The sequence below is a fragment of the Flavobacterium adiutor genome (assembly GCF_048282555.1).
Classification (GTDB): domain Bacteria; phylum Bacteroidota; class Bacteroidia; order Flavobacteriales; family Flavobacteriaceae; genus Flavobacterium.
The window spans coordinates 2,595,214-2,652,884 of sequence record NZ_CP182487.1 but is presented as its reverse complement, the minus strand read 5'-3'; the positions used below and the strand labels follow the sequence as shown (position 1 = coordinate 2,652,884).

47 protein-coding genes and 1 pseudogene (2 of these 48 only partly in view) are annotated in these 57,671 nt (G+C 34.7%); 30 read left to right on the top strand and 18 right to left on the bottom strand.

Annotated elements, in window-relative coordinates; translation table 11 throughout:
- Both ACNC7R_RS11240 and ACNC7R_RS11235 read left to right on the top strand, forming a co-directional pair.
- Positions 1 to 2,899 carry the 3' portion of an efflux RND transporter permease subunit gene (locus ACNC7R_RS11240; RefSeq protein WP_417941180.1) on the top strand. 218 nt of this gene lie to the left of the window's left edge, so the window shows 2,899 of its 3,117 coding nt (coding positions 219-3,117); its start codon lies off the left edge, out of view; its stop codon occupies positions 2,897 to 2,899.
- Between the two features lie 133 nt (positions 2,900 to 3,032).
- Positions 3,033 to 4,523 carry a TolC family protein gene (locus ACNC7R_RS11235; RefSeq protein ID WP_417941179.1) on the top strand — a complete coding sequence of 497 codons (1,491 nt, stop codon included), beginning with the start codon at positions 3,033 to 3,035 and terminating at the stop codon, positions 4,521 to 4,523.
- Between the two features lie 180 nt (positions 4,524 to 4,703).
- Here the strand turns inward: ACNC7R_RS11235 and ACNC7R_RS11230 are convergent, their stop codons facing one another.
- From ACNC7R_RS11230 to ACNC7R_RS11210, 5 genes are all read right to left on the bottom strand, one after another.
- Positions 4,704 to 6,527 (bottom strand): alkaline phosphatase, encoded by a 1,824-nt coding sequence (locus ACNC7R_RS11230; protein ID WP_417941178.1) that lies wholly within the window; start codon positions 6,525 to 6,527, stop codon positions 4,704 to 4,706.
- A 283-nt stretch (positions 6,528 to 6,810) separates the two neighbouring features.
- On the bottom strand, positions 6,811 to 7,776 hold the full coding sequence (locus ACNC7R_RS11225) for a purple acid phosphatase family protein (protein WP_417941177.1): 966 nt from the start codon (positions 7,774 to 7,776) through the stop codon (positions 6,811 to 6,813).
- Between the two features lie 68 nt (positions 7,777 to 7,844).
- Positions 7,845 to 9,587, bottom strand: a complete 1,743-nt coding sequence (locus tag ACNC7R_RS11220) for a RagB/SusD family nutrient uptake outer membrane protein (protein ID WP_417941176.1) — start codon at positions 9,585 to 9,587, stop codon at positions 7,845 to 7,847.
- Between the two features lie 16 nt (positions 9,588 to 9,603).
- A complete protein-coding gene (locus tag ACNC7R_RS11215; protein ID WP_417941175.1) occupies positions 9,604 to 12,573 on the bottom strand; it encodes a SusC/RagA family TonB-linked outer membrane protein in 2,970 nt (989 codons plus the stop codon).
- Positions 12,574 to 12,752: 179 nt separating this feature from the next.
- A complete protein-coding gene (locus ACNC7R_RS11210) occupies positions 12,753 to 14,600 on the bottom strand; it encodes a helix-turn-helix domain-containing protein (protein ID WP_417941174.1) in 1,848 nt (615 codons plus the stop codon).
- A gap of 458 nt (positions 14,601 to 15,058) precedes the next feature.
- Between ACNC7R_RS11210 and ACNC7R_RS11205 the strand changes: the two genes are divergently transcribed.
- The 17 genes and pseudogenes from ACNC7R_RS11205 (at position 15,059) to ACNC7R_RS11125 (ending at position 28,403) form a co-directional block, all read left to right on the top strand.
- Positions 15,059 to 15,253, top strand: coding sequence for a hypothetical protein (locus ACNC7R_RS11205; protein WP_417941173.1), 195 nt, complete (start codon positions 15,059 to 15,061; stop codon positions 15,251 to 15,253).
- Between the two features lie 110 nt (positions 15,254 to 15,363).
- Positions 15,364 to 16,491 carry an NAD(P)/FAD-dependent oxidoreductase gene (locus ACNC7R_RS11200; RefSeq protein ID WP_417941172.1) on the top strand — a complete coding sequence of 376 codons (1,128 nt, stop codon included), beginning with the start codon at positions 15,364 to 15,366 and terminating at the stop codon, positions 16,489 to 16,491.
- Positions 16,488 to 17,201, top strand: coding sequence for a methyltransferase domain-containing protein (locus ACNC7R_RS11195; RefSeq protein ID WP_417941171.1), 714 nt, complete (start codon positions 16,488 to 16,490; stop codon positions 17,199 to 17,201). The genes ACNC7R_RS11200 and ACNC7R_RS11195 overlap by 4 nt, the downstream gene beginning before the upstream one ends.
- Complete coding sequence (locus tag ACNC7R_RS11190) at positions 17,198 to 18,250, top strand: type III polyketide synthase (RefSeq protein ID WP_417941170.1); 1,053 nt, start codon at positions 17,198 to 17,200, stop codon at positions 18,248 to 18,250. Before ACNC7R_RS11195 ends, ACNC7R_RS11190 begins: the two co-directional genes overlap by 4 nt.
- A gap of 24 nt (positions 18,251 to 18,274) precedes the next feature.
- Positions 18,275 to 18,712, top strand: coding sequence for a 3-hydroxyacyl-ACP dehydratase FabZ family protein (locus ACNC7R_RS11185; RefSeq protein WP_417941169.1), 438 nt, complete (start codon positions 18,275 to 18,277; stop codon positions 18,710 to 18,712).
- The gene (locus ACNC7R_RS11180) at positions 18,709 to 19,992 is read left to right on the top strand and encodes a beta-ketoacyl-[acyl-carrier-protein] synthase family protein (protein ID WP_417941168.1); all 1,284 of its coding nucleotides are present in this window, start codon (positions 18,709 to 18,711) and stop codon (positions 19,990 to 19,992) included. Before ACNC7R_RS11185 ends, ACNC7R_RS11180 begins: the two co-directional genes overlap by 4 nt.
- Positions 19,985 to 20,239 carry an acyl carrier protein gene (locus ACNC7R_RS11175; protein WP_417943167.1) on the top strand — a complete coding sequence of 85 codons (255 nt, stop codon included), beginning with the start codon at positions 19,985 to 19,987 and terminating at the stop codon, positions 20,237 to 20,239. Before ACNC7R_RS11180 ends, ACNC7R_RS11175 begins: the two co-directional genes overlap by 8 nt.
- Complete coding sequence (locus tag ACNC7R_RS11170) at positions 20,236 to 20,733, top strand: 4'-phosphopantetheinyl transferase superfamily protein (RefSeq protein ID WP_417941167.1); 498 nt, start codon at positions 20,236 to 20,238, stop codon at positions 20,731 to 20,733. Before ACNC7R_RS11175 ends, ACNC7R_RS11170 begins: the two co-directional genes overlap by 4 nt.
- 66 nt (positions 20,734 to 20,799) lie before the next feature.
- Entirely contained in the window at positions 20,800 to 22,374 is a 1,575-nt protein-coding gene (locus tag ACNC7R_RS11165; protein ID WP_417941166.1) for a Na+/H+ antiporter, read from the top strand.
- 366 nt (positions 22,375 to 22,740) lie between these two features.
- Positions 22,741 to 23,186 (top strand): annotated as a pseudogene (locus ACNC7R_RS11160) (SDR family NAD(P)-dependent oxidoreductase).
- 34 nt (positions 23,187 to 23,220) lie between these two features.
- Positions 23,221 to 23,373 (top strand): hypothetical protein, encoded by a 153-nt coding sequence (locus tag ACNC7R_RS11155; RefSeq protein WP_417941165.1) that lies wholly within the window; start codon positions 23,221 to 23,223, stop codon positions 23,371 to 23,373.
- A gap of 252 nt (positions 23,374 to 23,625) precedes the next feature.
- Positions 23,626 to 25,308, top strand: coding sequence for a circadian clock protein KaiC (gene kaiC, locus ACNC7R_RS11150; protein ID WP_417941164.1), 1,683 nt, complete (start codon positions 23,626 to 23,628; stop codon positions 25,306 to 25,308).
- A gap of 2 nt (positions 25,309 to 25,310) precedes the next feature.
- Entirely contained in the window at positions 25,311 to 25,604 is a 294-nt protein-coding gene (locus ACNC7R_RS11145; RefSeq protein WP_223678337.1) for a circadian clock KaiB family protein, read from the top strand.
- 3 nt (positions 25,605 to 25,607) lie between these two features.
- Positions 25,608 to 25,907 carry a circadian clock KaiB family protein gene (locus ACNC7R_RS11140; RefSeq protein ID WP_417941163.1) on the top strand — a complete coding sequence of 100 codons (300 nt, stop codon included), beginning with the start codon at positions 25,608 to 25,610 and terminating at the stop codon, positions 25,905 to 25,907.
- Positions 25,908 to 25,910: 3 nt separating this feature from the next.
- On the top strand, positions 25,911 to 27,164 hold the full coding sequence (locus ACNC7R_RS11135; protein WP_417941162.1) for a sensor histidine kinase: 1,254 nt from the start codon (positions 25,911 to 25,913) through the stop codon (positions 27,162 to 27,164).
- A 4-nt stretch (positions 27,165 to 27,168) separates the two neighbouring features.
- The gene (locus tag ACNC7R_RS11130; RefSeq protein WP_417941161.1) at positions 27,169 to 27,570 is read left to right on the top strand and encodes a response regulator; all 402 of its coding nucleotides are present in this window, start codon (positions 27,169 to 27,171) and stop codon (positions 27,568 to 27,570) included.
- A 374-nt stretch (positions 27,571 to 27,944) separates the two neighbouring features.
- A complete protein-coding gene (locus tag ACNC7R_RS11125) occupies positions 27,945 to 28,403 on the top strand; it encodes an RNA methyltransferase (protein WP_163397865.1) in 459 nt (152 codons plus the stop codon).
- A gap of 602 nt (positions 28,404 to 29,005) precedes the next feature.
- On the opposite strand, the gene ACNC7R_RS11120 is transcribed toward ACNC7R_RS11125, so the two are convergent.
- Positions 29,006 to 29,623, bottom strand: coding sequence for a ferritin-like domain-containing protein (locus ACNC7R_RS11120; RefSeq protein ID WP_417941160.1), 618 nt, complete (start codon positions 29,621 to 29,623; stop codon positions 29,006 to 29,008).
- Between the two features lie 282 nt (positions 29,624 to 29,905).
- Here ACNC7R_RS11120 and ACNC7R_RS11115 point away from each other — a divergent pair, with 282 nt between their 5' ends.
- Positions 29,906 to 31,300 (top strand): exonuclease domain-containing protein, encoded by a 1,395-nt coding sequence (locus ACNC7R_RS11115; protein WP_417941159.1) that lies wholly within the window; start codon positions 29,906 to 29,908, stop codon positions 31,298 to 31,300.
- A gap of 164 nt (positions 31,301 to 31,464) precedes the next feature.
- Complete coding sequence (locus ACNC7R_RS11110) at positions 31,465 to 31,695, top strand: hypothetical protein (RefSeq protein ID WP_417941158.1); 231 nt, start codon at positions 31,465 to 31,467, stop codon at positions 31,693 to 31,695.
- 150 nt (positions 31,696 to 31,845) lie between these two features.
- On the opposite strand, the gene ACNC7R_RS11105 is transcribed toward ACNC7R_RS11110, so the two are convergent.
- The 4 genes from ACNC7R_RS11105 to ACNC7R_RS11090 form a co-directional block, all read right to left on the bottom strand.
- Positions 31,846 to 32,883 carry a LacI family DNA-binding transcriptional regulator gene (locus ACNC7R_RS11105; RefSeq protein ID WP_417941157.1) on the bottom strand — a complete coding sequence of 346 codons (1,038 nt, stop codon included), beginning with the start codon at positions 32,881 to 32,883 and terminating at the stop codon, positions 31,846 to 31,848.
- Between the two features lie 95 nt (positions 32,884 to 32,978).
- On the bottom strand, positions 32,979 to 34,109 hold the full coding sequence (locus tag ACNC7R_RS11100; protein WP_417941156.1) for a DUF4861 family protein: 1,131 nt from the start codon (positions 34,107 to 34,109) through the stop codon (positions 32,979 to 32,981).
- 42 nt (positions 34,110 to 34,151) lie between these two features.
- A complete protein-coding gene (locus ACNC7R_RS11095; RefSeq protein WP_417941155.1) occupies positions 34,152 to 35,156 on the bottom strand; it encodes a family 43 glycosylhydrolase in 1,005 nt (334 codons plus the stop codon).
- Between the two features lie 78 nt (positions 35,157 to 35,234).
- Positions 35,235 to 35,462 (bottom strand): hypothetical protein, encoded by a 228-nt coding sequence (locus ACNC7R_RS11090; RefSeq protein WP_417941154.1) that lies wholly within the window; start codon positions 35,460 to 35,462, stop codon positions 35,235 to 35,237.
- A gap of 451 nt (positions 35,463 to 35,913) precedes the next feature.
- Here ACNC7R_RS11090 and ACNC7R_RS11085 point away from each other — a divergent pair, with 451 nt between their 5' ends.
- From ACNC7R_RS11085 to ACNC7R_RS11075, 3 genes are all read left to right on the top strand, one after another.
- The gene (locus tag ACNC7R_RS11085) at positions 35,914 to 36,828 is read left to right on the top strand and encodes a DUF6625 family protein (RefSeq protein WP_417941153.1); all 915 of its coding nucleotides are present in this window, start codon (positions 35,914 to 35,916) and stop codon (positions 36,826 to 36,828) included.
- Positions 36,829 to 36,960: 132 nt separating this feature from the next.
- Positions 36,961 to 38,331: a sensor histidine kinase gene (locus ACNC7R_RS11080; RefSeq protein ID WP_417941152.1), complete on the top strand. Its 1,371-nt coding sequence runs from the start codon at positions 36,961 to 36,963 to the stop codon at positions 38,329 to 38,331.
- A 296-nt stretch (positions 38,332 to 38,627) separates the two neighbouring features.
- Positions 38,628 to 40,094 (top strand): glycoside hydrolase family 130 protein, encoded by a 1,467-nt coding sequence (locus ACNC7R_RS11075; protein WP_417941151.1) that lies wholly within the window; start codon positions 38,628 to 38,630, stop codon positions 40,092 to 40,094.
- A gap of 250 nt (positions 40,095 to 40,344) precedes the next feature.
- Here the strand turns inward: ACNC7R_RS11075 and ACNC7R_RS11070 are convergent, their stop codons facing one another.
- Together ACNC7R_RS11070 and ACNC7R_RS11065 are read right to left on the bottom strand one after the other, a co-directional pair.
- Complete coding sequence (locus ACNC7R_RS11070; protein ID WP_417941150.1) at positions 40,345 to 41,118, bottom strand: TIGR03915 family putative DNA repair protein; 774 nt, start codon at positions 41,116 to 41,118, stop codon at positions 40,345 to 40,347.
- A 5-nt stretch (positions 41,119 to 41,123) separates the two neighbouring features.
- Positions 41,124 to 42,383, bottom strand: coding sequence for a putative DNA modification/repair radical SAM protein (locus ACNC7R_RS11065; RefSeq protein ID WP_417941149.1), 1,260 nt, complete (start codon positions 42,381 to 42,383; stop codon positions 41,124 to 41,126).
- A gap of 627 nt (positions 42,384 to 43,010) precedes the next feature.
- Between ACNC7R_RS11065 and ACNC7R_RS11060 the strand changes: the two genes are divergently transcribed.
- The 6 genes from ACNC7R_RS11060 to ACNC7R_RS11035 all read left to right on the top strand — a co-directional run bounded on the left by ACNC7R_RS11060 (position 43,011) and on the right by ACNC7R_RS11035 (position 49,704).
- Positions 43,011 to 45,389: a TonB-dependent receptor gene (locus ACNC7R_RS11060; RefSeq protein WP_417941148.1), complete on the top strand. Its 2,379-nt coding sequence runs from the start codon at positions 43,011 to 43,013 to the stop codon at positions 45,387 to 45,389.
- Between the two features lie 35 nt (positions 45,390 to 45,424).
- A complete protein-coding gene (locus ACNC7R_RS11055) occupies positions 45,425 to 46,135 on the top strand; it encodes an HmuY family protein (RefSeq protein ID WP_417941147.1) in 711 nt (236 codons plus the stop codon).
- A gap of 9 nt (positions 46,136 to 46,144) precedes the next feature.
- Entirely contained in the window at positions 46,145 to 46,939 is a 795-nt protein-coding gene (locus tag ACNC7R_RS11050) for an HmuY family protein (RefSeq protein ID WP_417941146.1), read from the top strand.
- A 9-nt stretch (positions 46,940 to 46,948) separates the two neighbouring features.
- Entirely contained in the window at positions 46,949 to 47,671 is a 723-nt protein-coding gene (locus ACNC7R_RS11045) for a hypothetical protein (protein WP_417941145.1), read from the top strand.
- Between the two features lie 89 nt (positions 47,672 to 47,760).
- Positions 47,761 to 48,435 (top strand): hypothetical protein, encoded by a 675-nt coding sequence (locus ACNC7R_RS11040; protein WP_417941144.1) that lies wholly within the window; start codon positions 47,761 to 47,763, stop codon positions 48,433 to 48,435.
- Between the two features lie 255 nt (positions 48,436 to 48,690).
- Complete coding sequence (locus ACNC7R_RS11035; protein WP_417941143.1) at positions 48,691 to 49,704, top strand: hypothetical protein; 1,014 nt, start codon at positions 48,691 to 48,693, stop codon at positions 49,702 to 49,704.
- A 74-nt stretch (positions 49,705 to 49,778) separates the two neighbouring features.
- Here the strand turns inward: ACNC7R_RS11035 and ACNC7R_RS11030 are convergent, their stop codons facing one another.
- The 6 genes from ACNC7R_RS11030 to ACNC7R_RS11005 form a co-directional block, all read right to left on the bottom strand.
- Complete coding sequence (locus ACNC7R_RS11030; protein WP_417941142.1) at positions 49,779 to 51,764, bottom strand: alpha-L-arabinofuranosidase C-terminal domain-containing protein; 1,986 nt, start codon at positions 51,762 to 51,764, stop codon at positions 49,779 to 49,781.
- Between the two features lie 167 nt (positions 51,765 to 51,931).
- Positions 51,932 to 53,374, bottom strand: coding sequence for a glycoside hydrolase family 28 protein (locus ACNC7R_RS11025; protein ID WP_417941141.1), 1,443 nt, complete (start codon positions 53,372 to 53,374; stop codon positions 51,932 to 51,934).
- Positions 53,375 to 53,466: 92 nt separating this feature from the next.
- The gene (gene uxuA, locus ACNC7R_RS11020; protein ID WP_417943166.1) at positions 53,467 to 54,645 is read right to left on the bottom strand and encodes a mannonate dehydratase; all 1,179 of its coding nucleotides are present in this window, start codon (positions 54,643 to 54,645) and stop codon (positions 53,467 to 53,469) included.
- Between the two features lie 18 nt (positions 54,646 to 54,663).
- Positions 54,664 to 55,479, bottom strand: coding sequence for an SDR family oxidoreductase (locus ACNC7R_RS11015; RefSeq protein ID WP_417941140.1), 816 nt, complete (start codon positions 55,477 to 55,479; stop codon positions 54,664 to 54,666).
- 39 nt (positions 55,480 to 55,518) lie between these two features.
- Positions 55,519 to 57,156 (bottom strand): sodium/sugar symporter, encoded by a 1,638-nt coding sequence (locus ACNC7R_RS11010; protein WP_417941139.1) that lies wholly within the window; start codon positions 57,154 to 57,156, stop codon positions 55,519 to 55,521.
- 58 nt (positions 57,157 to 57,214) lie between these two features.
- Positions 57,215 to 57,671, bottom strand: partial view of an acyltransferase family protein gene (locus tag ACNC7R_RS11005; protein ID WP_417941138.1) — the 3' end only. The gene runs 692 nt beyond the window's last position; 457 of the gene's 1,149 nt are visible here — the last part of the coding sequence; its start codon lies beyond the right edge, outside the window; the stop codon is at positions 57,215 to 57,217.

The following is a 57,671-nucleotide window of genomic DNA, read 5'->3' as shown; positions in this document are numbered from 1 at the left end:
CGGAATGACGTATATGTCAACCGTAACTTCGAATGATGGTTTGACTTTAATTCAGGTTTTCTTTGAAGTAGGAACCGATCCCGATCTGGCTGCCGTAAATGTGCAGAATCGTGTAACTACAATACTTGACGAACTTCCCGAAGAAGTAATTCGTGCCGGAGTTACAACCGAAAAAGAGGTAAACAGTATGTTGATGTACCTGAATATTACAAGCACAGACAAATCTCAGGATGAGCAGTTTATCTTCAACTTTACTGATATAAATATCCTTCAGGAATTAAAACGTATTGATGGTGTCGGTCGTGCTGAAATTATGGGACAAAAAGAATATTCGATGCGTGTCTGGTTAGATCCGGAAAAGATGCTTTCGTATAATATTTCAGCAAATGAAGTGATTAATTCGCTTCAAAAGCAAAATATTTCAGCCGCTCCAGGTAAAGTGGGTGAAGGTTCAGGACAAATGGACAATCAGCTTCAATATGTAATTAAATATGATGGAAAATTCTTCGAACCAGGCCAATATGAAGAAATCCCCTTAAGAGCCAATCCAGACGGAACCATTTTACGGTTGAAAGACATTTCGAAAATCGAATTTGGTGCTATGAGCTACGGAATGGTTTCTAAAACTGACGGAAAACCTTCTGCATCCATCATGCTAAAACAGCGTCCGGGCTCAAACGCTTCTGAAGTAATTGCCAGCGTGAAAGAAAAAATGGCTGAATTAAAAGGTTCCTCTTTTCCACCGGGAATGGAGTTTAATATTGCCTATGATGTTTCCCGATTTCTGGATGCTTCTATTGACGAAGTATTAAGAACATTGATTGAAGCCTTTATTTTAGTGGCTTTTGTCGTTTTTCTTTTCCTTCAGGACTGGAGATCAACTTTAATTCCGGTATTAGCCGTTCCTGTGGCACTTATTGGTGCATTTACTTTTATGTCGATGATGGGATTCTCCATTAACTTATTGACGCTTTTTGCTTTAGTTCTTTCTATCGGAATTGTGGTTGATAACGCAATTGTCGTCGTCGAGGCTGTTCACGTAAAAATATCAGAAGAACACATGGCACCAATGGAAGCGACAATCAGTGCTATGAAAGAAATTACAGGTGCTGTAATTGCGATTACCATTGTAATGGCTGCGGTATTTATTCCGGTTGCCTTTCTGAGCGGTCCGGTTGGGGTTTTCTACAGGCAGTTCTCGTTAACAATGGCCATTAGTATTGTGATTTCAGGTATTAACGCAGTTACTCTTACTCCTGCCCTTTGTGCAATTTTACTGAAAGCTCACAACCCAAATAAAGTTAAAAAATCATTATTAGACAGATTCTTCAAAAGATTCAATAATTGGTTTGATAACATTACTTCAAAATACATCAAAGTACTAGTAAAATTTGCTGATCGTAATACCGTTACTGTTGGTTTATTAGTGCTGTTTTGTATTTTGACCTGGGGAACAACTAAATTTTTGGCATCAGGATTTATACCAACAGAAGATCAGGGAATGGTTTACGTGAGTGTTACAACACCGCAAGGAGCAACAGTAGAACGTACCGAAAAAGCTTTGGATGAAGTAACCAGAATCGCAAAACAAATTAAAGGTGTTGATAACGTTACAACGCTTGCCGGATACAGTATTGTAACTGAAATAGCCGGGGCGTCGTACGGTATGGGAATGATTAACCTGAAAAACTGGAGTGAACGTGATATTTCGGTAACCGAATTTATGGCAGAACTTACTGAAAAAACCAAAAATATTACCGATGCACAAATTGAGATTTTTGCACCGCCAACCGTTCCTGGTTTTGGTAACACGAGTGGTTTTGAGCTGCGTTTGCTGGATAAATCCGGGGGGAGTATTACCAATACAGATAAAGTCACCAAAGAATTCATCGCAGCATTAAATGCTTCACCAGAAATTCAGAATTCCTTCTCAAGTTTTGATGCGACTTTCCCGCAATATTTAATTCATATTGATTATGATTTGGCCGCTAAAAAAGGAATTTCGGTTGACAATGCCATGAGCACTTTACAGACCATGCTGGGTTCTTTTTATGCCACCAATTTTATCCGTTTTTCTCAAATGTATAAAGTAATGGTTCAGGCAAGTCCACAGTTTCGTCAAAATCCGGAAAGTATTTTGGATATGTATTTGAAGAATGATGCTGGCGAAATGGTTCCGTTTTCTACTTTCATCAAATTAGAAAGGGTTTACGGTCCAGAGGTTTTAACGCGTTACAACATGTACATGTCGGCGATGATTAACGGTGAACCTGCTGAAGGTTACAGTTCTGGGGACGCCATTGCTGCTGTCGAAAGAATTGCTGCAGAAAAATTGCCTAGCCGTTTTGAAGTAGAATGGTCAGGGATGACACGTGAAGAGATTCTTTCAGGTAACCAGACAATTTACATTTTTGCGCTTTGTATTCTTTTCGTTTACTTATTATTAGCGGCTCAGTACGAAAGTTTATTGCTTCCGTTTCCAGTATTATTGAGTTTGCCTGTGGGAGTTTTCGGTTCTTACATTGCGCTTTTAATGGTGGGATTAGACAATAACATTTATGCCCAAGTAGCACTCGTGATGCTTATTGGTCTGCTCGCCAAAAACGCCATTCTGATTGTAGAATTCGCGATGGCACAAAATAAACTCGGGCGTGATATTGTCGAAGCTGCGATCGAAGGCGCCAGACTTCGTTTCCGTCCTATTTTGATGACTTCGTTTGCTTTTATTTCAGGATTGATTCCGCTGTGTATCGCTTCTGGTGCGGGTGCAATTGGTAACCGTTCGATTGGTACGGCAGCTGCGGGCGGAATGTTAATCGGAACTGTATTTGGTCTTTTAATTATTCCAGGACTTTATATACTGTTTGCAAAATTGGAAAAACGAATGAGTAAATCTTAACGCTTATTTTTTAAACACATAGCATCATAGGATTTGGAAGGCGTGGAAAGGCTTTTTTGTAAAGGAAAAATCTATGTTTCTATGTGTTAAAATAAAATTTTAGACAAAAGATTGAACATAATAAACTTAAACAATGAAAGACATATTAAATCAATATAAAAATGCTCATGTGCAGTTTCTAAGGACAACTAAAAGTGCTGTTGTAATAACTGGTATTTTACTTTTGACAGCTTGTTCTGCACCAAAAGTCAGCACTAAATTAGACGCTGCAAAACTTCCTGAAAATTTTGATGCACAACGAAAAGAAGTGGTCAAGGCTGATTTTATTCCATTAAAAACAGAAACATTTTTTAAAGATCAGAAATTAGAGGAATTACTAAAAAAAGCCATTGCCAAGAATCCTGATTATTTAATCATGCAGCAAAGAATTTTAATTGCCAATTCATATTTAAAAGTAGCAAAACTGGCGCTTCTGCCCTCTTTAGATCTTGTTGCAGATGTTTCCGGAACACATTTCGGAAAATATACTATGGAAGGTGTTGGAAACTTTGATACCAATTTTTCTCAGAATATTACCGAAAAACAAAAAATAAATGAAAAGCTTTCACCAAACTATTTTTTAGGTGGAAAAGTTTCCTGGGAAGCTGATATCTGGGGAAAACTGAGCAATCGTAAAAAAGCAGCACAGCAAAGATATTTTGCTTCTCAGCAGGGAATTCGTTTGCTGCAAACTCGCCTTTTGGGAGATATCGCCGACTTGTATTTCAAACTGATTGCTTTAGACAAACAAGCGGCGATTTACGATAAAAACTTAAAAACGCAGGAAAGAGCACTTGATATTGTTTCAGCACAAAGATCGGTTGGAAAAGCGACAGAACTTGCTGTACAACAGTTTGATGCGCAAAACAATAATATTCACGCAGAAGCTTCCGAATTGAAACTGAGCATCGATCAGACTGAAAAAGCTTTGTTAACTCTTTTAGGTGAATATGGCGGAAAAATTGACAGAAGCAGCGATTTCTTATCTGGACATTTAGACGTTTTAAATCAAAAAGTAAGCGTAGATTCTATTATTCATAAAAGACCTGATGTTTCTGAGGCTTACTTCGAATTACTAGCGAGTAATGCAGATGCAAAATCGGCTCGGGCGGCCTTTTTTCCAACTGTAAATCTTGGAGGCTATGCAGGTTTCAATTCGTTTTCTTTCAACACGCTTTTTGATGCGGGATCTTTCGCATGGCAATTATTGGGGGAGCTGACAGCCCCGGTTTTCAATAAAGGTGAGATTAAACAGGAATTTTATGTTTCAAACAAAAGACAGGAAATTTCCTTTCTTCAATATCAAAAAACAGTAACAACAGCTTTTAACGAATTAAGTGCTTTATTGCACCGAAACGAAGCCTATGAAGAGGTTTTGAAATACAAAATGAATGAAATTGATCATCTGGAAATTGCTGTAAATGTCTCAAATGATTTGTATCTAAGCGGTTATGCTAATTATCTGGAAATTATTAATGCGCAGCAAAACAAACTGCAGGCAGAACTTGACTTTGTCAATATTCAATTAAAAAATGCCGAGTCTCAGGTTTTATTGTATAAAGCCTTAGGAGGTGGAATCAACTGATTATTTAGCTACTTGCTGCAGTTAAAAGTTCTTCATTTTAATATACTGCCCCAAAAAGGTTAGCACTATTTTGGGGCAGTTTAAAATTTCAGGATAATATATAAATTAACTGACAAGAAGAAAAGCTATTTCAACTGTTGATCATTTAAATCCAATTCGCTATTCAAATTATTACAAAATTCACATTTGACCAAGCAACTCCATAATCTTATCGTAAATGGCCGTATTTTGATACACCCCTCTAAAATTATCAGCACCAGGACCATAGGCAAAAACCGGAACTGATATAGCTGTGTGATCATTTGTACTGAAATTTCCGTGAACATAGCCTTTTTCAATACTTCCATCAATTAGGGATAATCCACCTGTTTCGTGATCAGCTGTGACAATCAGCAATGTCTCCGGATTTTTATCGACATATTCCATTGCTTTTCCAACTAACTGATCAAAATCGAGCATTTCACGAACAATATATTCTACATTATTCTGATGTCCTCCATAATCGATCTGTGCACCTTCGGCCATAATAAAAAACGGATTCTTTGTTTTTGAAAAAGTATTGGTGGCTTTGATGAATGATTTTGCTAAAAAATCTCCTCTCCCATCTTTAACAGAAACTACTGCCGAATCATCCAGAACTACCATTTTATTGTTTTTGATGGTATCCAGACTGCCAAAGTTATCCGAAAAAGAATAGCCTCTTTCAATTAACGTTTTGGATAAATCTTTGCCATCTTTTCGGTTTTTAAATTCTTTCAGTCCGCCACCAATTAAGATATCACAGTTGTTGCTTAAAAAATCATTGGCTATCGGTTCGTTATAACTTCTTTCTGGCTGATGAGCGTAAAAAGCGGCCGGGGTTGCATCTGTAATGTTTCCTGCAGAAATGATAGCGGTTTTATACTTTTTCTTAGCTAATTGCTGTGTAATTGCTTCTAACGGCTTTCCGTTTTCATCTACACTAATGAACCGGTTATTTGTTTTACTTCCGGTTGCCATAGCAGTAGCTCCTGCAGCTGAATCGGTAATGTAACTGTCTGATGATTTAGTAATTGAAAGTCCCTGCGTTGGAATATTAAAAAGGCTTAACTGGCCTTTATTGGCTGTATAACCTGCATAAATTTGTGCCAGTCCCATTCCATCACCAATAAGAAGAATCACATTTTTTGGTTTTTTCGTAGTGAAAGCCTTCTTGTTTTTGGGTATATAAGCATCATGAAATACTGTATTCTGATAAAAATTTGCTTTAATTTTATTTATAAATTCAGCTAATTTACCAACATCATCCGTACCAATAAAATCCACTTTTAAATTCATTAGGGTCATCCAGGTGTTAACATTATCCTGTGTGGCCCAAAATCTGATTTTTTTATGCAGATCGTGTACTTTTTTAATTGCGGACTGCACCTTTTGTAAATCTGCCTGTGTCAGAACACCTTTGCCATTCCATAAAGTAATCTCTTTTAAGTCAGTACTAATCATTTCAATGCGGGATAACTCTTCGGCATTGTAATTTTCATTCAGTCTTCCGTCAAAATGAATAAATTGCGGATAAGTCATCCAATTTGATGGTGAAGGCCTGTTTCCAGAAATAACAATTTTGATATTTTCATTAGAGATGATAGTAGGAAATATATTTAACTGCTGTACAATTGCTTTTAGCGTAACATCAGCTTCAGATTTAATGTCTATCATCAAAATCAAAGGTTTATTATCAGGATATGCTTTACCTTCTAAGTTTTTTACTTTAGATGAAAGCGGTTCAAGATATACACTTTTCAGGGTATTTTGCAGCTTAATTTCTTTTGAAGTATGAGCAACAAAAAGTTCATTATTAACTAAAAAAACATCCGCTTCGATAACACCAGCTTCATTGGAATAGGCTTCGTAAAAAGGCAATGATCTGGCATAATCATTATGAGAATGAATATTTGTAGAATTGTATTCCTGGGCTTGAGCAAGCAGGAAGATTTGGAGGCAAAAAAGAGTTATTATTTTTTTCATTAAAATAGAAATTATTCCTTTGGGAGACTGTATTTAACCTGCCAAGAATTTTATTATTCACTATTTGCAACGTTAATGTATTGCTAATAAGTTTTATATTCTACAGCTGCAAACTCTGGGAAAAGTCTGCAGTGTAGAAATAAAAAATAAAAAACAACACTAAACTAACGATCATCAGTCTGTAAAGTGATTTGACCAGACTGTTTTTGATATTTTATAAGATTGTTTTGAATTGATTTGGTAAAAATTCACACAGCAAAAAATGATTTTTTTTAAGGATACTTTACTTTTTTATTTCGGTATTATAGATGACCTCGCCACGTTCATTGACAGCCTGTACATACAACGTGTCGGCTAAGACAGAAAACACCATAAAACCATATTCGGAAGCAGCAAGTTTGCTAAAAGGCAAACGATCAATTGGAGTAACTTCTGAAGCTGATCCTGAAACGAAATAATGGGTCTTTCCTTCTGGCTGCATATGCTGTAAATCATGATCATGCCCTGCGATGTAAGCATCTATCTGATATTTATCAAAAAGTGATTTTAGTGATTTTCGTACGGCTTTGGTATCATAGCTCTCTCTTCTTTTTAAGGTCGCTGTAAACAATGGATGATGTCCAACGACTAACTTCCATTTTACGGTTTTGGGAGCATCAGTAATGGTTTTGATTAGCCATTTTTTTTGTGTAGTCGAATCCTTTGAAGTGAGATTTTTTGAATACACTTCATTTTTGTAAAATTCAGGAATTAAGGCATTGGTGTCTATAAATGCAATCAGTACCTGCTGGTTGGAGTCACCATTTATATTAAAGGTTTTACTGTAATAACGGGCGGGCATGTTCCATCGACGGCTTATTTTTGAATAGGCAACCTGTGCATCTGCATTTCCTGCATAATCGTGATTTCCTAATACCGGATACCAATTCCAGTGCAATGAAAAGTCAGTATAAATGTCTTCAAAAGAAGATTTCCATTGCGGATCATGTTCACTGGCTACTCCCACCGGATAAAAATTATCACCCGTAGAAATTATGAAATCCCGGTTTATGGCTGCTGCCGTTTTACCCATTTGTTTCGCTACCGGAATCTGATGGTCTTCGCCAAATCTTCCCCAGTCTCCCATTACAATAAAGTTTAGCGCATTAGAGTATTTTTTCACACTGTTTTCTGTAGTTTGGGCAAAAGCGAAATGTAAGGAAAGTGCACAGATAAAAAGTAGTACTCTTTTTTTTTGTAAAGTTTGCATTTTGATTGTTTAATAATTTGAAATTGAAGGCTGCTTAAAATTGCAGCCTCCAAATATCATTAACCGAATTAGTATCCGTCATTTTGTATTAGATAACCAGGAACATTTGATGCACCGTCAATTGCCGACTGAGGAATTGGAAACAATCTGTGTTTTACATCTGTATCTGTTTTTTCAGTCCATTTGTCTTCATAATGACCAAAACGAATCTGAGTTGTTCTTCTCAAACCTTCCCAGTAAAACTCAAAACCGTATTCTCTGTATAAAATATCCAGGTTGATTGCCGGAAGCGCTGCAGGAATTGGTGCACGGGCAGTTCTTGAAGTTCTTACTGTATTCATATCAGCCAAAGCACCTGCATTATCACCTTTTCTTAATTTAGCCTCAGCGCGCATCATAAAAATTTCAGCATATCTAAGCAACACCATATCTACACTGCTGAAAGTATTTCCATCAGGAGAAGTATGACTGAATTGGTATTTAGACACTCTATATCCAGCAGCATGTGCACTACCTTCTTTAGTAAAATCAACTTTCAGGGTAAGATTCACATAGCCTACATTTTTGTCAGGTCCATTTCCTTTTATCTGTTTAACAGGATAAATTCTGTAACCTGCGTCGCATTTAAAAAAAGCGCCATTAGCATCTTTTCTTGCAGCCCAAGGAATACCTCTCAGGATTCCTCTGTCAATTTCAAAGTCTTCTGCTTTTACACAATAGTAATGATCCTGATCGTTTAATGGTGTAAATCCAGTAAGATCTTTTAAATTTGCAGGAACCTTAGCGTTATCTTTATAAAATCTTGAATCAGCATCGGCAGGATCGACATTACCATAAGCATTTACCCATGTTTGATAAAAATCTGATGTTATAGCCGGTCCATCTGTTCCGTCTACATCTATTGATTCAGGTCTGGGAAACATGGATCCTGGTATTGACCAATATGCCCAACGATTGTGCTCATCTTTTAAAACACCACGCTGATCTATTGCAAAAATTAATTCTTTATTTGAATTATTAGCATCATCAAACAAATCAAAATATTCAGGAGACAAGCTGAATTTACCTGAGTTTATAATGTTATCTGTATATTTAATAACCTTATCCATATCAGCTGCAGTAAATGTAGGCGTACCGTAAGGATCACGGTAAACAGAAGCATTTAAATATAATCTGGAAAGAAGTCCCCAAACTGCAGCCTGTGTCATTCTGCCTGGTCCTCTTGTCGTATTAATTACATCAGCAACTGACAATAACTCACTTTCTATATAAGAAACAGCATCTTGCCCTCTAAGTATTTCTGAAGTACTGGCTGATGACTCTTTTTTAAATACAAGACCCCAGCTGTCTAATGTCTGCATATTTAAATAAGCTCTTAAAGCTTTCATCTCGTAAAGCGCTCCTTGCGCTTCTGTATTTCCTCCTTCTGCAAGAGGAGTCAATACTTCAATAGCAGATAAAGTTCTAGAGATATTTTTAGTAAGAGCATTCCAGGTACTTGTAACCAAGTCATTAGTTGCTGTCGTTGTATGCGCATGTACTGCTAAATATTTACCTCCATCATACCAGTCTGTTCCTCCTCTGTAAGGTAAAATACCTTCGTCACTGGCAATTAATTGTAAACCAAAATTGTTTGTGTGATACCATGTTGCTTTTAATTGTCCATAAGCGGGTGCAATTGCACCGCTAATTGCTTCTGCTTTTCCTGCCCCGTTTAAGGATTCATCAAGCACTTTTTCTTCTAAGTCAGTACAGCTCCAGGTAAATAATAAACCAAATGCAAGAGTTGCTACTATTATTTTATTTTTCATGTTTTGTTATTTTTGATTAAAATGCCGCGTTTAGGCCAAATGAAATGGTTCTGCTTTTTGGGTAACTGAAGTAATCGATTCCAAAAGACTGAATTTCGCCTACCGAAGTTCCTGTATTAATTTCAGGATCATAACCACTGTATTTTGTGATTAGAAATAAGTTTTGTCCTGTTACAGAAAAACGTATGTTATCCAATACATTATCAAGTCCAATTAATTTGGGACTCAAATTATAGCCCAGTGTTGCATTATTTAATCTTAAGAAACTGCCGTCTTCTAAATATCTGGTAGAAACGGTATTAGAATTAGTAATTGCTTCATTTAAATATTGTGAAGCTCTGTCTGTAGTGTTAAAAGAATTGGCAAGCTGGCCTCTGTTGAATGAAGTCATGGCAACATGATTGTAAATTTTATTACCGCCAGTACCATTAAAATTCAATCCTAAATCAAAACTCTTATATTTAAAATTCAAATAAAAGGCATATATATAATCCGGTAATGCACTTCCTGCAACAATACGATCATCGTCCTTAATCGTACCATCTGGGTTTGTATCTGCAAATTGATTCCTGCCATCGGCACCAATTCCTGTAAATTCATACATATAAAAAGAACCTATAGGATGTCCGTTTAACACCCCGTTTATGGTTGCTCCTGTTTGTCCGCTTCCTTGCGCTGCTCCTGTTGTCAATATTTTATAAGGAGAATTTTCTACTTCATTTTCGGTAAATGATATATTACCACCAATACTATAAGAAAAATCTTTACTTTTATCACTACTGTAATCTAATGCCAGTTCAATACCGTTGTTCTTGATCTTCATATTCGGAATATTCGTCCAATACTTTGATGCAGGCTGGATAGGGTCTACAGGTGCTACTTCTAATATAATATTATCTGAAATTTTGTTAAAATAATCAACAGTACCTGATAACCTATTATTGAATAAACTAAAATCTAATCCTATATTGGTTTGTGTTGAAACCTCCCATTGAAGATTTGGATTCGCTAAACGAGTATAGATTGAACCATAAGGATAATCACTTACACTTGTTGTAGATGCATCTAATGGATAAGTATCATATCCACTGTTACTTTCTGTATAACTTGTTTTGGTTTGTTTAGAAGGAATCTCCTGGACACCAGTCTGTCCCCAGCTTGCTCTTAGTTTAAGATTGTTAACTATTTCAGAGTCTTTAAAAAAATCTTCTTTCGTTATATTCCAACCCAATGCTACAGATGGAAAGTATGCATATTTGTTGTTTGATCCAAATTTAGTAGACCCATCGGCACGCATGGTTGCGGTAAGCAGATATTTGTTTTCATAGCCATAATTTACTCTTCCGAAGAAAGACTGAAGCTCATTTTCTGTAGCGGATGAAGACTTGGTTGTAAGCTCAGTTGCTGCACCGATTTGATTTTTTGGTTCAACCCCATTATCCGGAAATCCCTTGAAGTTATAATTCTTTTGATTTAACTGGACTTTCTGATAAGACTGACCTGCTAAAACTGTAAAGCTATGAGCCTTTATATCAAAATTATACGTTAATGTGTTTTCATAAAGAACATTATTATTGGTAGTGACAATATTGTTCAAAGTACTAATCGTAGTATTGGTAGCTGAAGTATATGGTAAAACCTGAATGTCTCTTTCAGACATAGAATAATCAACGCCAAGATTAAATTTATAAGTTAATCCTTTTATAATTTCGTAAGAGGGTGAAATGTTAGCCAAAATACGATTGTTATTCGTTTCATCTGAGTAAATTCTCTCACTGATTAAAGGATTCAAAACATCATTACTTAAATTAACATTTGGCTGTCCATCAATAGTAATAGCATCTGTAGGATTCATTGTAAGCATATTGCTCACAGTACTACTGGTATTTGGTCTTGAATTATCAAGTTTGGTAGCTGTCATATTAAAAGTAACATTAAACTTATCGTTAAGTGCCTTTTGATTTAAATTGAAACGTCCCGAGTAGCGTTTTAAATCACTATTTCTATAAATACCTTCCTGATTATCTACACCAACTGATCCTGCATACGTTGACTTATCTGTCCCTCCGCTCATCGATAAATTTATATTTTGAGTAATACCGGTTCTGGTTAATTCATCCTGCCAGTCTGTATTTGCACCACCGTCTTTCAGTATTCCGTTTACAGCAGCAACCTGTTTTCTAAATTCATCAGCACTAAATACATCTATTTTATTGGCCAATGTTGAAAATCCGGTCGTCAGATTAAGGTTAATCTGAGTTCTGCCTTTTGATCCTTTTTTAGTTGTAATCACAATTACTCCATTTGCAGCTCTTGAACCGTAAATAGCTGCTGCAGAAGCATCTTTAAGAACATCAATACTTTCAATATCCTTTGGATTGATAAAGTTTAATGGATTTGATGCAACACCATTATTCGTATTATCCAAGGCAAATCCATCTACTACATAAAGCGGTGTCGTTCCTGAACGCAAACTTCCCACTCCACGAATAATGATATCTTGTGAAGCTCCAGGTTCACCACTTGCTGATGTTACATTAACTCCGGAAATTTTACCCTGAATTAATTGTCCTGCATTAGACACTACCCCTTTGTTAAAGTTTTCACTTTTTAAAGAACCGATAGCTCCGGTCACATCAGATCTTTTCTGAGAACCATACCCTACCACTACTACTTCGTTTAAAGTACTCACTTCTTCTGTCATGGATACAGTCAATTTTTGAGTGCCTGAATAAGCAACTTCTTTGGTTTTAAACCCAACATAAGAGAAAACTAAAATACCTTCATTTTGCTGTACTTTAATTTTAAAGTTTCCGTCAAAATCTGTTGTAACGGCTCCTTTCGGTTCTCCTTTAATATACACAGAGACTCCTGGAACAGGATTCTTTTCAAGATCAGAAACGACAATTCCTGACACTGATTCCTGCGAGTATGAATGCGACATACATCCTAAGGCAAGAATTAAAAATGCATAAATTTTTTTCATTTAATTAAGTTATTTTATGTTTCGCCAAAAGTATCGGAACGATCTTGCTAACAGGAGGATTTTTGTTTTCCAAAAGCGGACTTTTAATTCAATTTAGAGGAGAATAAACATTATAAAAGGGGTGTTTTTGTTCCTTAACATTGTGCTAACTTTTTACAAATCCAGGCCTAACAATAATCTCAAACAGAATATTCTTTATACTGCTTTGGACTTTTTCCAAAATACTTTTTAAAAGAACGACCAAAGTATTTTGGGTCATTATAACCGCACTCAAAACTCACTTCAGATATGTTTAATTTCTTCGTTTTTAGCAAAACTTCGGCTTTTTGTAATCGCAGTGACATTAGTACATCAGAAGGTGACTGATGCAAAGTTTCCTTAAACAAACGATAGCATTTTACTCTTGAAATTCCTAATTGTTCTACAAGCATTTCCACATTAAAGGAAGGATTTTGTAATTCTTCTTTAATGATTTCTAAGGCTCTTTTAAAAAGTTTTTCATTTGAAGTAATAGGGTCATTCTCATCTGTCAGGATCTCAAATATTTTTTCCTGCATTTTATATTCTCTAAAAGACTCTTTATTTTGATTAATGAGACTGTCAATCTTCTTTCTGATAAAGGATGAACCTGCAGGCAATTTTATATGGGTTTCTATGCCCATTTCAAGTAATTGCTCATCCATTTCATAATTGATATGCTCTGAGATGTAAACAATAGGAATTTTTATATTCGGTTTTTGTCTTAAAAAACTAATGAGATCTTTTGTGAATGCTGCCTGATAAAAAACAAGTGCTGAAACCTCAGTTTGCTTAATTATCGCATTCAGATTAGAAACGCAATTTTCAAAAATCAGGTTATAGTTTTCGTTTTCCAACAACTGATTTGCTGCCGGATTATTATATGAATCTCCGAAAACCAAAAGATACTTTTTATCAGAAGAAAACTGATCCTGGGAATTAAAATTGTTCCAGGAAATGGTTTCTTTTATACTTATTTCCGAATTAATAATTTCTATTGGAATATGTAATGCAACTTTAAATTGTTCTTCTGAAGATGGCACAAGTTCACCTTTCAGATCCTGCAATAAAACCTGTAAAGCCTTAAAATACGGACTATAATTCAAAATATTGTTCCAATTGTTTTTTAAGATAACACTATCTGAAGCAATCTTAATTTTCAATACATTATTATCAAAAGCAACAACAACACTCAATGTACTACCATGATCCGAATATTTACAGAAATCATAAAAAAAATACTGCAATGATAATTTTAACCTTAGTAAATCTGTTTCAACAAGGAAGCAAGTGTTTTCTATTTCGCAATTAAAATTAACCTGATTCGTCTGTAGATCCTTTTTTAATTTTTTAACATTGTCTTTTAAGACAGGAAAAAGATCAACTACTGTTTTTTTTATGCCCCCAAGATCTTTAATATGTTCAAGGTAATTCCATTCTGATATGAGGTTCACCAGTTTTCCTGATTGAGAAAGCAAAGCCTTTCTAATCTCATTATCCTGCTTAAATGAACTGGAAATTTGAATTATTTTTGTTATGGGTACCTGAAACTCGGCGAGCATATAAGTCTTGAACTTTTCTATTTCAAAATTCGGGTTTTTAAAATTACTGTGAAGAATCAGTAGTTTTTCTTTCTGTTCTATTATCTCTCTGTTTTTCTGATCAAGTTCAGCATTAATTTCTTCAAGTTTTTTTTTCTGCTTTTCAATCACATCTGTACGTACTTTCACAAGTTCCTCAAGATACTTTTGCTGGCTGATTGACATTTTATTCTTTAAATAAACGATCGCAATATAAACGATCACTATGAATCCTGAGGAAAGTATATAAAACAATAGGGATTCGGAAAACGCTTCGTTAGCAATCCTGAGTCCGCCATCTTTATGACTTTCTATATCAACCATTGAATTATTAAAAAAAACCTGACTTGAGGTGAAATTTTGAAATTTGATGTGTTGTCCAAATGAATATAATGTGAAAATGTAAAATAAAAATTGTGTCCTGATCATTAACTTGTTTTTTAACTCACAAGGATACAATCGTTAGTTTATTTAAACATAAACCTGATGTTAAGTTAAAGCAGACTGAACTTTATGTTTTTATAAAAAAGACAATTTTTTCCATCTTTTATCAAGCCTTCTATAGTATTACATTTTTTGCTGAGACATTTTAAGTGTTTATTTATATTTTTTAGTAATCTTTGGTAATGAAAAAAGCTGCGCTGTTTTAATGATTCAAGGTTAAAATAATTAATTGAAGGATATTTATAATATTAGAAATGAGACTTTTAGTTTTATCTGTTAAATAGAAACAGTAATCATTTAAACAATTTAAAATACCTTCAATATTTTCTTAATGCCAATGAAGAACAGATTGCAGAGTACTATTTTATAACTTTTCAAAATGATTATATAAGTTAACCTGTCATATTTCAGATAATTTTATAAAAATTAAAAACATAAGAGTTATGAACACAAATAATCAAAATCCTAAGGGCAATAAAAATGGTGGTTCTGATCATCGCGTAGATACAAGAAAACATCAATATAAGAATCATGATGAAGTCTTAACTAACGATGAAAATTATGATCCGGAAACTCAAAAATTCAAAGGTGAAGCACCTGATTTTGATGATAAACTTCACAATGAAGAAAAAAAATAAAATATTAAAATGTCTCAATAACAATATTTTGAGACATTTTAATATTTCTGATGGAACACTGTGATGCAAAAGCGTTAGATTATATCCGTTTTATTTGCTAAATTAGATGTATGAAAATAAAACCAGATGTAATAATCATTGGCGGCGGTCTGGCAGGTTTGACAGCAGCTATACATCTTTCTAAAAAAGGATTAAAGGTAATCTTAATCGAAAAATCAGATAATCCCCGCCATAAAGTATGCGGCGAGTATATTTCTAATGAAGTCCTTCCCTATCTTCTTTGGCTAGACATAGACATTTTAAATTCGAATCCCCAACAGATTTCTTCTTTTGAGTTTACAACCCAAAACGGCAAAATAGCGAAAACAAAACTTCCACTGGGCGGATTTGGTATGAGCAGATATATGTTGGATAACATTTTATATAAAAAAGCTTTATCAAATGGCTGCATTATTTTAAAAGAAACGGTTACAGATATTTCTTTTGAAAATGATGAATTTTCAGTTACAACCTCCAGTCAGATTTTACATTCAAAATTAGTAGTAGGTGCATTTGGAAAACGCTCTAATATCGATCAGTTTTTAGAGCGGGATTTTATATCCAAAAAATCCCCCTGGCTGGCAGTTAAGGCTCATTATTCCGGCATCATTCCTAATAATCAGGTAGCGCTTCATAATTTTATCGGAGGTTATTGTGGTGTTTCAAAGGTGGAAAATGATATTGTAAACATCTGTTATCTTGCCGATTATGCTTCTTTTAAAAAATATAAAAATATAGAAGAGTATCAAAAAAATGTCCTTTATAAAAACAAACAGCTTAAATCTGTTTTTGAAAACAGTACACTCTTGTTTGATAAGCCTCTTACTATCAGCCAGATTTCTTTTGATAAAAAACGACCAGTAGAAGACCATGTTTTGATGATTGGCGATGCTGCAGGGCTTATTCATCCAATGTGCGGAAATGGTATGGCGATGGCGATACACAGCGCAAAAATAGCATCAGAATTAATACTTGAATATCATACAGGAACAATAACATCGAGAGCTATTTTAGAAAAAAAATATGTAACGCAATGGGAGGAAAATTTTGGAAGAAGATTAGCAATGGGAAGGATTTTGGCAAGTGCCTTAACCAATAAAACAATAACAAACATCTTCATGTCAGTCGTTGCCTCAATGCCTATATTATTAACCCTAATAATCAAACAGACACACGGAAAACCAATAGCAGTTAAATGACCATAAATACAAAATACAGAACACAGAAAGCCGAAATAATGGATGATTTTTCGCTCCATGGAAGTGAACTTCGTGCTGCTCTTGATCAGATTGCCCGTATTAATCAATTGCTTGGAGGTAATCAGGTTACATTGGACGGAATAAAAAAAATAATAAAAAAAATTGCTATTTCCCAGACCATCGTAATTGCTGATGTAGGATGCGGTAATGGCGATATGCTAAGAATGCTGGCTGATTATGGATCAAAAAACAATCTTAAATTTAAGCTAATCGGAATAGATGCGAACTCTTTTACTGTAAATTATGCCAAAACATTATCTAACGATTACTCCAATATTGAATATTTGTGTCTGGATATTTTTAGCGAAGAATTTTCTACAATTAACTATGATATTGTACTATGCACCCTCACGCTTCACCATTTTACGAACGAACAAATATTAAATATAATTACTACCTTTAATAATAACGCAGCCATTGGTATTGTTATCAATGATTTGCATCGCAGTAAATTGGCTTACAGGCTTTTTAAATTGATTTGTATCGTTTTTAGTCTGGGCAAAATGTCGCGTGAAGATGGTCTGGTATCTATTTTAAGAGGATTTCGAAAAAATGAACTGGAAGCATTTTCCAAAAAACTGAATTTAAAAAACTATACGATAAATTGGAAATGGGCTTTCCGCTACCAATGGATAATTACAAAAATATGAGTGTCAAAATAATAACTGTTGTTAAACAACTCCCGCAATATTCAAGAACTACAGAAGAAATACTTCCGCTTTTGGATGGCTGGCTGATGGGTCATGAAGATCGATTTATAAAAAAAGTTAAAAAAATATTTGAAGGTGCTGCTGTAAACAAACGCTATTCAATAATGGATCCGCTTGAGGTTTTTACAGCCACCTCTTTTGAAGATAAAAATGATATTTACAGTCGGGAAATGATTGTTTTGGGCGAAAAAGTTTTAGAAAAAGCGCTCGCTAAGGCAAGCTGGGATCCGCAAAGCGTTGACTATATTATTACTGTAAGCTGCACTGGTATCATGATTCCTTCTTTAGATGCGTATCTGATCAATAAGATGAATCTCAGGCAGGACATCGTGCGTTTGCCTGTTACAGAAATGGGTTGCGCTGCAGGAATTTCTGGTATTATATATGCCAAAAACTTTCTGAAGGCTAATCCGGGAAAACGTGCTGTAGTGATAGCGGCTGAGTCACCTACTGCAACATTTCAGCTTAATGATTTTTCGATGCCGAATATTGTAAGTGCTGCTATTTTTGGTGATGGTGTGGCCTGCTGTCTTTTGTCATCTAATGAAGAAGATAATGGTCCAGAAATACGCGATGAGCAAATGTATCATTTTTATGATGCAGAACACATGATGGGATTTAAGCTTACCAATACCGGTTTACAAATGATCTTGGATATTGAAGTTCCGGATACGATTGCCGCTCACTTTGGTGATATTATCCATCCCTTTCTGAAAAAAAATCATTTAGAAATAAAAGATATTGATCATATGATATTTCATCCGGGAGGAAAAAAAATTGTCAATACAGTTGAATCTCTTTTTGCAGACCTCGATAAAAATATTGACCACACAAAAGAAGTATTAAAACAATACGGAAACATGTCTAGTGCTACCGTCCTGTATGTTTTGGAAAGAATTATGGATAGTAATCCAAAGTCGGGAGAAAAAGGACTAATGCTTAGCTTTGGTCCTGGATTTTCTGCTCAAAGAGTATTGTTGCAATGGTAAAAATTATCAGATAAAAACAAAATGATGAACCTGAACGAAATTATAGAAAAATTACCTTACACAGAACCTTTTCTGTTTGTAGATGAACTGCTTCATGTCGATGAAAACAGCATTTCAGGAACTTATACTTTTAAAGAAGACCTAGACTTTTATAAAGGTCATTTTAAAGGAAATCCAGTAACGCCTGGTGTAATCCTGACAGAAACTATGGCTCAGATTGGCATGGTTTGCCTTGGAATCTATCTGTTAGGTGATGCCTTTAACAAGGAAACGGTCATTGCTTTCACTTCTGCCGATATGCAGTTTTTAAAAGCTGTATATCCTAATGAAAAAATTACGGTAACGGCTCAAAAAACATTTTTCAGGTTTGGAAAATTAAAATGTGAGGCAGTAATGAAAAATGAAGCCGGACAGGATGTTTGCAAAGGAATTTTAGCCGGTATGATAACGACAAAATTATGAGTAAACGGGTTGTAATAACAGGTCTTGGTGTAGCAGCTCCAAATGGTGTTGGAATTCCTGCGTTTACCTCTGCCTTAAAAAATGGAGTTTCAGGAATAAGACATGATACACAATTGCAGGAACTTCAATTTTCCTGTCAGATTGCAGGTAAGCCTGAAATCACCGATGAACTAAAATCACAATACTTTACTGATCTTGAACTACGCGGATTTAATAGTACTGGTATTTTGTATGGTGTCGTTGCAGGTATGGAAGCCTGGAAAAATGCAGGATTACCCTTAGAAATTAAAAGCGAACCGGATTGGGACAGCGGAACTATTTTTGGATCCGGAACTTCCGGAATTGATAAATTTCGCGAAAGCATTTATAAAATAGATGAATTACAAACCCGAAAATTAGGAAGTACCGTCGTTGCTCAGACTATGAATAGTGGCATAAGTGCTTATCTTGGCGGTAAACTAGGATTAGGGAATCAGGTGACCACAAATTCATCAGCCTGCTCAACTGGTACCGAAGCGATTATAATGGCTTATGACCGAATAAAATCAGGACAGGCAAAACGGATATTAGCAGGAAGTACAGGCGACAGCGGTCCGTATATTTGGGCTGGATTTGATGCGCTTCGTGTGTGCAGCTCAAAATATAATGACAACCCTGAACTTGGTTCCCGCCCTATGAGTGCAACGGCTGCAGGATTTGTACCGGGCAGTGGCGCAGGCGCGTTACTTATTGAAGATCTGGATACTGCTTTAAAACGTGGTGCTACTATTTATGCTGAAATTTTAGGCGGAAATGTAAATTCAGGAGGTCAGCGCGGAACCGGAAGCATGACGGCTCCAAACAGTACTGCAGTACAGCGATGTATTACGGATGCTATTCGTAATTCGGGAATTTCACCAGCAGATGTTGAGGCGATCAATGGTCATTTAACAGCTACTACAAAGGATAGTTTTGAAATAGAAAACTGGACAAAAGCATTAAAAAGAAGCGGAAATGATTTTCCTTACATAAATTCACTAAAAAGCATGACCGGTCACTGTCTAAGCGCTGCCGGTAGTATTGAAAGTGTCGCTTCAGTTCTACAGATTTATGAAGGTTTTTTATTTGGAAACACCAATTGTGAGGATCTTCACCCCGAAATTACCGCACTTATTGATCCTTCAAAAGTGCTTTATAAAACATTTGATATTGATCTGAATATTATCGCTAAAGCCAGTTTTGGTTTTGGTGATGTAAATGCCTGTGTACTATTTAAAAAATATAAAAATGAATATGAATAAAGAAGAACTTATTGCCAAATTAAAAGTCATTATCAAGCCTTATACGACTAATACTGATGCGTATGATAATCTCACTGAGAATACCGATTTTATAAAAGATCTTGAAATCAATTCGGCTAATCTTGTCGATATTGTATTGGATATAGAGGAAAATTTCGACATTGTGATTGATAATACCGATATGGAGAGAATGCTGGATGTGAAAACGGCAGTAGAAATAATAGAAGCCAAATTAGCTGCAAAATGATTGGAAATGACGTGATAGATATACTACAGTCACGTCAGGAAAGCAACTGGCAGCGCAAAGGGTTTCTGGAAAAGCTGTTCACGGCAGAAGAACAGTTTGATATACTGCAAGATTCTAATCCTGAAACTATGGTATGGCTGTTTTGGAGCATGAAAGAAGCGGCATATAAAATCTACAACCGTGAGACAAAAAGAAGAGAATATATTCCGAAGAAACTGATTTGTAAAATCGTTTCTAAAAATAAGAATTGTATTAGCGGTCAGGTTAGCTGTGGTAAAACTGTTTATCACACCAAAACCACAGTTTCAGATGACACTATACATACGATTGCGGTTAGCTGCTGTTGTGATTTAAACAATGTAATTGAAATTGATAAAACAGAAATATTTAAAGATCAATATGGAATTCCTTATTTAAGTGATATTGGAAAATTAACTAAGGATGTGTCAGTTAGTAATCATGGGAGGTTTGAAAAAATAGTCACTCTTATTTGAATTAGCTAAATTTAATTATGAGCTTTAAATAAAAATATTTTTTTATAACTGAATAGAAACTAAAAAATGCTTGAGAATTTTCCTTTTTACCTTGGCCTGTTAATCGTTATTTTACTGCTGATTATGCTGGCTAATAAAATAAAAGTAGCGTATCCTGTTTTATTGGTATTAGCCGGATTGGTGATTAGTTTTGTTCCGGGTTTACCTGTTATAAATATAGATCCGGAACTTATTTTTTTTATTTTCTTACCTCCATTATTATATGAAGCGGCCTGGACGGTTTCGTGGAAAGAGATGTGGCGATGGAGAAGAATTATTACAAGTTTTGCTTTTGTAGTTGTGTTTTTATCGGCACTTTCAGTAGCATTGGTAGCCAATTATTTTATTCCGGGATTTTCAATGGCATTAGGTTTTGTTTTGGGAGGAATTGTATCTCCACCAGACGCTGTAAGTGCAGGTGCTATTTTGAAATTTGTAAAAGTGCCTAAAGCCTTATCTTCTATCTTGGAAGGCGAAAGTTTATTGAATGACGCCTCTTCTTTGATAATTTTCAGATTTGCAATGATTGCTGTAGCAACAGAACAATTTATATTTTCTAACGCAGCGAAAACTTTTAGCTGGATGATTATCGGTGGCGTGTCAATTGGTGTCTTTATCGGATGGCTTTTTATGAAAGCTCATAAATATTTGCCTACAGATGCCAATGTCGATATAGTTTTATCTTTACTGACACCTTACATTATATATCTGGCTGCTGAAGAAGTACATTGTTCAGGTGTTTTGGCTGTAGTGAGCGGAGGTTTACTTTTATCTAACAACAGACATCGTTTTCTTAACAGCAAATCCCGCCTGCGTGGTGTGAATGTTTGGGAAAGTTTCTGTTTTATTCTGAACGGATTTGTTTTTATGCTCATTGGATTAGATTTACCACAAATTACAAACGGCCTTGAAGATGTCAGCCTCCCATCGGCAATTGGTTATAGTGTATTAATAACGCTGGTTTTGATCGTAAGTCGAATACTTTCCTCTTACGGCGCTGTTGTGATAACTTTAATAGCACGCAACTTTATTACTGTAGCGGACACAAGAAATCCTGGTATGAAAATACCTTTTATACTCGGCTGGACCGGTATGAGAGGCGTTGTTTCACTGGCTTCGGCTCTATCAATCCCTGTCTATCTGAATAACGGAAACGGTTTTCCACAGCGAAACCTTATTTTGTTTATCACTTTCGTTGTGATTCTTCTGACTTTACTAATTCAGGGACTAACATTACCTTATTTTATTAAAAAAATTAAGCTTACAGATGTCTATGATCCAACAGTCCGAGATGAAGCGTACAATCAATTAAGACAAGAATTAGCACAATATGCTCTTCATTATTTAAAAACAAATTACAACGATCAGTTACACTCTAACACTCCCTTACAGTATCTTATCAAGAGATGGGAACAGCATAGTAAAGGAGTAGATGATGAATCTATTGGGACTGATCTTAAAGTTATTTACCTCGATTTGTTGCACAAACAAAGAGAATGGCTTGTGAATAAAAACAAAGAGAATCAGACTTTGGACGAATCAATAATCAGAAGACAAATGCATTATCTGGATATTGAGGAAGAGAAATTAAGATACATTTGAGTTTGGTGAGATGATCTTTAATTAATTCTGAATTAGCGATAGTAAGCCAGACATTTAGTATAATTTTTTAAATACATACAAATAGTCTAGATATACAGACTATTAAATCTTAGCCCTGATTATAAATGAATACCAGTGAGTATTAATTGTTGTTTGTCATGAGGAAACTTTTCTTGAAAAAATTAATGCTAATGACTGTATTTATAGGTTTTAAGTATTGTTTTTTAGGGATGCAAAAAAATATTTTCAAAAATAAATCATAAAAACACAATGCGGAGATGCAATTTTACCTCTTAAACTCGATGTAAACAATCGCGATGATTCGTTTTCCCTTGTACAGAAAGTACGCATCAGCATTTCGGTAAAATAGATTTTCTGATTAATAATGCGGGGTACGCTTTAAACGGAGCTGTGAATGAAGCCACTGAAATTGAAACCAGAGCGCAATTTGAAACCAATTTCTTTGATACATTTGTCTTACACAAGCGGTTTTGCCGATTATGAGAAATCAAAAAAAAGGGCATATTATTCGGGTTTCTTCTATTTTAGGAATTGCTACTCTACCCGTTTTAGGATTTTATAATGCACCTAAATTTGCAGTTGAAGGGCGTACTGAAACACTGGCTTCGGAAGTGAAACAATTTGGCATCAACGTGTCTCTGGTTGAACCAAACGCTTATGTTACTGATATCTGGGATTACGGCTTCAACAGTAAAAGCATCGAAGCGTATAACGGACTGAAAAAGCTATTGCAGAAGGACATAATCCTGAATCTTTCGGAAAACAAGTCCTACGGTTCCGGCCATCATTAAACTGATTGAAGCTGAGAAACCTCGCCTGCGACTATTGCTAGGAAAAGTAGCATTACCATTCGCTAAACAAACCTATGAACAAAAACTAGCTACATGGAAAGAATGGGCTGACGTTTCTGTAGCGTCACACGGATACTGGTATTCTGATTTTAGGTTGACTGAACAGGGTATTTCTTTAAAGGAATAGTCCTGTTTTTTATTGATAAAAATGTAAGAAACTAAACTTCTCCAGAACTTCACAGCTTCTATTCACCATTATTCCTCTATAAACAGAATGCTAAATAACCTTGAAGTATTTCGTTTTTCTTTATAAATATATTCTTTTATATGTTAAATTTATTTAAAATGTTTGTATTTCAGCTCTATTGCTGTTAAATCTTTAATAATAATTAATTATAAATTCTGTAAGAAAACGTACATTTGAGAAAATACAATTAGTATGGCATACAAAAAAGCAAAAACACAGCAATTTATATTTCCTAAATGTCCTACGGGAATTGACGGATTAGATGAGATTACGAACGGAGGTTTACCTAAAGGCCGCCCGACCCTGATCTGTGGCGGAGCGGGCTGTGGAAAAACTTTATTATCAATGCAGTTCCTGATTAAAGGAATTACCGAATATAATGAACCCGGTGTCTTCATGTCTTTTGAAGAACCTTCTGACGATCTTACTTTAAATATGAAGTCGTTAGATTTTGATATTGAGAAACTTAAATTAGAAAAAAAACTCATCGTAGATCATGTTAGGGTTGAAAGATCAGAAATTGAAGAAGCAGGCGAATACGATCTGGATGGTTTATTTATCAGACTTGGTCACGCTATCGATTCTATCAAGGCAACAAGAGTAGTTCTGGATACCGTAGAATCATTATTTGGTGGTCTGGACAATCAGGCAATTCTTCGTGCCGAATTGAGACGTTTATTTCATTGGCTTAAAAACAAAGGAGTTACAACTTTAGTTACCGGAGAACGCGGCGAAGAAACATTGACACGTCAGGGACTCGAAGAATACGTTTCAGACTGTGTAATTGTTTTGGATCATCGGGTTATCGATCAGGTTTCCACCAGAAGACTCCGAATTGTAAAATACAGAGGCTCTACGCATGGAACCAACGAATATCCGTTTTTGATAGACGCAGATGGTATTTCAGTACTTCCCATCACTTCTTTAAAACTAGATAATGATGTTAGTTCTGATATCATTTCAACTGGGGTTCCGGGCTTAGACGAAATGTTTCATAGCGGCGGATTTTATCGTGGCAGTAATACTTTGATATCAGGAACTGCCGGAACTGCTAAAACGACTATAGCCTCATACTTTGCAAATGAACAATGTGAAAAGAACGAAAAAACAATCTATTTTGCATTTGAAGAATCGCCGCAACAGCTCATTCGGAACATGAAATCAATAGGTATTGACCTTGACAAGCATATCAAAAAAGGGACTTTGCAAATTCACTCTTCGCGCCCTTCGCTTAACGGACTCGAACTGCATTTGCTTACCCTTAGAAAACTGATTAAGGAATTTCAGCCTACCACCATCATTATTGACCCTATCAGTAATTTGATTACCGTAGGAAGCCGAGAGGAAGTGCGTTCCATGCTGGTCAGGCTCATCGATATGCTAAAGGCAAACAATATTACGGTCCTTTTTACGTCTTTAAATAAACAAACTGATAATTTGAAACCATATCTGGCTGAAGAATCTGTATCTTCAATGGTAGATACCTGGATTACGGTTCGGGATATGGAAGGAATAGGAGAAAGAAATCGTGGTGTATTTATCGTTAAAGCCAGAGGAATGGGACATTCTAATCAGGTAAGAGAGTTCATAATTACAAATGAAGGTATGGAATTGCTGGATGTTGAATTAGGTTCAAAAGGAATTCTTACTGGCAGTGAAAGACAATCGCATAAATTAAAGAAAACATTGTCTGATCTGAAACAACAAAATAAAATTAGCAGGAAAGACCGGGAAATTGAACGTAAGCGAAAAGTACTCGAAGCCAACATTGAAGCACTTAGAAATGAATTTGAATCGGCCGAAGAAGAATTAAGTGTTCTAAAAGCCACAGAAGAATTGTATAAAAAACTGACTTCGAAGAAAAAAAAGGAATAATTATGAAAAAAGAAGTAGCCGAATGGCAGTTATTGCTTTATGTAGCGGGTCAGACGCCAAAATCGATAAAGGCATTAGAGAATATAAAAAAATATGCCGAAGAATATTTGGCAGGCAAATACAGTATCGAAATTATCGATTTGCTTAAGAATCCGCAATTGGCCGAAGGAGATCAGATTTTGGCTGTGCCCACACTGGTAAGAAAATTTCCAGAACCCATTCGCAAGATTATTGGCGATCTTTCAAATGAAGAAAGAGTACTTGTAGGCCTTAATATCAAACCTCTAAAAGTATAAAAAATGGATAATTCAGCTGATGAAACTGCTTCATCCAGATATAGGTTTATACTTTTTGTTTCGGGTATGTCTGTTAAATCAGGACATGCTATTGAAAATTTACGCCAGATATGCGACCAATATCTTCTGAATGATTATGAACTGGAAATCATAGATATCAGCCGGAATACTGAACAGGCAATCGTACATCATATTGTAGCGATACCAACTTTAATAAAAACGCATCCTGCTCCAAGACGAATCATCCTGGGTGATTTGTCAGACAAGGAAAAGGTTTTGAAAATACTTAATTTAACTGAATAGCATTTGATAGAAAACGATAAAAATATAGATTCCTTATTAGCAGAAATTGAATCATTAAAAGAAAAACTTGATGAGTCAAACAGTATTATTGAAGCTATAAGAGAAGGAGGCGTTGATGCTCTTGTGGTTAATAACAATGGGATTCCACAGCTTTATTCCCTTGAAACAGCCGATTATACCTACAGACTTCTTATCGAAAATTTCAGGCAGGGAGCCTTGAGTATTACCAAAAACGGACTCATACTTTATTGCAACGATTATTTTGCTAAACTAGTCAATATTCCTTCAGAGCAGATCATCGGAAATTATATTCAGGAGTATTTTGATAATAGCGGACAGTTTACAACGCTTATCGAAGCTTTAAAATACGGCGTCAGCATGCATGAAATCCTTTTCAAAACCAATAGCCACCCTGCTACATTTCCGTCATATATTTCCCTGACAGATCTGGAACCTTCTGTTGAAGCCATTGGCATTGTAGTAATCGATCTGACTGAAAAGAAAAATCATGAAGAAACCTTAATCAAAAATCAGGAAATACTTGAGGGAAAAATCAACGAACTCAATCGCATCAACAGCAATCTTGAGGAATTTATTCACGTGATTTCGCACGATTTAAAAGAGCCGCTGCGCAAAATCCTCATGCACAACAGTAAAATTGACGGGAGTTACTTAACTGAAATTGATTCAAAATCAATGGATGTGATTAAATTATCCGTATTGCGTCTTAATTCACTGGTGGATGATTTGGTTAAATATTCATCGCATACCAAACAGGAAGAAAATTCAAAAGTTGATTTAAACACCCTAATTTCCGAGGTTATAGAAGACCTGGAAGTAAGTATCACCGACAAAAATGCCCACATTCAAATCGGGAAACTGCCTGTTTTAAAAGCTTCTGCAGTACAGATGCGCCAGCTTTTTGCTAATCTGATTTCGAATGCCATTAAATATTCTAAAACAGACATTCCGCCGGAGATAGAAATTTATGTGGTCGAAAATTTAGACGAGGATATACCAAATCAAAACCCTAAATTTGTAAGGATTCAGATTAAAGACAACGGGATCGGAATGGATTCTGGTCATTTGATTAAGATTTTTACCATATTCCAGCGCCTTCATGCCCGAAATGAATATTCAGGAAATGGGATAGGCCTGGCGATCTGTAAAAAGATTATGGAAAACCATTCCGGAACGATTACAGTTGAAAGCAAACTGAATGAAGGGACGACATTTACTATTTATTTTCCAATTTAATACAATGCCTCAAAAAAACTTACATATCATAATTGCCGAAGATGATCATGATGATGCAGATGTAATCTTCGAAACTTTTAACAACAATCCGGATTTTGGAAAAGTAAGCCTGGTAGCCAATGGCGAAGAACTGCTGAATTTCCTCAAAGATAGTACCAATGAAACGCCCGATGTTATCCTGACCGATATCAATATGCCTATACGCAACGGCATCGAAGCCCTGCAGGAAATTTTAAGCCACAATGAGCTTAAAAAGATTCCCTGCTTTGTGTATTCCACGAGTATAAACCCGTCTTATAAACAAAAATGCGACGTACTGGGCGTAAAAGCCTACCTCATAAAGCCCTACTCTTTTGAGGCTTTTGAAGAAATTCCAAAGACGATTTTGAGTTTTATTTCAGATTAAAAATAATAAGAAAACGAGACTTCTTTTAGAAAGAGTCTCGTTTTTTTTTTAGGAGATGATTCTGGGTTGTATTGCATTAGAAAGACTTGGATATATCCCATATCTTATTTTTTATTCAGCTTCACTAAAACGTAGTTGGGTAAAAGGTGTAATTGCTTTCGAATATTTTTTGATCATTTGTATTTCAAAATGAAATTTATCAACGACGGAAAAGTTATTAAAGAATGTAAAATTGAAGAGATTCTAATGCTTTTATCTGATTAATAGGATGAAGAAATTATCACAATACCTTTCATTTCATTAAATTGTAATCCTAATTATTCTTCAAAATAAAAAAATTGCCCAACACACTTACACTTCGTACTTTTGCCATCATGAATGATAATTTTACAAATGAATACTTTGGCATCGGCATTCACAATGGTAAAACGCCTGAAAATTTAGGTGTTTTGTGGAGGTCGGCTCAAAACTTAGGGGCTACTTTTATATTTACCATAGGAAATCGATATGCCAAACAGGCTTGTGATACACATGATGCAGTAAAAGCAATTCCCTATTTTCACTATGAAAATTTCGAAGCTTTTTTTGAAAATTTACCCAAAGGAGCCCGATTAGTTGGTGTTGAATTACATGAAAGTGCATCAGATTTAGAAACCTTCGAGCATCCAAGGCGCTGTGTGTATCTGTTAGGAGCAGAAGATCATGGTTTACCTAAAAAAACAATGGAAAAATGCCATCATCTGGTGAAATTCAAATCTGAAAAAAGTTTAAACGTCGCCGTGGCAGGAACCATAGTGATGTACGACAGAAACTTGCCTAAGCCTCGTTCTTAATTTATAAATGGTAAAACCCATTTATGTAACTAGTTTTTGATGATAATTTTTCCTGAGTTCGAGTGACCCCGATTTTTCATCTGGAATTTATTGAGAACAGGAAATTATCCTTGAAAAGGTTCTTAATATTTTTTGTCCGTTTCTCTAAACAAAAAAATATTCTAACTAATTGAAAAAACAAAGTTTTAATAGTAATTATTTAATTAGAAAATACAGCTTTTTTATAAGTAAGAGCTGTTCCATTGACCTATTTTTAAGATGATTAATAACTTAAAAAAATTCAATCATGGAAAACTTAAATAACTTCACCAACGAAAAAAATAAAAAACTGACAAGTACTTTATAATTTTTAGAATTACTTAGAGCCTGTTTAAAATTTAAATATTTAGATTTTTATGAGATTATTTTTCGATAGATGAGGCAAATTTTGAAAGAATAATAGACTTATTTTTGAGTAAATTTAACGAAATATAGCGGAAAATAAGCCGTAAAAAGCAATTAGATAAAATCTAAACAGGCTCTTAATTAATGCAAAAAAACCTGTATCGTCAGATAGACATGATACAGGCTTTTATGATTTGAAACCAGAGATTATTGTTTATTTATTTCTCATCCTCTTCGGCAGCATCAAAGTTAATGGTGTTATAGGCAGCCTCAGTCAATAGTGTATCGGCTTCTTTTTCTTCAGCCAGTGTTTTCTCCAGTAAAAGTACTGCATCATCTTCACCTAAAGTAACACCGAAAGCAGCTAATGTTCCGTAAGTAGCAATTTCATAATGTTCTATTTTCTGAGATGCGGCAATGATTCCGGCGTCACGTACTGGACCTTTTTCTGTCTCTTCCATGATGCTTTCCCCTTCTTTGATGAGACCTTCCATAGCATCACATTTTTTGGCAACCACTTTCTCTCCAAGTAAAGAAAAAACTTTTTCAAGTCTTTCCTTTTGTTCCTCGGTGACGGCTAGATGCTCGTTAATAGCTTTAATCAAATTTTCAGAAGTAGCATTTTTTGCCATTTTTGGCAATGCTTTGATCAATGCTTTTTCTGCCCAGTAAATATCTTTAAGTGAATCTATAAACAATTCTCTTAATCCTTCTGCAGCAGATGATTTTGCTTTTACCACTCCTGCTGAGTTTGTTTTAGAGGGTGTTGCTGATTTACTTTTTGGAGCAGCTGTTTTAGCTTTTGTAGCTGTAGTATTTTTTTCTGTAGTTTTCATAATAATTGATTTTAAAGTATATCCAAATTTACCTTTAGCTACTGAATTTAATTTACAGAAATTTCTTAAATACTTACAGTATTCAAATATTTGGCTTTTTTATTATAAATCAATCAAATTTACGTTTTAGCAGAAAAGTCATCAATTATGTCTTCCTATATGTTGTACTTGTCAGGAAAAAGACTTTTGTTACAATTTAGAACTACAACTACATGAAAAATAGCCTCTTCTGACTTAATTTTGCATTCCCGGGAATGACCAGGCTTCCGGTTGCGACAGAAGATGACAGAGACAGAATATGCCATAGTAGATATTGAAACAACTGGCGGTAATGCCAGTGGCAGCCGAATTACAGAAATTGCGATTATCGTCCATAATGGCAAAGGTATTATTGATCGGTTTGAGACACTTGTCAATCCACAAAAGGAAATCCCCGCTACTATTTTTGCACTCACAGGAATTAATAATGAAATGGTACGTAGTGCTCCAATTTTTGATGATATTGCGAAGAAAGTGTTCGAAATGCTTGCAGATCGTATTTTCGTTGCCCATAATGTCAATTTCGATTATACTTTTGTTCGTCATGAACTTGAAAAATCAGGATTTAAATGGAAAGCAAGAAAATTATGTACTGTTCGTGCAGCCAGAAAGATAAGACCCGGATATAAATCGTATAGTCTTGGAAAACTTTGTCAGTCATTAGATATTCCCTTAGAAAATCAGCATCGTGCTGGTGGAGATGCAGATGCTACAGCCATTCTGTTTTCGAAATTATTAGAATGGGATGCTGATGGACATTTGCAAAAAATGATCAAAAATACAGCGCTGGATCAGCGTTTGCCTCCCAACTTGCCCCCTGAAGATTTTGATGTCTTACCAGAAAAACCAGGTGTTTACTATTTTTATAATCAGGTAAATAAGGTGATCTATATCGGAAAAGCAATCAATTTAAAAAAACGTGTTGCCTCTCATTTCAGTGGCCATAAAATCACGCCACAGAGGCAGCACTTTCTTCGGGATATCTATGCCATATCGTTTGAAGTTTGTGCTACGGAACTTATGGCTTTGCTGCTTGAGTGTACAGAAATAAAAAGACTCTGGCCGGTTTACAACAGAGCACTCAAACGCTTTGAACCCAAATTCGGATTGTATCAATATGAGGCCCGAAACGGCTATAAATATTTAGTTACCGGTAAACTCAGCAAGTTTCAAACGTGTATTGATTATTTTAATACCGCTCATGAAGGCATAAACACGCTCATAAGCCTGAAACAGGAATTTGAAATTGATAATCGGTTTTGCAAGTACGGCATCACTACGGCTGGGGAAATTTTTCCGGACAATAGTACCCCTTGGCCAGAAATGCAGACTCATAATGAAAAAATAGAAAATGCAATTGATCATTTGTTAACCCGCAGACTGAGCTTTGCTATTATCGATAAAGGGCGATCTGCGAATGAACGCAGCTGCATTTGGGTTGAAAACGGTCATTTTTATGGCATGGGCTATATTGCATCCGATATTGGTTTTACAGATCCGTCTGAGGTGAAGGATTATGTAACGCCCTATAAAAGCAATCAGTACATCATGCATCTTATTAATAGTTATGCCCAGAAATATCCAGGGAAAGTTCTTAAGGAAAGAATTCCAAAAAAGAATGTTAAAAAAGAATGTTAAAAAAGTATCCACATCTTTTGATGCTTCTGATTTAATTCAGAGTATATAAATATTTTACCTTATTGTATTGTAAACATGTGAATTACATAACTATTCGTGGTTTTTATATAAGCACCAAAAGTTTGTAATACTGTATTTTTGTACTTATCTAAAAGAGGCAAAATATGGAAAATTCAAACAAATTCGACACCAATACCTACAGTACGGAATCTCTACACAGCCAGATTTGTTTAGCCGATAATATCGATTTTATTTATCGAAAAGCCTACAGAGGAGACTGGGGACATTGGGATGACTTACCTGATACTACTGCACCCCTTGATTGCTCTGAAAAAAAAAGCGAAATAAATTCAATTGGACTAAGAAGAGTTCTAAATGAAAATAGTTACTTATAATGTAAATGTAGTTAACAGCCGTTTAATTGTGCTGCTTCGTTAGCAAATGAAGAAATTACATATAACAGTAAAATCTGCAACAATCAATACTGCATGCTTCTGAATCAATGATTAGTTCTAAAAGTCAGAAAGTAATGTATCATTAGATTATTACAAAACAGCGACACTATTTCTCTTAGAACTACTTCTGATAATCAAATCTGATTCAATTATTTTGGTTATAACTTCATTGCTTTCTTTATTTTTTAAAATATGATCAAAGTAAACCATGGCTGCCTGATATCCGAGTCTTTCGCTATTTTGATCTACAGAAGATATAGAAGGTGTAATGAGTTCTGTAAAAGGTTCATTCGCATAACCAAAAATACCAATATCCTCAGGTGTTTTGAGTCCGGATTGCGTAATGGCCAGCATAATTCCTAAAGCCTGAATATCTGATATGGCCAGGAACGCATCAGGAGGTATGGGTAATGAAAGGAGCTTAAGTGCAGTGTGAAAAGCATTTTCTTTACTGATATTATCATCTACAATAAAATGCTCTGGAACGTACATACCGGCTTCGTCAATCGCTCTGATAAACCCCTCTTTCCGATTCATGTATAAATCCATATGAGATGGACCGCCAACAAAAGCAAGCCTCTGGTAACCTTCTTTTATCATACTTTTTGCAGCTTTATAAGTTGCGTCCTTATTGTCATTTATAACTCTGTGACCCGGAAATTTTTCATCACATCGGTCAAATTGTATGACATTGATTTTATGTTCTAAAACCTGCTCCAGAATTTTAGCGGACTGAGTTTCTTTCGAAAGGGAAATCAAAATACAGTCTACATTCTGATGAATAAGAGTCTCTATGGCTGTTTCTTCAACATCTGATTTTTCATGAGACTGGCAAATAATTAGATTATGTTTGTTTTCAGTACATGCTTTTTCAATTCCTGAAATAGCATCCGAAAAGAAATTCTGATTTATCTGAGGTACAATTACACCAAGGGTTCTGGATGAACCACGTCTTAAGTTTGCTGCCTGTGTATTATGTTTGAAATTAATTTCGGCAGCTTTTTTCAAAACAACCTGCCTCACTTCTTCCTTTACACCCGGTTTACCATTCAGGGCTTTTGAAACATACGACACGGAAAGCCCAAGTTCTTTGGCTAAATCGTATATGGTGATTCTTTTTGTGCTCATGCTGTAAATATATTTTGAATGAATGTAATTATAATCCGTGCGTAAAAATTATTAAATTGGTTATTCAGAGTATTTTATTTTTCTGAAAAACAGGGTTATTTTACACTTACAGCCAAAGGATTCTTTATTTCCTTAGAAAAATTTTCCAGGTATTCAAACCATTTCTTTGCATCAGTAAATTTTCCTGCCTTATCCCATGCTGCACCTGCATAGTAAACGATGGGTTCATTATTTTGAACTGTAGTCTTTGCTAAAAGCTGTATTTTATCTGCCCACATATTACTAACAGGGGACGTCAATATAACACCTGTGGCCGTAGTACCATTTTTTTCAGAAGAAGGCTCCCAATATGCCATAATTCCCTGCTGTTCATTTAATGAAATATTTCCGGGATTAATTCTTCTGCTGATTCCTGCGACAACTGGCAATGTTTTTGTTCCATCAAAAGTGTAGGTATTCTCGATGCGACTGAGCTGTGAACCGGCATCCAGTGATATAGTTTTTATTACACTTACTTTTATTCCGCCGGCGTCCCATGAATCATAAATCAATTGAAAAGTGGATCGTAACGGCCCATTGTCAAGCATTTTCCAACGATGATAATTAGCTGAATAGCGAATAGTATCTTTTACATAAGGAGCCATATTTCCTGCACCTAATGTATGACCAACCTGATAATAATCCAAACCATCGCCGTGATCGGTATGATAATCTGCCAATTTATAACGTTCGTTAATGACCATTTTATTGGTACGTTTTACCCATACATCAAAACCATAAGCGTCTTCATTTGACCCTTCAATTGCTTTTCCATAGGTACGAAAGGCAATCAGATCGTTCTCCCATGCAAAATCATCTTTGCGTTCCGGAACATATCTGGCATAGGTTTTTACAGTAAATATTTCAGGCCTTCCTTTCTGAATAAAAAGGGTCAGTTTTGATTTTGCTTTTACATCTACCTGAACCAGCAAATTCTGAATAGTAGAAGACATTCGGTGTTCTAACTGAAAAACCACTTGTTTCTTCGTTTTTGGATTAATTACCACAAAGTTTGAAGAATCAATTTCAGGATAACGTTCTAAAATTTTTTTCCAGCTTATGGCTACAACAGCCTCTTTACGATCTAAAACCGAATTATTTTCGATAGTAATATTCACTTTATTTTGTGCCCAAAAACACATCGGAATACTAAAAACAAAACAAAAAAAGAATTTAATTGACTTCATAAATATTCATTTCAATTATGGTTTGACAAATCAGTAGAGATCTTAATCATTTTTATTCTGCATAAAATCAGGGAAGCCGCTTTTTGTCCATTCTACAACTCTTGCTCGAGTCGCACGATTTTTATCAGACAATTCATGACCCTGAATTTCTTTGTAATCTCTGGCATGATAAATCATTATTGTTGATTTTCCGTCTTCACTTGTAGTAAATGAATTATGTCCGGGACCGAATCTTTTTAGTTCATCATTTGTATAAAATACGGGCGCCGGAGCTTTATGCCAATTTGTAACATTAAGTATATCAGTATTTTCATCAATCCATAATAAACCCAAGCAATAGTTATGGTTAGTGGCACTGGCCGAATATGTTACAAATATCTTTCCGTTCTTTTTAATTACGGCTGGGCCTTCGTTTACATTATATTTTTCTCTTTCCCAGCTGAATTCAGGCTCAGTTAAAATAATTTCGGGGCCTGTAAGAGTGGTCGGGTTTTTCATTTCAGATAAAACCAATGCGGTTCCATTATCTCCCCCCCTGACATTTTGTGCCCATATTAAATATCTTTTGCCTTTATGCTCAAAAGTCGTTCCATCCAAAGAGAAGGATTCTTTTTGTGTTTTCAATTGCCCCTCCTCTGTCCATTTTCCTTCCATCGGATTAGCAGATGGATTAGACAAGACCCACATTCTTATATTCCAGATATTTTCGGACTCACCTGCAGTAAAATATATATACCATTTCCCGTTTATTCTATGCAATTCAGGAGCCCAGATATGACTCCCCATCACCCCTTTTTCATGCTTGTGCCAGATTTCTTTTTCTTTTGCTTCTTTTAATCCGTTTATACTATTGGCTTTTCGTAATACAATACGATCATACTCAGGTACCGTGGCAATTAAATAATATTCCCCATTATCTGTTTTATATACCCACGGATCAGCACGCTGCTCTGCTATTGGATTATTGAATGCCATGGATTGTGAATTGACCTGAAATGGATTGATTCCGGTGATTATGGACAAAATGAAAATTCGAACTAATTTCATGCTTATTTTGATTTATATATTGGTTTATAGGTGTGAAAAAAAATCATAAAACATTGAAAATGTTTATTTTAAATAATATTATCTTATTCTTTGCTTTATTGTAAATCTATAACAGTTAACATTTTTTTTAGCGCTTTGCCAGTCAAGTTTAATTAGAGCTACCATTCGTTGAGCCCATTTCAAAGCTACTTTTCCATCACCCGATAGTTTAAGGTCGGTCTTAATTTCAGGATTTTGAGAATAAACAGAAACTGCACAGGATTTAGAAAGAACTAGAGTCAGGCAATACTTAAGTATTTTTTGCATAGGCTGATTCGTATGGAGTTAGTTTTAAAGTTATTTTATAAACTAGTTTCAATTTGTTTCAAGTACCAAAGAGTGTTACTAAAACTCAAAAGAAAACTTCCCTGAAAATTACACACTTATAATAATTGTATAATCAACACTTACAAAAAAAGGCATTTTTTTTCACAACAGCACTTTTATTTACAAATAATTTAAGTCAATAATCATCTAAAGCATTAATATTGTAAAAAAACTTATTTAGAGTTCATTTTAATAATAAGAAAAAGCACAAATGAAAAATCATTATAAATGATGAAAACTTCTTACCCCGATTATATTAATTTTAGCTTTTTTAATAAATAATTAAAGAGGCAGTATTCTTAATGAAAAAATGAATTAAAAAAATGAAACAGAAGAGTCCAATTAGCTGGTAAAAAATTATTAAGAAATGAATTAATTTAAATTAAAATAAATGAATCAACAACATTCTATAGCCATATTAACTTGCTGGTATGGTGATTACCCATGGTATCTACCCTATTTTATAAAATCCTGCATCCATAATCCAACAATTGACTTTATAATTGTAACCAGTAACACTCAGCAAATACCGAATAAACCCTCAAATGTTATTATAATTTATAAATCATTAAACGACTTCAAAGCTATAGCGGCTGCAAAATTTGGTTTTGAAGTGAATTTCAGCAACCCTTATAAAATATGTGATTTCAAGCCTGCCTACGGCTTATTATTTCAGGATATTTTTGAGAAGTATGACTATTGGGGGCATGGTGATATTGATATGATGTATGGAAACATCAGGAACTTTATTACACCCAATGTTTTAAATCAATATGATCTTATAAGTGCTCACAAAGACTTTATAACAGGAACATTTTGTTTGTTTCGCAATAATGATTTAATGCGGACTTTATTTATGGAAAGCGCTGATTATCAAAAATATTTTTCTTCTGAGGAATATTCAGGATTTGATGAATGTAATTTTCTCTTTGATGAATTACAAACACCCGGCATAACAGTTTTCGATTTTCCAGATCACAGAAGTATGACTCATGTAGTTTGCAAAGCGCATCAAGAACAAAGAATAAAGGCTCTTTTCGAATCCTATATGAATAAAAGAATGAATAATAAAATGAGGTGGGATAATGGACAGATTATCTATTCTAATAAAAAAGAATGTTTGTTTTATGATATGATAGATTACAAAAACGAATGTGAAGACAAAACAGTAACCTATCCCCTGCCTGATGTTTTTTATTTTAATAAAAAAGGCATCAATAAAAATAGTTTCTGGAGGTTAGCCGCAATAAAGATATTACCAAAAAAGAAAAAATTAAAAAAAGTTCGAATTTTTAATCTTGAATAAACAGTTTCTGATTTTTTTGTATACTCGCTATAAATTGGCATGTAAAGACTTTGGTAATCAGGGGTTTTTTATGAATTGTTAAAGCTTAATTTGTATCTTTGCTTACCCTATTTCTTAAAGCCTAAACCAGTAATGCCTGAAGTTATACTTATAGATCCAAAAACCATTTTTTTACTTTATTTCTGGGGCAATTTTTTTACCTGCATTCTTATTTTTAGTTATTCATTTTCCTATGCTACAATTGATAGTAGAAAGATACTAAAATGGTTTGGTGTAGGGAAATTATTACTGACCATTGCCTGGATACTGATTATCTTAAGAGACATCATTAGTGATTTTCTTTCTATCAATCTGGCTAATTCCTTGTTTTTTTGTGCCTGTTGTTATGAAACAATTGCCATGTTATCAATTCTTAAAACTAATACAGAAAAACGTTTCAGGTCACAGATAGCAATTACTTTAGCTGCTGTAATAATTTTTAATATCGCAACATTTTTGGGAAGTACAATGAATACCCGTGTTTTAATAGGAGCAATTGGGATATTTGCCATTTATTTACCCCCAACGATTCATTATTTTACTGAAAAAAGAAGGAAAAATTTTTTCAGAAACTTTTATGTATTTTGTTATGTTGTACTTGAGATTCTTATTGTAATACGCGCTATTTACAGGTATTTATATCCGCAAAATCTTTTTTTTTCCCACAATGCCCTCGACAGCTTTTATAGTATTAGCTTGTTTTTGGTAACCCTTGTTGGAATTGTGGGTTTTTTACTTCTGGTTAAAGAAAAACAAGATTATAAAATTCAGAAACTCCTGGATGATAAAAATCAATTTTTTTCCATTATATCTCACGATTTACGAGGTCCCTTGAGTTCAGCTGTCTCTCTTTCAGAATTTCTGGCTGAAGATATAGAAAACTACACCAGGGAGGAAATCAGGGAAATTTCTGAAATGCTGTATCAATCCAATAAAAACAGCTACAAACTACTTGAGAATCTACTGGAGTGGTCACGAGTACAAGCCGGAATGATTACGTTTACACCAAAAAAGATAGTACTCAATGAGCTGATTAATGATAATATTGAACTGAATAAAAATGCAGCATTACATAAAAATATAAATCTTTTGTTCGAATCAGCTGATGCGATTGAAGTGCATGCTGATGATAATATGATTAATACTGTTTTACGTAATTTACTCAACAATGCCATAAAATTTACTCAAAAAAACGGCAAAGTTGAAATAAGAATACTAAAAACAGAAGAGAATGTAGAAATCTCTGTCATAGATGACGGAGTTGGAATTCCAGATGATATAAAAGTAAAGTTATTTAAAATTAACAAAAAAGTAATTCAAAGAGGAACAGAAAATGAAAAAGGAAGTGGACTTGGATTATTACTGTGTAGTGAATTTATAAATGTGCATAAAGGCAAAATATGGGTAGAAAGTCATCAGGGAAAAGGCAGTTGTTTTAAATTTACAATCCCTTTAAAACAGTAGCATTAAACTCTTTTTTATATTTTAGTAGTGCTTTGAAAAGTTTCTAACAATTAAGATTTAATTTCTGATTTAATATTTCCGGAAGCTATTCGATATGTATAGACTAAATAAATGTAAAGGCCAATATTTTATATATTTAAAATATTTTTCTTTTTTTTAAATTAAATAGAGTACGATAACTTCTTTTTATGAAATTATAAAAAGACCATTTTTTAACAAAATTTAGATGGTTTTTATTAACATATTTCCTAACTTCAGTAAACAAAAAAGTATTTTTCTATTTTAAAAAACAAATTATGCGTGTATCTGTCATACGAAAAAACATAAAATTTACACCGGATTCTAAAAGAGTTGTTGCCCGATATTTTAACAATGGTGATGAGCGAACGAAACAAATGGTACTTCGCATCATGACACTAAATGAAAAGCAGGTATTAGAAACTCTGGAACAAACACTTCGTGAATTTGCAAGACGTCACCGAAATATTTCTACTATATTTTTAAGACACTGCGAAAAAGTGCGAGATGTTATTGAAAGCATGCAGATTGATTATGAAGCTTTATCTCTTGATCGAAAAATGCTGATAGGTTCTTATTGTACAATGGAGTATGCAATAGAATCTGCCGCCATTTTTAATCCATCTATTGTAGAAGATTTTGACCAAAGTGGTCTTGAAGCCGGCGAAAAAAGGGTTATTATTTCTTTTCGTGCAACAGGTGAAGGACATATTTCATCAATTGTATTCAGAAGAGGCATTTTGGACAGGGATAATAACCTGCAGGTTATGAAAATTGGAAATAATATCGATAAAGCAGAGATTATTCATAAATCTTTTTTCAACAAAGAGCGATTTTTATTAAAATTATCTGAAATGGATACTAAGGATAAGTATATTACACAAATTATGCAGGACTTACCTGATGAATTTGGATATGCTGTACTTAAAGATACTGTAAATACTGCGTTAAGCTACCCTGCTATTCGTGAAGAAAGGAGAACAGCACTAAACGAAATACTATGGCTCGCAAAATCATTTTATGATGTCGAGTTCAAACATGATTCTGATCTTACAGAGCGTGTTATATTTCCTATATCCGATTCTGAAAGTCGTGGCATAGAAGATGCCCGCTTTGTCCGTTTTACAGATGACGACGGCTCTTCACGTGTAATGGCTACTTATACAGCTTATAATGGGCATACGATATTACCAAAACTAATTTCTACCGAAGATTTTTATACCTTTAGAGTAATGCCTTTACATGGTGCCGGGGCACAGAATAAAAATCTGGCATTATTTCCACGAAAAATAAAGGGCAAATATGCGATGCTTGCCAGAATAGATGGAGTCAATAATTACATCATGTATTCTGACAGAGTTACACAATGGAACACTCCTATTCTTCTTCAGGAACCCCGTTATACGTGGGAGTTTACACAAATTGGAAACTGTGGTTCACCATTGTGGACAGAAGAAGGATGGCTTGTCATTACGCATGGTGTAGGTACAATGCGCCGTTATTGTATTGGTGCCTCCCTCTTTGATCTTGATGATCCGTCTAAAGAAATTGGTAGGCTTACAGAACCATTGTTATCCCCGCTTGAAGACGAACGGGAAGGCTATGTCCCTAATGTTGTTTATTCCTGTGGCGCCATTATCCATAATAATAGTCTCATATTGCCTTATGCAGTATCAGATTATTCTTCTACTTATGCTGTAGTTGATATGGTAGAATTATTAGATGCTTTGAAAAAAAGTAAATAGTATAAAATTTCAAATGTAAAACGTAAATCCCATTAATAAATGGGATTTTTTCGTTTAATTCAGGCTTCAAAAAGCTAAAACTTTAAATAAGCTGATTTAAGAAATGATTTTTTTTAAAATGATAAAAAGTATATTAATTAAAAAATAAAAGCTGTAAAAAAGGATATGAAAGTCAATTTTAATCAATTTTATTTATTTTAAATTAAAAAATAATAATAAATTGTAATAATTTAAAATTGACATTAAAAAATTACTTTATATTTGGAATTTTCTCAATCAAATTTTTCCAATAGCGCTTTGGCATATGCTGAATATGAAGTTTCATGTTTTTGCGTGATTCAATAGTAACGCTGCTAAAATAATACCGCCACAGATTTTGGAAAAACTCTTCCTGTTCATCACAGATTTCGCTTAAATTTTTAGATGATGAAACTGTCATGTCAAACTTTAGCATTATAGTTGCGACATTTTCAAGATCATAATAAATCCCATATTTGCGTTTTGCATCATAGATTAGCCAGCGTTGGTCTGCATAACGATTTTTAAAATGACTTTCTATAAGAGGTAAAACATTACAGTCTGGTTCGATGATTGCATAATATAATTGATCTTTTGCCAGTTTAAAACGAACAAATGCTTCCATACGATGTGACTCCTGTCTGGTCAGACGTGATGCTTTTCTAAGATTCCAAACAGCATTATTACTAAAATCTTCTTCAACATTTTTTGTATTAGCCAATACATGCTGTACAAACTGAAACATAGTTTCTTCTATCTGTGGGAGTTCAGACAAAAATGCTTTGTATATCTCTGAAAGACCTTTTGCCGAAAGGCGTAGCTTCAATCCGTCTAAAACACGTTTTGCTTTTGAGATATCCGTTACCACTAAATGAGAAGTTGCAAAAAGCAATGTTCCTGAGGTTTCATTTTTTGCAAATACAGTATCGGTAAGTTTGTACTCATAGGCTTCGAATACAGCCGTAAGCCACCCTTCATAAGTTCCGTCGTAAATTACTTCTGTCATTTCAATTAAAATAAGACAAGTTGATTAGAAAAATCGTTTTTATATTTACTTTTTTGGAAATTTAGAATATGATCCCTGATTTGAATAGATGTCAAATCTTTCTGCAGTTGAAAAGGCGTAGCAAAAGCAAGGAAATATTTGGAACGCGAATAGGCAATTCCCATTTTTTTCAAATCGTGGGGAAGCAGTTTTTTAAACTTTCTTGCTGCTACAATTTTTTGGGCACTTAAATATCCAATCCCGGGAATACGTTTTATAAGTTCCAAATCGGCTGTATTGATATCAACAGGAAACTGATTCAGGTTACGTAAAGCCCATCCAAGTTTCGGATCGATATCAAGATCAAGATTAGGCTGATTGAACCCAACAATTTCATTTACATCAAATCCGTAATACCGAATTAACCAGTCCGCCTGATACAAACGGTTTTCACGTATCATAGGAACAGGTGTACCAATGGCAGGTAATCGATTATCATCACTAATGGGAACATATCCTGAATAATATACCCGTTTCATATTCATCTGCTGGTAAAAATAATCTGCCATTCCCAGAATCTCCAGGTCACTTTCTTGTGTTGCTCCAATTACCATTTGGGTACTTTGCCCGGCTGGAGCAAAAAGAGGTGCTTTATAATTTGATTTTTTTTCTTCTTTATAACCCATAATTTCATTTTTGAGATATTTCATCGGACTAATCACATCATTATGATTTTTATCCGGCGCGAGCAGTTTAAGACTTTGTTCTGTAGGCATTTCAACATTTACACTTAAACGGTCAGCGTAAAGACCTGCTTCCTTCAGTAATTCATCACTGGCTCCCGGAATCGCTTTCAAATGAATATAGCCATTGAAATTATGTTCAGTACGCAATTTTTTAGCAATTCTCACCAAACGCTCCATGGTAAAATCAGCGTTATCAAAAATACCCGAACTCAAAAAAAGTCCCTCAATGTAATTTCTCCGATAAAAACCAATAGTAAGATCAACAACTTCCTGAACAGTAAAAGCGGCACGTTTCACATCATTGCTTTTTCTGCTGACACAATAGGCACAATCAAAAATACAATGATTTGTAAGCAAGATTTTTAGCAGCGACACACAACGGCCATCTTCCGTAAAAGCATGACAAATACCGTAATCTTTAGCATTACCCAAGCCTTTGTCTTTATTCTCACGTTTACTTAGTGCCGATGAGCATGAGACATCATACTTGGCCGCATCAGCCAATATTCCCAACTTCTCCATCAATCTCTCATTTATCATTTTGATCTTTTTATCATTTTGATCTTTTTATCGTTTTGATCTTTTTATCGTTTTGATCTTTTTATCGTTTTGATCTTTTTATCGTTTTTAAAACTTCAAATTTTAGTACAATCAAAATTAGTTATATTTTATAACAAAGTATTTTATTAACTTGTTATAAATTGTATCAAATTACCAAAAGATATCTTTACTTGCCGCTTGATTTAAATTTAGAAAAGCTCAATAATAAAATTGTTATGAACCTTTAATTTTAGTAAAAAATAGAAATTTAATTGTTCATATATTATCTGTTTCAAACTAATTATAATTAAGATTCTGTAGCATGTAATATAGACAATGCATTCATTACGTTTTTCTTTACTCATACTTTCGGTTGTTTATTTGTTAATTTTTTCTTAAAATTAATTAACTATAAATTAATTATTATTTTTTATAATTAATTACATAACAGATAATTAAACTATTTTAATTTAAGTTCAAATTGATATAGATATAAACCAATAATGATTATTTTTCAGAAATATGTAAAAAAAAGACTATTACTATATTATTAATTATTATTTTTACCAAGTCTAAATAAGAATAGTGATTATGATATTTTCTTACATATCGACAATTGATAAATCAATGAAAAATAGAAGCATTTATACTCTAATTCAAAAAATAATTATTACAACCCTAATTTTATTAAACATTAATTTAATACAAGGGCAGAGCAAAAATGTAATAAGCGGTACAATATACTATTCAGAAAAAACCTTATCACAGGCAATTATAACATTGGATCCATCTGATCAAAGAGTATTAGCAGACAAAAATGGTTTTTTTTATATTTCAGGATTATCAAATGGAACGTATACTCTCAGAATTACTAATATGGGTTTTAAAGATTACATACAGCAGATCGTTTTAAATGGACAAATGACTAAACCATTACATATAGAAATGGAATTTGGTATTGATTTAAAAGAAGTAAATGTGATCAACCGTACTGCAAAAATCAATCCTGAAAATTTAGTCAATGCGCAATATAGTGCGATGCCTGTAACTATAATTGACAGGAAAACCATTGAATTAATGGGCAGCAGAAGACTAGACGAAATATTAAAAGAACAAACCGGAATAGCAGTTATCAACAATATAAGCGGAGGCGCAAGGTCTGTAGGCATACAAATGCAAGGCTTTGGCAGTGAGTACATTATGGTACTCATTGATGGGCAACCGATGGTAGGAAGAAATAATGGAAATTTTGATCTTTCAAGAATAAGCGTCTCTAATATTGAACGTATAGAAATTATAAAAGGGGCATCATCAAGCCTATATGGAAGCGAAGCACTGGGAGGTACAATCAATATTGTTACTCGGCATGGTGTAATAGATCCACAAATGCAAGCCTCTGTAAGTTATGGCTCACTAAATATAGTAGATGCTACATTGGAAGGAGAAACCCCTTTTTTGCAAAATAAGGGAACCGCAAATATAGCGGCAAATTATTACAGGACTGATGGCTACAATACCAACTCAAAATACATTAAAGGAACCACCTCCCCGCCCTATGACAACTACAGTCTACAGGGACGTTCCCGTTATCAAATTAATGAAAAAAGTTTTTTGGGCTTAACCGGACGTTATGGTCTGCGCCGTTCCTTTATGGAAAAAGATTTTGGTCTTGGTCATATTTCTGGTGATAACCAAGACGAACAAGATCTTAATCTTTCAATTTCTTTTGACCATCGTTTTAATAACAATCTAAGAAGTATTACCAAATATTATCTCACTCATTATACTGCCGACATGAGTGTTGCCTGGCAGCAAAGTAATAATGAGGTAAGTCAGGATGTTTTTAAACAGACTCTGCATCGTGTTGAGCAGCAATTTTCATATAGTAATAATAATTCATACCAACTTGTTGGCGGATTAGGTGGCAGTATCGAAAAAATGAATGATCAGTCGCTTACCGGTATAAACTCATTAGAAACTTTTTTTTCTTATATCCAGGGAGAATGGAGCCCTTTTAAAAAATTAAAAACAGTTGGAGGGTTACGCTATGATCATACAAATAATTTTGGAGGCAGGCTTAATCCCAGCTTTGGTCTGCAATACTTTATCACACCAAAAATAACTTTTAAAACGGGTATTGGTACCGGTTTTAAAGCTCCGGATTTTAAGACAAATTATTTAGTTTTTTATAATTCTAACGGAAATTATCTGGTAATTGGTAATGCTATACTTGCCCCTACCCTTCAGGAGCTGCAGAATGATGGTCAGATCAGCGAAATAAGACAATATATACTAAATCAGACAGCCGGAAAATTGCAGGCCGAAAAAAGTAATTCCTACAATGCGGGATTAGCGGTGGAACCTTCTAAGACTTTTAAAATTGAAGGAAATGTATTTTATCATAAAATTACCAATCAGATTAATAGCGTCCAAGTTGCCACCGGTGCAAATAACCGAATTATTTACACTTACCAAAACCTCCCGAAAGCAGTAAATAAAGGATTTGAAATTGGTCTTAAATTCAGATTGCTAAAAAATATTGAAATAAGTGCAGGATATCAGTACCTAATTGCTAAAGACCTTAGTGTAAAAGATAGCATAAGAGCAGGAAAATGGCCATACAACCAAAATATACATGATCCCGAAACTGGAAACTCCTACAAGCCACACCCATCTGATTACTGGGGAATTGAAAACCGTTCACGCCATATGGCAAATACTGCTATTTTTTATAGCTATAGTCCATGGAAACTGAATGCAAATATTAGAGTAAACTTCAGAGGTAAATATCCTTTTGGAGATAGGAACGGAAACCAGTTTATCGATAAGTACGACATTTTTGTGAAGGAATATTGGTTGACTAATGCCAGTATCGAAAAAAAACTGTTAAAAGACCATCTCAGTATTCGGTTTATTGCCGATAATATTTTTAATTATACCGATCCGTTAATGCCCGGACAGCCAGGAAGAATACTCCTTGGTGGTTTGAGCTATCGATTTTTTTAAAACCAATAATAAATATTCACATTAAATATTCCAAAATGATAACAATCAAAAAATGCACCATCATGCAACTTATGTTATTAGTGATGAGTTTTACCTCCTGCAGTAATAGCGAAGAAAATACAAATACATCGCTTACAGATGGTAAAAGCACAGTGATTACAGATCTTGCCGGAGATACCGGAGCCTCTATGGGCGACGGCACAAATGGAAAAGAGCAGAGAAGCTTTCATACTTTTCTTTTTCGTTTCAGCGATCAAAAACAAATTTGGCTGCATACAGAAGCTGACTCATTAAAATATATGAAAACAACGGACTGGGATATTGCTTTTACCGGTCCTTACAACAGTGAGGTTTTCGTAAACAATTCCAAATACCAATACAATCCCGGTTATGAAGGACCAGCTGAAAATACGTCTGTAGTTATGATTAATGAAAATTACAAGAATGTAAGTCAGGCACCTTCTGATGCTGATTTCGACAATAGTGAAATTACAAAAATAGGCTGGACATCATCTGAAAGCTCTGCCGGTTGGTTTTACTACAGTTTAAGCAGTCATATTATGCAGGCTATTCCTAATCGTACATATGCAATAAGATTACCAAACGGAAAATATGCAAAATTGGAACTTGTAAATGCCTATAAAGGTAATCCTCCTGCAGTAACGGATCTTAACTGGCCTGCCCCATATTTTACATTTAGGTATTATGTACAAACTGATGGAAGTAAAAATTTAAACACCAAATAATACAACTCTATGAAAAAAATTAAAGCCTTAATAAACCAACTGTCAAAAGGCATATTTACCCTGCTTCTTATTACTACATTGTTTACAGCCTGTTCTTCAGATGACAAAAATGATGAAACAGTTGTAGATCCGGATACCGAACAACCTTCTAATACCCTTTTTTATAAAGTTATTAGTGTGAAAAATTATCAGGGCAACACTTCTGATGAAAACCCTACTGCTCCATCGGCAACCTTATATTATAGTCTTGAAGAAAATAAAGCTGTAGACGGATCTTATAAAAAAACACGTAAATGGGATTTAGCTTTTGGAGGACTTTATGCAAGCTTTTTATCAGGAAATAATGGGACTGACAAACAAAATAACGGTTATCAGGCAAGTGGTGTTGGTGGTATTACGATAGTTGCAAAACCTTTTGATGAAGTAGTTGATATTCCTGCCGATAACCAGTTCAAAACAGGCATAGACCTTATTGGTACTGATGACGCAGGCTCTTTTGGAAACGGAACTGGCTGGTATTTATATGATTTTGGAGGAGAAGTTGTAACAGACGGAAGTGATCCCCAAAAGGCCCATGTGGCCTATGCACTTGGAGAACCGCTTAATATAGCGAATGGTTCTGTCATACAAGCGAGAACGGTTATTCTAAAAACTGCAAATGGCAATTATGCTAAAATTAAAATGAGATCCGTATATAAAGATATTTATAATCCAGCAGACTGGTACAAAGATACCCCACACATGTATTATAGTTTTGACTATGTAATGGTTCCAAAGGGTAGTACAAAATTTGAAATTAAATAATCCACAGATATGAATACTAAATTAAAGACAACCTGTTTTTTTACAGTACTTACAGTAATTGGTTTCTTGACATCTTGTACCAATGAAGAAGATAGATGGACCGATGTAAAAGAAGATCCTGTTACAGAAATTGTTACTGATCTTGATTCCCGACGTATTATATCATTCCGCATAACAAATCCCGGAGAAAGCCAGGCCATATACTGTGCTGTAAATAATCTTGATAAAACCATAACAGTGTATTTGCCCTCCTATTATGAATACCAATATCTTGAAGCAACGATAACACTACCTGAAAAAACCACTATTTCTCCTGCAGCAACTGAGTTAATTCCAGTATTCAGTAAAACGCCCGTTACATACACCACCAAAGCTGCCGATGGAACAACTTCAGTTTATACTGTTAATATTGTTATTCAGCAACCTGATATAATTTTAAACGAATTATCAACTGCAACTAGTAATTATACAGTTGAGGGAGGAACCTCAATAACGATAAAAGGAGAGAATTTTTTGCCCTCATATGAAGTTACCAAGATGTTCGTATTGGATGCAAAAGGAAATAAAAAATTGCAGTTAGAACAGTATAACGAAGGGCTTGATATTGCAAATTTTTATATTAAATACTCCTTTCCAATTGTTACAGGTTTGGAAATAGATACTGATTACTGGCTGATGATGGAAAGTTATAACTTATCCAAGACAATGAAATTTCCTATCAGAATAAAATAAATTTTTTAAAATTTAGAAAAATAAAAATGCCTGTACTTATTGCAAGGGTAATGAAAGAAGCCAACTAAATCTATTAAATATAAATAATTATGAAAAAAATAATTTTATCAATTGTAGCATTGGCTGCTATTACAATTACATCTTGTAGCTCTGACGACCAGGCTAGTGAATCACAAGCACAGTCGCAAGAGCAAGAATTATCAAATAAAACCGGAAAAAATGCTTTACTTAATCTCTGTACAGTTACTTCAACATCGGTAACTGTAAACAGATGGCAGGCACCTTCTTCTACTTACACCAATTGGACTCCTGTTGCTGCCACAATTGGTAGTGTCAATGTGGAATGGGAAGGGATTTATGGTGCATCAATACGTCCAGTAAATAATACGGATCACTGGTATGTGGGTACAGTAACCTTAGATCAGACTTGTGCAGACTGGCTTGACTGGAGTTCAAATATTGAAGTTAAAAATGCTTCGGCTAATCTTGGAACTGCTCCAACAGACAAATATAATGTTCTGGGATATGACGGAAGTATATCGGGTACAAATTATGGTCTAGGGTATTATTCATACAATATTACGACCCATATTATGACCCCTTCTAAAGCAATTGTAATTTGGAAGATTGATGACACTGGTCTTAATTCACAATCAGTAACCGATCCTTCATTAGCAACAGAAGCTTATCTAGTTAAAGTAACAGCTGTTACACCTGGATCATCCAGCAGTACAATAAACTATAACTGGACTAAGGTACTATAATCAATAACAATTTAAAAAGAAACATGGGATCACGAAATAATAAAATTAATCGCAGTAAAGCTTGACCGGCAATCTCTGCATTATATATATTATATCATTCCCCCATGACTATCAAAACGGCTTTTTGAATTACCGGAAGCATTGAAATACAGGCATTTTAAAAAATATATAAAAAGCCCATCATCAATTGATGGCAAAATTAACAAAATAAAATCATTTAAAAATTAAATAACCAATTCAATCATGCATAAAAAAATGAAAACCAATACCTTTTTAATGGGAATCCTTTTTTTATCAGTATTATTTTTCTCGTGTGATACCGAATATATTGATAAAGTAAATACGATTCCCGGCGACGTTATTCAGGTACCAGGCTATACTCATATAGAATCTTTTACTTTAAAAGATACTGAAAACAATACCATACAAGCTGCCATAACAGACGATACTATCATAGTTACCTGGAGTAATTATATGACTATGCCGGAAAAGATTAAACCTGAAATTGTCTTAGGTACTGAAGCCGTTATTGCTCCGGCATCCGGAGCAGAAATTCCATTTAAAGATGGAGAAGTTTATACCGTAACTTCAAAAGCAGGAACAACAAAAAAATACACATTAAAAATAGACTTGAGGCAAAAAGAACCTACAGCGTGGAATCATGAATATGGCAGTACTTACATCAAAGGTTCATTGCAAAGCATTACTAATCCTGCGAGAGGAGGCTCAAATTCTATCGATAATTTATGGTTGAATAAAGAGCAGACACGTGTTTATCTTGTATCTGCAACCGATCAAAAGACTGAATATACTGCTGAAATAGTTTATATAGGACTTGGAACTGGCACTAACCCATTGAGTAACTATGGTGTGTATTATTTTCCTTCAGAAGATACGCCGGCTGGAATGTATGATTTGAGAATTAAAAATGGAGCTTATACATTGCAAAATGCGAATATACAGAACAGATTCAAAATAAATATTCAGGAACCCGTTTCTTTTGCTGCTGACACATATGGGTTTCCTGTTGAAAAACAAGCAGGAGAAACAGTAGAAGTAAGAGGAAGAATGATGGATACCGTTACAGAAGTACAAATGTACAGTTCTACTGCCAGTACTGTGATTTATACTTTAGAAATTGTAAGCAAAACTCCATACAGACTTGTATTAAAAGTACCTTCCGGAATCCCTGCCGGAACTTACAATAGACTTAAATTTATAAGGGGTACTGCTTCTACACTCTCCGCTAATACTGTAATTGTCAAATAGCATTTTATGATTATAAAAGAGGCTGCCCTTTTCGGACAGCCTCATAGTTTTTTTTTGAAAAGTAATTGTAAGTATTATTTCATTTTTAACTTCAAAACAGTAACAGAATAGGCAGGCAAATTCAATTCTGCCTTCTCCCCTTTCAACTTATAGACACTTTCTTTTGGGGTTATCTTTTTAGGTTCTGCAAAAGTATTTTCATCTTTTAAATCCGGACTTGAAAGTGTTATCAATGTTCCTTTTGAAATAAATTTACCTCCATTTAAATTAACTGTAACTTCTTGGGAAGCTGCTGCGGTATTTACCAGTTTTACAATTATTTCTTTTGTATTCACATCTTTTACAGCAGAAGCATACAGATTATTTTGTCCTGTTAAAGGTTTTGCATCTTTAGTTATGTTTAGCAAATCGGTACCTTTATTCGTTGAAAATAATTTTTGAACATAATAATTAGCAGAACCATAAGATTCTAAATTATTGAACCAGATCATATCCGGTGTCCATTGCCATGCGTCTTCATGCGCCATCAGTGGAGCATAAGAAGTCATATTGACTACTGCTGCATTTCTTTCAAGTCCAGTCATGAAAGCGGCTTCAGAAAAAGCACATTCCCAGTTATTTCTGTTATTCGGGTTTGCTCCGGAAACACTTTGTGCAGCATATTCACCTGCAAATATTTTTGGTCCTTTGCGGTCGTAATTATCATAACGTGAAGCATTTTCCCTAAACCATTTAGGGCTTTGATAGTAATGTTCGTCTATGAGTTCAGCATTAAGTTTTTTAAGTTCAGTCATTGCAAAATCAAAATGTTCACCATCCGGAGATGGACCGCTTCCTGAAACGATAATAATATCTGGGTATTTGGCTTTTATTGCTTTTTCAAAAATTTTGAAACGCTCAATATAATCCGGCCCCCACTGTTCATTTCCAACACCAATATATTTTAGATTGAACGGTTTCGGATGTCCCATATCTGAACGAATAATTCCCCATCTGGTCTCTTCTGAACCATTGGCAAATTCAATTAAATCTAAAGCATCCTGTATGTATGGATCTAATTCCTCTATTGGAGCTAATTCTCCTGTATTATATTGGCAAGCCATTCCGCAACTCAAAATAGGCAATGGAGTCGCACCAATATCTTCAGAAAGCTGGAAATACTCATAAAATCCAAGTCCAAAACTTTGAAAATAATCAGGAGTCTGTTTGTGACTGAATTCTACATTCCATCTGTTCATCATTGTTCTTCTGTCTTCAACATCTCCTACAGATTTCTTCCATTGATAACGGTCAGACAAGGTTCTTCCTTCTACAATACACCCGCCAGGAAAGCGTAAAAATCCGGGTTTCATATCATATAAAAGCTGTACAAGGTCTTTTCGTAAACCATTTTTTCTGTTCTTCCAGGTATCTTCAGGAAATAATGAAATCATGTCAAGATCAATTGTACCTGTTCCTTCAAAAGTTATTTTTAATTTGGCTTTAGCTTCAGTCTGCGTAGCTTTAAATTGTGCTGAATAAGTTTCCCATTCTGTTGATGTTGGAATAATAGTGGTTTCTCCAATTACCTTTTTATCCTTGTCAATAAGCTCAATAATTATTTTTTTGATTGCTCCATTATGATTGGCTGCCTTTAAAGAAAGATTGTATTTTGCATCCTTTTTTACCCCCATTCCTCTAAAACCTTCATTAATCAGGGCATATCCTTTATCATCATTAATCAGGACTCGGCAGAAATTTGGATTGGTTTCATTTTCTATCACTTTTATAGGATTGGCAACACCCGAACTCATATTTAGTGAAGACCTTTTGGTATTAGGCTGATCCCAGCCCATCAAAGGTTTTTCAAATTCAAAAGACCGGTTTTTAATCATTTCGGCATACAAACCGCCGTCTGCAGCGAAATTGATATCTTCAAAAAACAAACCGAACATTGTCGGCTGAATTTTGGTAACGGTTTTAGCAATGTCAACTTCTAAGATCGTTTTTTGGGCATGTAAGTAAATACCATTGAACAGTAACCCTCCAATGATTATTTTGGTTATGATATTGTTTTTCATTTTCTATGATAGTTGATAATTTAGTCTTGCTAATTTATTTAAAGTTTTACAATATTTTAGACTTTCAGGTCAAAAAAACAAAATGCTTAAAAAATTAAAGGGTTGTTTTTTTAAATACTAAAAAAAATCGAATAGCTATTTTAAAAAAACTATTCATATTAGATCTATTATTGTTTTTTCACTGCCTCATATTTCTGAGGAAAAGCAGCTTCACCGTCTAAGTTATTCACTTTTAAAATATCAACATTTTTACTTTCGACAGCATATTTAAAATAGTCCGTTTTGTTTTTACCCCAGTTGACAGCGCAATTCTGAACTTTTATATTTTCGGCTGTATCAAAATAAAATCCTGATGTACTACCTTTTATGAAACCATCCATTTTTGATGGACGACGATCGTAAATACCTCCGGGAAAATTTGATGTTTTATCAATAAAAACATTCACTCCATCAAAAACAATATTTTTAATTTTGTCCTTTGTTTCTCCGCTTACATACACTCCATTTTCTCCAAAACACTGGATATTGGTGAAATAAATATTGCTAATTGTTCCTACTTTTCCTTCTGTAGCACCTTTTGGAAAACGCCAGTTGGCATCTTTATGGTTTCCGTTTGCGCGGCTGTAAGCTGTTACATAAATAGGTTCTGCTTTTCCCCACCAGGTATCAGTGGTGAGCTGACCCTCAATAATCATATTTGAAAAAATAACATCACTCACCGTTCCTTCATCCCTGTTCTGAATCCCGACTCCACGATTACTTTTTTTGATAATGCAATTATTGAAAACTACCTGCCTGATGGCATCCATATTTTCTGAACCTATTTTAATCGCACAACTGCTGCTGGTCATCGTACAATTGGTAACGGTTATGTTTTCGCAAGAACCAAATTCTTCAAACTCTCTCCTGTTTTTTAGGCAAATACAATCATCTCCGCTTTCGATATAACAATCGCTTATTCTTACATTTTTGCAATGGTCTAAATCAATTCCGTCACTATTTCGAACCTTTAAACTGTTCAACAACGTAATACCGCTAATAACCACATCATTACAACCTACCAAATGAATTGTCCAGTAAGCAGAATTTCCAATATGAGCATCTTTTATTCGTATATTTTTTCCACCAATGATTGTTAAAACATGGGGTCTTGGATCTAATATATTAAAAGGTTTCAGGATATAAGCATCTTCTTCCTCCGCACCCATAAAAGAGATTCCGTTTCCGTCGATTTTACCGTTTCCGCTAATGGTAAAATTCTCAATATTTTTCCCTCCAATCCAGATAGTTCCTTCCCCTTTGTTTTCGCGAAAAGCACTTTCTGTGTATAAACTTTCGTCAGGACTTGCCAAAATTTTAGCACCTCCTTCGATATGCAGATCCACATTGGATTTTACATTAAAAGGACCTGTCAGAAATGTATAGGGAGCCGGAATCAAAACCTGTCCTCCGGTTTTGCTGCAGGCATCAATAGCTTTTTGAATGGCTTGAGCGTCATTCGTTTTGCCATCCCCTTTCGCCCCATATTTTTTAATATCATAGACCTTTTGTGCAATAGAAGTGAATGTAATACAAAAAATGAATGCCGTGATTATAGATTTTCTTATCATTTTTACTTTATTTATAGCTTTATATAAAATAATTCAACTATTTATTTATTAATTTTTTAAATGAATAAAAATTATTGAACGAGTGTTATTTGTTATTGCATTGAGCGAATAATTCCTTCTTCTAGTCCACGTAATTCAGCCAATCCTCTTAGTCTTCCAATTGCAGAATAGCCTGGATTTGTTCTCTTATTTAAATCATCCAGCATCTGATGTCCATGGTCTGGTCTCATCGGAATGCTGAAATCTATTCTTCCTTCTATATGTCTGCGTTTTTGCTCAGTCAATATTTCCTTAACAACGGCAAACATATCCACATTTCCTTCTAAATGATTGGCTTCATAAAAATTACCTTCTTCATCTCTTTGTGTACTTCTTAAATGGATAAAATGTACCCTGTCAGCAAATTTCCTGAACATTTGTTCCAAGTTGTTTTCCGGAATAACACCAAGTGAACCAGTACAAAATGTGATGCCGTTATTTCTGCTGGGAACTTCTGCAGTCAAATAGTCAAAATCTGCTTCCGTACTTACTACTCTTGGTAATCCTAATATAGGATAAGGCGGATCATCGGGATGAATGCACATTAAAACCTTATTTTCTTCTGCAACAGGTATGATTTCCTTTAAGAAAGAAACCAAATGTTGTTTTAACTTTACAGCATCAATGCCTTCGTAAGTGTCTAAAGTTTTTTGAAACTGTTCCAGCGTATAACCTTCTTCTGCTCCAGGCAGACCGGCAATGATATTTTTTATGAGCTTTGTTTTGTCTTCATCAGACAATTTGTCCAAATAGTCTTTGGATTTATTTTTCTGTATTTCAGAATAGTCATTTTCTGCATTGGGTCTTTTCAGTAAATAAAGATCGAAAGCAGCAAAAGCAATACTATCAAAACGTAATGCTTTTGAACCATCTTCTACTTCAAAAGCCAAGTCAGTCCTTGTCCAATCTAAAACCGGCATGAAATTATAACACACTACCGAAATGCCGCAGCTAGCAAGATTACGGATACTTTGTTTGTAATTTTCGATGTAAACTTTATAATTGCCAGTTTGGGTTTTGATATTTTCATGAACCGGCACAGATTCTACAACAGACCAGATTAATCCGCTGTTTTCAATTTCACTTTTTCGTTTACTGATTTCGTTTACAGTCCAGACTTCTCCATTCGAAATATGGTGAAGCGCCGTAACAATTCCAATAGCACCTGTCTGTTTTATATCTTGCAATGTAACCGGATCATTCGGTCCGAACCATCTCCATGTTTGTGTCATTTTCATAATAAGTCTTTTTTAAACTCCGCTAAAAGCGGAAAATCCTCCATCCAGGGTTACTTTTGATCCTGTAACAAATTTTGAAGCATCACTTAACAGCCAAATCAAAGCTCCAATCAATTCGTCAGGATTTCCAAAACGACTAAAAGGGGTGTTTTGAATAATCAGATTACCTCTATCTGTAAGGCTGCCGTCTTCATTGGTCAAAAGTCTTCTGTTTTGTTCGGTCAGGAAAAAGCCCGGAACGATCGAATTCATTCGTATTTTATCTCCAAATCTATTAGCCATTTCAACCGAAAACCATCTGGTATAAGAATCAATAGCCGATTTAGCCAGACTATAGCCCAAAACTCTTGTCAAAGCATGATCTGATGAAACAGATGAAATGTTTACAACGCTTCCGTTCCCTGTATTTTTTATCGCCTCGCCAAAAATCTGAGTCGGCAAAATTGTTCCAAATAAATTTAGATTCATTACCTGCTGCAACGCCTCAATATTCAACTGAAAAACATCCTGCTCAGGCTGCACAACTGCATCAGGCATATTCCCGCCGGCTGCATTTACCAGTCCGTCTATTTTTCCGTATTTGGCAAGCATCATTTCACGTGCCTTTATAAGATCCTGTTCATTGGTAACATCAGCGATTAAAGCAATAGCTTCACCTCCATTCTTTATAATGGCATCAACTCTTTCATTGGCCACTTTCTCATTTCGGCCTAATACACCTACAATTCCGCCTGCATGTGCAATTCCGTTGATAAAAGCTTCACCTAAAATTCCGGTTGCTCCGGTTACTATAATTACTTTTCCTTGTAATGAAAAAACTGTATTCACTTTTTTATATTTTAAATTTTGACACTTGATTACAAATTGCTACCAAAATACGGTATATAATGCTACCAGAATTCCGCTAATAATAAACGAACCGATAATGAACTCAGAAGATACTTTAAACATTGAGGTATCTACTTCTATATTGTGAGATTTCTGCTGTTCTTCTGATGACGGTTTTAAAAGACTGATCGCTACCATTAATAGTACTATTGCAAAGAAAGAAATCGTCATTCTGTCTAAAAAAGGATAATCCGGAAAAGCACCGTTTGTCCACATAGGCAGAAATTTTAATACTGCGGCAATAGGCACTGTAAATAAGGCTCCGGCAAGTCCGGCTGCAGGTGTGGTTTTCCTCCAGAACATTCCCAACAAAAAGATAGCCAGAACTCCAGGCGAAAAGAAACCAACATATTCTTGTATAAACTGATATGCCTGATCTAATGATTTTAACTGAGGTGCTACAACAGCTGCAATTATCATGCAAACAACTACACAGCCTCTTCCTGTAAGCACCAGTTTTTTTTCTGATGCTTCACGGTTAAAATATTTTTTATAAATATCTAAAGAAAAAATGGTCGAAATACTATTGGCTTTACCAGCCAAAGATGCTACAATTGCTGCTGTTAAAGCGGCCAGCGCTACTCCTTTTAAGCCGGCAGGCAATAAATTCATTAATGTCGGATACGCGTGATCCGGTTTTAAAACTCCGGTAGCATCTACCATTTCCTGCTGAAACATTCCGTTTTGATGCATAACATACATGGCTATCCCAGGCAGAACCGCAATAATAGGCACTAATAATTTTAAAAAAGCGGCAAATAAAATTCCTTTTCGTGCTGTTTTTAAATCGGCACCCAAAGCTCTCTGAACGATGTATTGATTACAGCCCCAATATGCCAGATTATTAATCAACATTCCTCCTACTAAAACGGACATTCCCGGTAATTCAGCATAGTGTGGGTTTGATTTGTCGAGAATCATGTGTAAATGTCCCGGAGCTTCGTCGGCTATAACTGAAAGTCCTTTTAGAATATCTTTACCAAAACCAAACTGCTCTGATAATAAGGTTAATGCCAAATAAGTTGTTACCAAACCGCCCAGAATCAATACTATTACCTGAAACATATCTGTATACCCAATTACTTTCATTCCGCCTAAAGTTACGATGATTGAGAATAAACTTAATGCGATCACACAAAACTGAAAACTTACAGGTGCTATAGATGAAATGGCTAAAGCGCCTAAATAAATTATAGAAGTCAGGTTTACAAATACGTATATCAACAGCCAGATTATGGCCATTATGGTGCTCACGGTTCCGTTGTATCTTTTTGCCAAAAACTGCGGCATGGTAAATATCTTGTTTTTAAGATAAACCGGTAAAATAAACATGGCAACCACGATTAAGGTGGCAGCTGACATCCATTCGTAAGAAGCAATCGCCAGTCCGATGGCAAAACCCGAACCACTCATTCCGATAAAATGTTCAGCCGAAATATTAGAGGCAATTAAAGAAGCTCCAATAGCCCACCATGTAAGCGAGCCTTCTGCCAGAAAATAATCATTGGAACTGGTTGTAGCATTTTTCTTGCTCCTATAAATGTACATTCCGTAACAAGTGACAATGACAAAATAGATAAGGAAAACAATATAGTCTGCACTTTGTAAAGTATTCATAATGAAGTTTTTTTTTGGTTGATAGTTGGTGGTTGTTAGTTTTTGAGAATGACTTGGTTTAGATTTTTAAAAACCATTTCTTCTTATATAAAAAATAAAGTAAAATAAGCTGTACAAATGTTACTGACATCGTTACAAATACGGGCTGCCATACAAGTGGTCCAAATTTGATAAGACCACCAAATACATAATCTGCTGTATGTTTAAAATTTACCATACCTTCTGAAGCCATGTAAATTAAAATAGAATTTGAACCAATTAAAATGAGTGGAAATGCCCACTTTTTAAAGCCAAAAACATCGATTAGAATATAAAAAAACAGGAAGAATAAAACGCTGAAACCTCCAACGAAGCAAACAAATGAACTTGTCCATAAGTGCTTGTTAATTGGGAAATCAAAATCCCAAAGAAGGCCTATCATAATTAGTACAATAGCTGAACCAGTCATCATTACTATTTTGTTTTTTGTGGTGTAATAAGTGTGTTCTGACTTTAAAAATGTTCCTAAGAACACT

Coding starts and splice junctions, on each gene's coding strand:
- ACNC7R_RS11130 (WP_417941161.1), top strand. CDS start 27,169: ATGCCTCAAAAAAACTTACATATCATAATTGCCGAAGATGATCATGAT.
- ACNC7R_RS11085 (WP_417941153.1), top strand. CDS start 35,914: ATGAATCAACAACATTCTATAGCCATATTAACTTGCTGGTATGGTGAT.
- ACNC7R_RS11125 (WP_163397865.1), top strand. CDS start 27,945: ATGAATGATAATTTTACAAATGAATACTTTGGCATCGGCATTCACAAT.
- ACNC7R_RS11030 (WP_417941142.1), bottom strand. CDS start 51,764: ATGAAAAACAATATCATAACCAAAATAATCATTGGAGGGTTACTGTTC.
- ACNC7R_RS11185 (WP_417941169.1), top strand. CDS start 18,275: ATGAACCTGAACGAAATTATAGAAAAATTACCTTACACAGAACCTTTT.
- ACNC7R_RS11225 (WP_417941177.1), bottom strand. CDS start 7,776: ATGCAAACTTTACAAAAAAAAAGAGTACTACTTTTTATCTGTGCACTT.
- ACNC7R_RS11170 (WP_417941167.1), top strand. CDS start 20,236: ATGATTGGAAATGACGTGATAGATATACTACAGTCACGTCAGGAAAGC.
- ACNC7R_RS11080 (WP_417941152.1), top strand. CDS start 36,961: ATGCCTGAAGTTATACTTATAGATCCAAAAACCATTTTTTTACTTTAT.
- ACNC7R_RS11055 (WP_417941147.1), top strand. CDS start 45,425: ATGATAACAATCAAAAAATGCACCATCATGCAACTTATGTTATTAGTG.
- ACNC7R_RS11230 (WP_417941178.1), bottom strand. CDS start 6,527: ATGAAAAAAATAATAACTCTTTTTTGCCTCCAAATCTTCCTGCTTGCT.
- ACNC7R_RS11095 (WP_417941155.1), bottom strand. CDS start 35,156: ATGAAATTAGTTCGAATTTTCATTTTGTCCATAATCACCGGAATCAAT.
- ACNC7R_RS11045 (WP_417941145.1), top strand. CDS start 46,949: ATGAATACTAAATTAAAGACAACCTGTTTTTTTACAGTACTTACAGTA.
- ACNC7R_RS11190 (WP_417941170.1), top strand. CDS start 17,198: ATGAGTGTCAAAATAATAACTGTTGTTAAACAACTCCCGCAATATTCA.
- ACNC7R_RS11070 (WP_417941150.1), bottom strand. CDS start 41,118: ATGACAGAAGTAATTTACGACGGAACTTATGAAGGGTGGCTTACGGCT.
- ACNC7R_RS11075 (WP_417941151.1), top strand. CDS start 38,628: ATGCGTGTATCTGTCATACGAAAAAACATAAAATTTACACCGGATTCT.
- ACNC7R_RS11110 (WP_417941158.1), top strand. CDS start 31,465: ATGGAAAATTCAAACAAATTCGACACCAATACCTACAGTACGGAATCT.
- ACNC7R_RS11145 (WP_223678337.1), top strand. CDS start 25,311: ATGAAAAAAGAAGTAGCCGAATGGCAGTTATTGCTTTATGTAGCGGGT.
- ACNC7R_RS11025 (WP_417941141.1), bottom strand. CDS start 53,374: ATGATAAGAAAATCTATAATCACGGCATTCATTTTTTGTATTACATTC.
- uxuA (WP_417943166.1), bottom strand. CDS start 54,645: ATGACACAAACATGGAGATGGTTCGGACCGAATGATCCGGTTACATTG.
- ACNC7R_RS11205 (WP_417941173.1), top strand. CDS start 15,059: ATGAACACAAATAATCAAAATCCTAAGGGCAATAAAAATGGTGGTTCT.
- ACNC7R_RS11060 (WP_417941148.1), top strand. CDS start 43,011: ATGAAAAATAGAAGCATTTATACTCTAATTCAAAAAATAATTATTACA.
- ACNC7R_RS11040 (WP_417941144.1), top strand. CDS start 47,761: ATGAAAAAAATAATTTTATCAATTGTAGCATTGGCTGCTATTACAATT.
- ACNC7R_RS11220 (WP_417941176.1), bottom strand. CDS start 9,587: ATGAAAAATAAAATAATAGTAGCAACTCTTGCATTTGGTTTATTATTT.
- kaiC (WP_417941164.1), top strand. CDS start 23,626: ATGGCATACAAAAAAGCAAAAACACAGCAATTTATATTTCCTAAATGT.
- ACNC7R_RS11090 (WP_417941154.1), bottom strand. CDS start 35,462: ATGCAAAAAATACTTAAGTATTGCCTGACTCTAGTTCTTTCTAAATCC.
- ACNC7R_RS11100 (WP_417941156.1), bottom strand. CDS start 34,109: ATGAAGTCAATTAAATTCTTTTTTTGTTTTGTTTTTAGTATTCCGATG.
- ACNC7R_RS11210 (WP_417941174.1), bottom strand. CDS start 14,600: ATGATCAGGACACAATTTTTATTTTACATTTTCACATTATATTCATTT.
- ACNC7R_RS11120 (WP_417941160.1), bottom strand. CDS start 29,623: ATGAAAACTACAGAAAAAAATACTACAGCTACAAAAGCTAAAACAGCT.
- ACNC7R_RS11165 (WP_417941166.1), top strand. CDS start 20,800: ATGCTTGAGAATTTTCCTTTTTACCTTGGCCTGTTAATCGTTATTTTA.
- ACNC7R_RS11140 (WP_417941163.1), top strand. CDS start 25,608: ATGGATAATTCAGCTGATGAAACTGCTTCATCCAGATATAGGTTTATA.
- ACNC7R_RS11010 (WP_417941139.1), bottom strand. CDS start 57,156: ATGAATACTTTACAAAGTGCAGACTATATTGTTTTCCTTATCTATTTT.
- ACNC7R_RS11050 (WP_417941146.1), top strand. CDS start 46,145: ATGAAAAAAATTAAAGCCTTAATAAACCAACTGTCAAAAGGCATATTT.
- ACNC7R_RS11115 (WP_417941159.1), top strand. CDS start 29,906: ATGACAGAGACAGAATATGCCATAGTAGATATTGAAACAACTGGCGGT.
- ACNC7R_RS11200 (WP_417941172.1), top strand. CDS start 15,364: ATGAAAATAAAACCAGATGTAATAATCATTGGCGGCGGTCTGGCAGGT.
- ACNC7R_RS11215 (WP_417941175.1), bottom strand. CDS start 12,573: ATGAAAAAAATTTATGCATTTTTAATTCTTGCCTTAGGATGTATGTCG.
- ACNC7R_RS11105 (WP_417941157.1), bottom strand. CDS start 32,883: ATGAGCACAAAAAGAATCACCATATACGATTTAGCCAAAGAACTTGGG.
- ACNC7R_RS11065 (WP_417941149.1), bottom strand. CDS start 42,383: ATGATAAATGAGAGATTGATGGAGAAGTTGGGAATATTGGCTGATGCG.
- ACNC7R_RS11235 (WP_417941179.1), top strand. CDS start 3,033: ATGAAAGACATATTAAATCAATATAAAAATGCTCATGTGCAGTTTCTA.
- ACNC7R_RS11180 (WP_417941168.1), top strand. CDS start 18,709: ATGAGTAAACGGGTTGTAATAACAGGTCTTGGTGTAGCAGCTCCAAAT.
- ACNC7R_RS11175 (WP_417943167.1), top strand. CDS start 19,985: ATGAATAAAGAAGAACTTATTGCCAAATTAAAAGTCATTATCAAGCCT.
- ACNC7R_RS11195 (WP_417941171.1), top strand. CDS start 16,488: ATGACCATAAATACAAAATACAGAACACAGAAAGCCGAAATAATGGAT.
- ACNC7R_RS11035 (WP_417941143.1), top strand. CDS start 48,691: ATGAAAACCAATACCTTTTTAATGGGAATCCTTTTTTTATCAGTATTA.